We start from the raw sequence: 56,192 nt of genomic DNA on the forward strand, positions 1-56,192 counted from the left end.
GGTGAAACAGATTATTCACTTTTGTATAGCCACAAAAAATAGCGCTGAAAAAAGAAAACAGAAACAGGAACACGACATAAAGTTGCCGTGGCTGAAAAGCGTTATTTGAAAATTTCATCGGGATTGATCTTGTCGAAAATGTCATTGCTGACTGCGCTGGCGACAGAAAGGTTCTTTACCATGATGTTCTTGGCTTTCATCATTTTGCTGGCATGGCTCAGCGACGGCATGATCAGACTGGTGATCTTGTCCTCCAACTCGGTTGGCAGCTTATTTTCCGCTGCTTCATAAAAACGGGGTTGGTGAAAGTTGTTCATATCCAACCCAATGATATACACCTGTTCGAAACCCAAGAACGTTAGAATTTGCAGCGCCCAGTAGGCGACAGTGCCAGCATCGAAGACGCCGTGGCGAATGTCGTGGCTAAAAGCGATATCCTGTCTGTCGGCGGCAAACGTGACGTTATTGTTATCGTGATAGGCCGCCCACAGTTCTTTGTTGACTATTCTGGCTTGGTAGATTTTAAAGGCGGCATCTTCAATCACTGCCAAACGGCACTTCACTTTCTCCAGGCTGAATCTGTCGATGATTTTAGCCACGCCGTGCACCGTCGTAAAAAGCGTCAGGCGAGAGTCGGTGATGATATCGCCGATTATTTCCGCCTTTTTATCGATAAAACCCATATCAACAATGACATAGAATCTAAAATCTACCTGATCATGCAGATAATAGGCGCCGTTAACGCCCATGGCAGGCATGGCCGGGAATTTTTCCAGGTGGAGATTCTTCACCGAGGGGCCGGTGGCAGTCAGCAATATATCGCCAGAGAAACGCGCTTTCAGATCGGCCAATTGCACGAGCGGCACGCGCTGCCGACGGTAATTCAACTCGACGATCTCTCCGCTGGCGGCACGTTTTATCTTGACGTAAGGCCAGAGGTTTTCGTTATGCCTATAAGGGCGCGCATGCGTATAACGATATATTTGCTTGAAGAATGTTCCCATTATACCGGCACCCTGTCGTGAATCAGCGTCATCACCTTCTGAGCGGAAATGTCTGCCATGCTGTTGCTCTGCTCTGGCCGACAGGCGTATTGATTTTGCCCGTAGCCGCCGATCAGACCGGGATCGGTCGGCCCGAACAGCGTGATGTTCGGTTTGTCGAGCGCGGCGGTCAAATGGCTGAGTCCGGTGTCGACCGAGACCACGCCCCTGGCGCCGGCCAGCACCTCGGCCACCTGCTGCAGGCTGAGCTTCGGCAGCACTTCGACATGTGAAAAACCTTCCGCCAAGCGCAGCGCGCGCTGATGTTCATGCTCTGCGCCCCACGGCAGTTTGATCTTCAGCCCGCTGTCCGCCGTCAGTGAGATCAGCTCACGCCAGTTTTGCTCCGGCCAATGCTTATCGTCACGGGTTGTCGCGTGCAAAAACACCAAATACTGCCCGGCATCGGCCGGCGGGCGGCTGAGAAAGCGTGCGGCGATGGCGTAATCGCCGTAGCTGCCTGGCTTGTCGTAGCCAAGGCTTTTGGCGAACAGTTCGCGCGTGCGCTCCACCGCGTGCTGCTGCTTGTCTATCTCATGGCGCACATTGTAGAACCAGCTGGCGAACGGTTCGCGCGCGCTCTTGCAGTCCGGGCCATGTTTGTTGCCTTTGGCGATGCGCGTGATTAGCGCGGCGCTTTTGATCAGGCCCTGCGCGTCGATCACCACGTCGTAACGGCGTTCTTGCAGCGCGCGTTTGAAGTCGCAGCGCTGTTGCCGAGTGTCGTTGCCGAACCAATTTTTTCGCCAGCGGCGAATGGCCACCGGGATCACGCGATCTACCGCCGGGTGCCAGGTGGGGATTTGGCTGAAGCCTTCTTCCACCACCCAGTCGAAGCGGATATCGGGAATGGCCTGCAGCGCGTCGGTCAGGGCGGGCAGTGTATGCAGCACGTCCCCCATCGAGGAGGTTTTTACAATTAACACCTGCATGATTATTCCTCGCTGGCGACAAGTAACGGCGTCAGCGCGTCCAACACTTGCTGCGGCTGAATATCGATCAAACTTTGGTGGTATCCCTGCTCGGCATCGCCCTTACGCACCTTGTGGTAGCCGCTGATCAAGCGAATGACCCGCGCCTTGTCGGAAAGCGGCGGCGTGAAGTCGGGGCTGCTTGGGCCGTACAAGGCTATCAGCGGTTTGTTCAACGCTGCGGCAACGTGCATTAAACCGGAGTCGTTGCTGACCACCGCCCGGCAGGCTGCGATCAGGATAACTGCTTGCTCCAGCTGGGTTTTTCCGGCCAGGTTAAGGCAGAAATCGCGGGCGTCTTCCTGCAGCGCGGCGCGGATCTGTTCGCCGGCCTCATGGTCTTTCGCCGAACCGAACAGCGCGATTTGATAGCCGCTCTCGATCAGCCGTTGTGCCAGCGCCGCGTAGTGATAGTGCGGCCAGCGCTTGGCGGGACCGAATTCTGCGCCCGGGCAGAAGCCGACGATCGGGCGGCTGTCGGTCAGGTTGAAGGCCGCGGTGGTGTCGGCGATCTCTTCGTCGCTCACCTGCAGCCGCGGCCACAGCAGCGGCTGCGGCAGATCGTCGGCGCGCTGAATGCGCCCTTTGTCATAGGCCAGCGCCACATAGCGTTGCACCATCAGCGGGAAGGCGGCCTTGTCGAGCACGCGGACATCGTTCAGCAGGCCGTAACGCATTTCGCCCCGCCAACCGGTGCGCTGCGGGATATCGGCGAAGAAGGGCACCAGCGCGGATTTGAACGAGTTGGGCAGAACGTAAGCGCGATCGTAACGGTTGGCGCGCAGAGCGCGCCCCAGGCGGCGGCGCTCGCCGAGCCCCAGCGCGCCGTGGCCCAGCGGCATCGCCAGCGCCTGATTGACTTCCGGCATGCGCGCCAGCAACGGGCGGCACCAGGCCGGCGCCATCACATCGATCTCCGCCGACGGGTATTCGGCCTTCAGGGTGCGATAGAGACTTTGCGACATCATCATGTCGCCAACCCAAGAAGGGCCGATAACCAGTATTTTCATACCCAGCGTTAATTCCTTCAGCTTATGCGGTGCGGTTCAACCAGGCCATGTACTCTTTCACGCCTTCGGCGACCGTTTTGAACGGTGCGTCGTAGCCGGCGGCGCGCAGCTTGGTCAGATCGGCCTGGGTGTACGCCTGATAGCGGCCTTTCAGCTTCTCCGGGAACTCGATGTATTCCACAGCGCCTTTCTGGTGGAAGTCCACCACCGCGTCGGCTACCGCCTGGAAGGTTTCCGCTCGGCCGGTGCCGCAGTTGAAGATGCCGGATTTGCCGGTTTCCCAGAACCACAGGTTAACCGCCGCCACGTCGCCGACGTAGATGAAGTCACGCTTGAAGTTTTCGCTGCCGGCGAACAGTTTCGGGTTTTCGCCGCGGTTGATCTGGGTATTCAGGTGGAAGGCGACGCTGGCCATGCTGCCTTTGTGGCCTTCGCGCGGGCCATAAACGTTGAAGTAGCGGAAGCCGCAGATCTGCGAGTCCGCTTCCGGCAGGATCTCGCGCACGTACTGATCGAACAGGAATTTGGAGTAGCCGTACACGTTGAGCGGCGCTTCATACTCACGCTCTTCGATGAACTCTTCGCGGCCGCCGTAAGTGGCGGCGGAGGAGGCATACAAGAACGGGATTTCGCGATCAAGGCAGTAATGCAGCAGGTCTTTGGAGTACTGATAGTTATTGTCCATCATGTACTTGCCGTCCCACTCGGTGGTCGCGGAGCAGGCGCCTTCGTGGAACACCGCTTCGATATCGCCCAGATCGTCGCCGGCCACGATGCTGGCGATAAAGTCTTCTTTATCGATATAGTCGGCGATGTCCAGATCGACCAGGTTGACGAACTTGGTGCCGTCTTTCAGGTTATCCACCACCAGGATATCGCGATATCCCTTGTCGTTCAGTGCCTTAATGATGTTGCTGCCGATCATGCCGGCGCCGCCTGTGACGATAATCATTGGGTTACCCCTGCTAAGCTGCCTGGCGGGGCACAATGCCCCACGCTCAATGGCGGTTATAATAGCATTTCATGCCGCGGCAAACAGCGGAAGGGCTCCGAATATCCCGCATTGCCATTGAAGTCCGCCGTTTGCCGTGATATCTGCTGCAATTTTAATATTCTCTCCCGCGCATTCTCGTCAGTTTGGTTACAAATCAGTAAAATATGCCGCAAATAGCCCAATCCTGGAGATAACCGAATGTCAGCGTCTTTTTATCAGCAGTTGGAACAACAGCTTGCCGCCACGCGCAGTGAAGGGCTGTTCAAGGAAGAACGCATCATCACCTCCGCGCAACAGGCGGATATCGCCGTCGCCGACGGCAGCCATGTGATCAACTTCTGCGCCAATAACTACCTGGGCCTGGCCAACCACCCGGCGCTGATCGCCGCCGCCAAGTCTGGCATGGACAGCCACGGTTTCGGCATGGCGTCGGTGCGCTTCATCTGCGGCACCCAGGACAGCCACAAGCAGCTGGAACAGAAACTGGCGGCCTTTTTGGGCATGGAAGACGCGATCCTGTACTCCTCTTGCTTCGACGCCAACGGCGGGCTGTTCGAAACCCTGCTCGGCCCGGAAGACGCCATTATCTCCGATGCGCTGAACCACGCGTCGATCATCGACGGCGTGCGCCTGTGCAAGGCCAAGCGCTATCGCTATGCCAATAACGACATGACCGAGCTGGCCGCGCAGCTGAAGCAGGCCAAAGCCGACGGCGCGCGTCACATCCTGATCGCCACCGACGGCGTCTTCTCGATGGACGGCGTGATCGCCAACCTGAAAGGGGTTTGCGATCTGGCGGACGAATACCAGGCGCTGGTGATGGTGGATGACTCTCACGCGGTGGGCTTTGTCGGCGCCAACGGGCGCGGCACCCATGAATACTGCGAAGTGATGGGTCGCGTCGATATCATCACCGGTACGTTAGGCAAAGCGCTGGGCGGCGCGTCCGGCGGCTACACCGCCGCCAAGAAAGAAGTGGTGGAGTGGCTGCGCCAGCGTTCGCGCCCGTACCTGTTCTCCAACTCGCTGGCGCCGGCGATCGTCGCCGCGTCGATCAAAGTGCTGGAACTGCTGGAAGAGGGCGATGCCCTGCGCGATCGCCTGTGGGCCAACGCGCGTCTGTTCCGCGAAAAAATGACCGCCGCCGGCTTCACGTTGGCCGGCGCCGATCACGCCATCATCCCGGTGATGCTGGGTGAGGCGAAGCTGGCGCAGGAATTCGCCAATGCGTTGCTCAAGGAAGGCATCTATGTGACCGGTTTCTTCTATCCGGTGGTGCCGAAAGGCCAGGCGCGCATCCGTACCCAGATGTCCGCCGACCACACCCCGGAGCAAATCGAACGCGCAGTGGCGGCGTTTACACGTATCGGTAAGGATCTTGGCGTTATTGCATAAGGTAAAACCATGAAAGCACTGTCAAAACTGAAAGCGGAAGAAGGGATTTGGATGACCGACGTGCCTCAGCCGGAGCTGGGCCACAACGACATCATGATCAAAATCCGCAAAACCGCGATCTGCGGCACCGATGTGCATATCTACAACTGGGACGAGTGGTCGCAAAAAACCATTCCGGTTCCGATGGTGGTCGGCCATGAATATGTGGGCGAAGTGGTGGCGATCGGTCAGGAAGTCAAAGGCTTCAGCATCGGCGATCGCGTGTCCGGCGAAGGCCACATCACCTGCGGGCACTGCCGCAACTGCCGCGGCGGCCGCACGCACCTGTGCCGCAACACCGTCGGCGTGGGCGTGAACCGTCCGGGCAGCTTCGCGGAATACCTGGTGATCCCGGCGTTCAACGCCTTCAAGATCCCGGATAACATCTCCGACGAGCTGGCTTCGATCTTCGATCCGTTCGGTAACGCGGTGCACACCGCACTGTCGTTCGATCTGGTCGGGGAAGACGTGCTGGTGTCCGGCGCCGGCCCGATCGGCATCATGGCGGCGGCGGTGTGCAAACACGTCGGCGCTCGCCATGTGGTGATCACCGATGTTAACGAATACCGCCTGGAACTGGCGCGCAAGATGGGTGTGACCCGTGCGGTGAACGTCAGCAAGGAAAACCTCAGCGACGTGATGGCCGAGCTGGGCATGACCGAAGGGTTCGACGTCGGTTTGGAAATGTCCGGCGCGCCGCCGGCGTTCCGCACGCTGCTTAATGCGATGAACCACGGCGGGCGTATCGCCATGCTGGGCATTCCGCCTTCGGATATGTCGATCGACTGGAATCAGGTCATCTTCAAGGGGCTGTTTATCAAAGGGATTTACGGCCGTGAAATGTTCGAAACCTGGTACAAGATGGCGGCGCTGATCCAGTCCGGTCTGGATTTGACCCCGATCATCACCCACCGTTTCTCGATCGACGAGTTCCAGCAGGGCTTCGACGCCATGCGCTCCGGCAAGTCGGGCAAAGTGGTGCTGAGCTGGGATTAATCTCGGCAAATGTGAAAAGGGCCGGAATTCCGGCCCTTTTTTTATGCTTGCGGTTTGGTTTGCGTCCAGTGCTGCCAATGACGCTTGATGAAAGTCACCGGCGGCGAGGTGGCAATGCTGTCGGCGATAACGCCCAGCGCGGTGCCGGCGTTGGCTTTTTCCTTCGGCGGTTTGACCTTGCACTGCTTGATGCCGCCGCTGAACGGGTTCTTCGGCTGCGGTTTTTGCGGTTTGACCGGCGGGACGTAGCTGCCACCGCCGTTGCCCTGCGGTTCGTTCAGCAGCGCGCTCGGTTTGACCAGTACGATATCGGCGGGCAGCGACGGCAGCATCTGCTGCAGCACCTTCACCGTCGCCGGGCGCGGGTGGCCGATGGCGATGGCGGATCCGTTGCGCCGCGCCAATTCGACCGCGCGGTTGAACTGGCGGCGGATATCGGCTTCGTTCGCGGTATCGTCGAGGAACACCCTGCGTTTGATCACTTTCACGCCGGTGCCGGCCGCGGCGCGGGTCGCCTGGCTGCTGCCGATGGTCATGCTGTCGAGGAAGTACAGGCGGTAGCTTTCGAGCGCCTGCATCACTTTCTGCATGCCCGGCAGGCTGGAGGTCATGGCGCTGCCCATGTGGTTGTTCATGCCGACCGCGTAGGGCACGTTGTTCACTGCGTTGCGGATGATGCGCTGGATCTCGTCGCTGCTCATGGCAGGCTGCAGGGTATCGCGCTCCAGCGGCTGCTTGCTGAGCGGCGCCATCGGCATGTGGATCAAGACTTCGCGGCCCTGGCTGTGGGCGCGGGTGGCCATCAGGCGGGCATGCGGCGCGTTGGGCAAGACTGCGACCGAGATCGCCGTCGGCATTTGCAGCACCGCATTTTCTTCGTGAGGGCGGTAGCCCACGTCATCGATGACGATGGAGAGTTTTCCTGCCTGCGCAGCGTAAACCTGCAGCAGACAGCCGATTAACAAAGCTGTACGGGTTTTGACATAACGCAAATCTATCTTCCCAACCACGGCAGTGGGTTAACCGCCTGTCCCTGACGACGGATTTCGAAATAGAGCGACGGCGTTCCCTGGCCGCCGCTGGTGCCGACCAGTGCGATCGGCTGGCCGGCGCGCACCTGCGCCCCGACGTTGACCAACGCGCTTTGGTTGTAGCCGTACACGCTCATGTCGCCTTTACCGTGTTCGACCACCACCATCAGGCCATAGCCTTGCAGCCAGTCGGCCAGCAGCACGCGGCCATCGGCGACGGCTTTCACTTCGCTGCCTTCGCGGGCTTCGATCACCATGCCTTTCCAGCGTAGCTCGCCCTGCTGCTGCTCGCCAAAGCCGTGCAGCGTGCGGCCGCGCACCGGCCACATCAGCTGGCCGGCCGGACGGCCGAGGCCGCCGGTTCGCGCCATCAGCGAGCGATCGGCTTCGCTAGGTTTGTAGGTGGTACCGGTTTTCTTCGCCTGCTGTTCCTTGATGCGCACCTGTTCGCGCACTTTGGCCGCTTCACGCGCTTCGCGTTCGGCGCGCGCACGGGCTTCGCGCTCCGCCCGAGCGATCTTGTCGCGCATGCGGGCTTCGTTCTGGCGCAGTTCCACCAGGCGTTGTTGGTCTTTTTCCAGCGAAGCTTCCAGCGCGGTCAGCGTTTTCTTGCGGGCGCCGCGCGCCTGCTCCAGCTTCTGCTGCTGTGTCTGTTGTTCGCTCAGTAAGGATTTTTGCTGGCCCTGTTTAGCCACCAGCGTGGTTTTTTGCTTCGCCAGCTCGGCGCGGGTCTGTTTCAACTCTTCGATGGTTTTCTGGCGCGCTTCATTCAGATAGCCGAAATAGGCCAGAATACGTTCGCTGCGCTGGCTTTCTTCACCGCTGAGGATCAGCTGCACGGCGCTGTGCTGCCCTTGCCGGAAGGCGGCGTCGAGCTGTTTGGCGAGGAGGTTTTGCTGGGTCGATTGCTGCTTTTGCAGTTTGGCTATCGAGGCGTTCAGGCCGGAAATGTCCTTGCCCAACTGGGTGAGCGTGCCCTGGGTGTCGCGCAACTGGCGGCTGGCCTGGGCGATGGTTTTTTCCTGTTGACGCAGCTGATCCTGCAGCGAGCTGCGTTGCTGCTGCTGCTGCTTCACCGCTTTTTCTTTCTCGGCGATGCTCTGCTGGATGTCTTTCAGCTGGGATTTATTGTCTTCCGCCGCCTGGCCGGCGAGCGGCAACAGCAAGACGCCAGCGCAAAATACGCTGGCGCACATGGCGGTGAACGTCCTTGGCGCGGTGCGTTCAGGCAGCGGCCGGCTGCCTGCGTTTGCGCTTCGGGTTACCCTTGATAGTGCAAAAAACGCCTTCTCCCTCATGGAGAAGGATTATTCCACGATGAACAGCGGCTTACCAGTCATCTCTTGCGGGATTTCCATTCCCATCAGCGTTAACAGGGTTGGCGCGATGTCCGAAAGCTTGCCGCCTTCGACCGCGCGCGCCGGTTTGCCGACGTAAATCAGCGGCACCGGCAGGCTGGTGTGGGCGGTGTGCGCCTGGCCGGTGGCCGGATCGCGCATCTGCTCGGCGTTGCCGTGATCGGCGGTGATCAGCAGCTGACCGTCGACGTCGCGCACCGCGTCAACCACCTGAGCGATGCAGGCGTCCAGCGTTTCCACCGCTTTGACCGCCGCGTCATACACGCCGGTATGCCCCACCATGTCGCCGTTCGGGTAGTTGCAGATGATGGCGTCGTATTTTCCGCTGCGGATGGCGCTCAACAGTTTGTCGGTCAGCTCGGCGGCGCTCATCTCAGGGTGCAAATCGTAGGTGGCGACCTTCGGCGAATTGACCAGCACGCGGTCTTCCCCTTTGAATGGCGCTTCCACGCCGCCGTTATAGAAGAAGGTGACGTGGGCATATTTTTCGGTTTCCGAGATGCGCAGCTGGGTTTTGTCGTGCTTCATCAGCCATTCGCCGAAGGTGTTGGCCAGCGGCGCCGGCGGATAGGCGCAGGCGGTCGCGATGTCGGCGGCGTACTCGGTCAGCATCACGAAATCGCCGAACTGCACCTGTTTGGCGCGCGGGAAACCGTCGAAATCCGCGTTCACGAAGGCGCGGGTGATCTGGCGCGCGCGGTCAGCGCGGAAGTTCATGAAGATCAACGCGTCGCCGTCCTGCATCGCGGCATCGGCCTCGCCGGCGGCGCGGATCACGGTCGGTCTGACGAACTCGTCGTTTTCACCGCGCTGATAAGCGGCCTGCAGGCCGGCGACCGCATCGTCGGCCACGGAGTCGCCTTTGGCCGCGGTCAGCAGGTCATAGGCCAGCTGCACGCGATCCCAACGGTTGTCGCGGTCCATCGCGTAGTAGCGGCCGATCAGCGAGGCAATGCGCCCGACGCCCAACGCGGCGAAGGCGTCGCGGCAGCGTTGCAGCGGGGCTTCGGCGCTGCGCGGCGGCGTGTCGCGCCCGTCGAGGAAGGCATGCAGATAAATGGCTTTGGCGCCGCGCTGAGCGGCCAGTTTAATCATGGCCAGGATGTGCTCGTCATGGCTGTGCACGCCGCCCGGCGACAGCAGGCCCATGATATGCACCGCCTTGCCGGCCGCCACGGCCTTATCCACGGCGGCGGTCAGCACCGGGTTGGCGAAGAAGTCGCCGTCGGCGATCGCTTTGTCCAACCGGGTCAGATCCTGGTACACGATGCGCCCGGCGCCCAGATTGACGTGGCCGACTTCGGAGTTGCCCATTTGCCCATCGGGAAGGCCGACATCCAGCCCGGAGGCGGCGATCAGCGTATGCGGCTGCTCCCGCCACAGGCGATCCATCACCGGGGTGCCGGCGTTCAGGATCGCGTTGTCCTGCCGCTCTTCACGGTGGCCGTAACCGTCCAGGATCACCAGGACCATCGGTTTTTTGTTGTTCGACATTGCATTGACCTCTTATGAACTTTTTAAGCTGCGAATAGCCATGCGCCCGCCGCAAGCATGGCTATTCGCCCTCGAAAAACCGGCTGATTTTACATCGCCGCCGGCGAGAAATAGCCCAAAGAGATCAAGGTTGCGGCGAATCGCGCGGGCTTTTATGCTCTGACCTCGGGAATTTCTCAGCGCAGCCCGCAGTTTCTACAATCGCGCTTGCTTATTGGCTGTATTTGCCGCACTCGGCAGGTATACTCTGGAACCTTGACTTATTTATCCCTTAACTGACGGGAGTTGTTACACCCCATGCTGCAAGAAATTATGCCATTCGTAAGCAGACACCCGATTCTGAGCCTGGCTTGGATCGCTCTGCTGGTCGCCGTGATCGTCATGACTTTCAAAAGCCGTTTCTCCAAGGTCAAAGAGATCGCCCGCGGTGAAGCTATCCGCCTGATCAACAAAGAAGAAGCCGTGGTGGTCGACACCCGCAGCCGCGACGATTTCCGCCGTGGTCACCTGGCCAGCGCCATTAACCTGACCGCCAGCGAAATCAAAAGCGGCAGCCTGGGCGAGCTGGAAAAACACAAAGCGCAGCCGATCATCGTCGTATGCGCCAACGGCACCGCCTCCCGCGAGCCGGCGGAGAACCTGAGCAAGGCCGGTTTTGAAAAGGTGACGATGCTGAAAGACGGTATCGCCGGCTGGAGCGGAGAAAACCTGCCGCTGGTGCGCGGTAAGTAACCGTTTAACCTATTTGAGGTGGCAATCCATGGCTAACATTGATATCTACACCAAAGCGACCTGTCCGTTCTGCCATCGCGCCAAGGCGCTGTTGAACAGCAAGGGCGCGGCGTTTAACGAGATCGCCATCGACGGCGATAACGCCAAGCGCGAAGTGATGATCGAGCGCAGCGGGCGCACTACCGTGCCGCAGATTTTCATCGACGGCCGGCATATCGGCGGCTGTGATGATTTATATGAACTCGATGCTCGCGGCGGCCTGGATCCGCTGCTTTAAGCAGCTTGCCGGTTCACCGAGTGTCAATAAGGACGTTTAACCAAGGGTATTACTCACATGTCAGAACAAAACAGCACCGAAATGGCTTTCCAGATCCAACGTATCTATACCAAGGATATCTCCTTCGAAGCGCCGAACGCGCCGCAGGTTTTCCAGCAGGAATGGCAGCCGGAAGTTAAACTTGATCTGGATACCGCGTCCAGCCAGCTGGCTGACGAAGTGTATGAAGTGGTACTGCGCGTAACCGTGACGGCGACCTTGGGCGAAGAGACGGCGTTCCTGTGCGAAGTGCAACAGGCGGGCATCTTCTCGGTAGCAGGCATCGAAGGCACGCAGCTGGCGCATTGCCTGGGCGCATACTGCCCGAACATCCTGTTCCCGTATGCGCGCGAGTGCATCACCAGCCTGGTTTCCCGCGGCACCTTCCCGCAGCTGAACCTGGCACCGGTCAACTTTGACGCGCTGTTCATGAACTATCTGCAGCAGCAGGCGGAAGGCGAAGGTGCCGCACCACATCAGGATGCCTGATGAACACCGTCAATGCTTCAATGACTGTTATCGGTGCCGGCTCGTACGGCACCGCATTGGCCATTACGCTGGCGCGTAACGGCCATTCCGTGGTGCTGTGGGGGCACAACCCCGCGCAAATTCAAACGTTGCAGCACGATCGCTGCAATCAGGCGTTTCTGCCCGACGTTCCCTTCCCCGATACCCTGCTGCTTGAAGCCGATTTGGCGCGTGCGCTGGCCGCCAGCCGCGACGTGCTGGTGGTGGTGCCGAGCCACGTGTTCGGCGACGTGCTGCGCCAGCTGAAGCCGCATCTGCGCCCGGACGCCCGCATCGTGTGGGCCACCAAGGGATTGGAAGCGGAAACTGGTCGGTTGCTGCAGGACGTGGCGCGTGAGGCGCTGGGCGAGACGATCCCGCTGGCGGTGCTCTCCGGGCCGACGTTCGCCAAAGAGCTGGCCGCCGGCCTGCCGACGGCGATCGCGCTGGCGGCGACCGATGCGCAGTTCGCCGACGATCTGCAACAGCTGCTGCACTGCGGCAAGAGCTTCCGCGTCTACAGCAATCCCGACTTCATCGGCGTGCAGCTTGGCGGCGCGGTGAAGAACGTGATCGCCATCGGCGCCGGCATGTCCGACGGCATCGGTTTCGGCGCCAACGCCCGTACCGCGTTGATTACACGCGGGCTGGCGGAAATGAGCCGTCTGGGTTCTGCGCTGGGCGCCGATCCTTCGACGTTCATGGGCATGGCGGGGCTGGGGGATCTGGTGCTAACCTGCACGGACAACCAGTCGCGCAACCGTCGCTTCGGCATTATGCTGGGGCAGGGTAAAGGCGTGCAGGAAGCGCAGGACAGTATCGGTCAGGTGGTCGAGGGCTATCGCAATACCAAAGAGGTGTTGGCGTTGGCGCAGCGGCACGGTGTGGAAATGCCGATCACCGAACAGATTTATCAGGTGCTTTACTGCCACAAGGACGCCCGCGAAGCGGCGCTGAGCCTGCTGGGGCGAGCCCGAAAGGACGAAAAACCCAGCGCGTGACATAAAACGATATGTCGGGGCAGCTGAATGCTGACCCCGCAAATGACCTGGGCCGCTTCGCGCTACCGTGTGAAGCGGCCCGTTTGGCAAGGTAAAGGGGTATGTGATGTCGTCAGAAGAGTTGGAACAGGTCTGGAACAGCATTAAATCAGAAGCGCGAGCACTGGCTGATTGTGAACCGATGCTGGCCAGCTTTTTCCATGCGACGTTGCTCAAGCATGAGAATCTGGGCAGCGCGCTCAGCTATATGCTGGCCAACAAGCTGGCCACGCCGATCATGCCCGCCATCGCGGTGCGCGAGGTGGTGGAAGAGGCCTACAAGTCTGACAACCAGATGATCGTTTCGGCGGCGCGCGATATCCTCGCGGTGCGCCTGCGCGACCCGGCGGTCGATAAATACTCCACGCCGCTGCTTTACCTGAAGGGGTTCCATGCGCTGCAGGCTTACCGCATCGGTCACTGGCTGTGGCAGCAAGGGCGGCAGGCGCTGGCGATCTACCTGCAAAATCAAATTTCCGTCGCCTTCGGCGTGGACATCCACCCGGCGGCGACCATCGGTTGCGGCATCATGCTCGACCACGCCACCGGCATCGTGATCGGTGAAACGGCGGTGGTGGAGAACAACGTCTCTATCCTGCAGTCGGTCACCCTGGGCGGTACCGGTAAAACCAGCGGCGACCGTCATCCGAAAATCCGTGAAGGGGTGATGATTGGCGCAGGCGCCAAAATTCTCGGCAATATCGAAGTGGGCAAGGGCGCGAAGATCGGCGCGGGCTCGGTGGTCTTGCAGGCGATACCGCCGCACACCACCGCCGCCGGCGTGCCGGCGCGCATCGTCGGGCGGCCGGAGAGCGATACGCCGTCGATGGATATGGACCAATACTTCAACGGCACCAATCACGGCTTCGAGTACGGCGACGGCATTTGAACGCCGTTTGCGTATCCATTCAGGGGGAGCTTCGGCTCCCCCTGTGTTTTTCAGGCGGCGGTCAGCCCTGCTTAGGGAAGTTGGTGATATCGGTAACGATGTCGTCGATCGCCGCCTTGACGTCATCCGCCGTGACCGGCGTGCTGTCGTTGTTGACGGTTTTACCGTAGGCCTTGCGTACCACTTCCATCACCGTTTTACCGGTATCCTGGTCAATCAGCTCGCCTTCGATATACAGCGCGGTATTTTGCGTCCGGTGCCCGGTAGCCGCCATAGTGCTGGCAACCACCGCCGCGACCGGCACCACCTCATAGAACTTCATGTCTTCGTTTTCGGCCGAAACGGCGGTGATGGCGAGTTTGGCCACCAGAACGCGCGAGCCCGTAGGGCTTGGCAGAATGGTAAAGCGGTTCTGCAGCGCGGTTTTGATTCGCTGGGTCGCGTAGGCCTTAATCTTGTTCAGCGTGTCCTGGCTGACGCGCGCCGTGGGTTTCTCCGCCGGGAAATAGACTACCGGTTGGAAATAGATGCCGCGATAGTTGGATTCCTTGTAGCTTGGATCTACCCAGCGCAGCGTTTTATGACCGCTTGGTGAGGTGGTTTCCTGCAGTTTGCTGTAATCGGACAAGAAGCCCGAATATTGCGACGTTTGGGTGACTTTGGACGAACAGCCCGCCAGCAACAGGCCCGCTGCCAGAACGGCCATGGCAACGCTCAAGCGTTGTTTTTTCATGTGGTTTCCTATGATGAGTGGTGATTACCCTTACAAAACATAGCGCATTATCTGCGCCTCATCGGGCATTTTCGGGGCCGGGCGTGCCCTGCTGCGGCCTTTTTTCAGGATCGTGATGCGCCGCCGGTTTTCGCCGCCAGTGCCGGTGATAAGGCGGCGAGCAAGGCGTCCGCTCTGACCAGCGCCTGGCGTTGCTCAGCTTGCCACCGGGGCAACAAGGGCCAGAGATCCGCCTGATGTTCTGCCTGCAGGCACCAGATCTCCCGATCGTGCCAGTCACCGAGGGCGTTTTGCGCCGCTTTCAGGCTCGCCATCGCGGCGGGAGAGAGGGGAAGGCGCTGCGGATAGGCTTCAGCCGCGTAACGCAGGCGTTTTATCAGCAGCCGCAGGCGATGGCGATCGTAGCCGGTATCGGCCAATGCCCGGCGCAATTGCCGCTGCTGGCGCTGCAGGCGTCTATTCAGGCGGTGTTTGGCGCCGCGCCGCGCGGTGCGGCGAAAGCGGCGCGGCCAGCCGTGCAAAAGCGAGGGAAAGCCGATGAGCTGCGGATGAGCGAGCAGTTGACGGCAGCGGGCCTGAAGTTCGCTCTGGCGCGCGTTGGCCTGCCAGTCGAGGCGATGACGCGCCAGCTCGGCGATCAGCACCTCGAGATCGCGCAGCGGCGTCGTGAGCTTGCCTAATTCGGCGGCGTCCCGATCGAGCCGGGTTGCGCCGGGGCAGCCGCGCAACGGACGCAGCAGGCTGCGAATGCGGCGCAGGCAGACGCGCAAGTCATGCAACGCTTCGCTGTCTTGCGCCTGTTGCAGCCGCAACAGCGCCTCGTTCAGCGCCGATTCGAGCCGGCGAAACTGGGTGACAATCTCTGCGACGAAAGCCATGTGCCGTGCCTGGAAGGGGTTAACCTTTCCAGTATGGCGCGACGTCGCGAATTATGCCTTGATCAGCGCACCGGCATAGTCCAGCTGCCGCCAGGCTTCATACACCACTACCGATACGGCATTCGACAGGTTCATGCTGCGGCTTTGCGCCTGCATCGGGATGCGAATTTTTTGCTGCGCAGGCAGCGCATCGAGGATGTCGGCAGGCAACCCGCGCGTTTCCGGGCCGAACAGCAGGTAGTCGCCGGCCTGGTAGCTGACGGCGCTGTGCGCCGGCGTGCCCTTGGTGGTGAGGGCAAACAGCCGCTGCGGGTTTTCGGCGGCGAGAAAGGCGGCGTAATCGGCATGACGGCTAACGCGGGTGAACTCATGATAGTCCAGCCCGGCGCGGCGCAGGCGCTTGTCGTCCCACGGGAAACCCAGCGGTTCGATCAGGTGCAGATTAAAGCCGGTATTGGCGCACAGGCGGATGATATTGCCGGTATTGGGTGGAATTTCGGGTTCAAATAAAACGATGTTCAGCATGTTGCAGGCCCCTCGTGAACGAGGGGCGCAGGATAGCAAACTCTTACTGTTCTGTCTTAGACGATAGGCGTTGATGATGCAGCGGCAGCCACAGCACCAGCCGCAGACCGCCAAGCGGGCTGTCTTCGGCCTTCACCCAGCCGCGATGCTGATTGACCGCCGCCTCGACGATAGCCAGGCCAAGGCCGGTGCCGCCGGACTCACGGTCGCGCGCCTCATCGGTGCGGTAGAACGGACGGAAGATCTGCTCGCGATCTTCGGCGCTGACGCCCGGGCCGTCGTCGTCAACCTGGATGGTCACGCCCTGATTGTCGGCGCTGAACGCCACGGCGATGCGGGTGTGTGAATACCGCAGGGCGTTGCGCACGATGTTTTCCAACGCGCTGTCCAGCGCGCTCGCGTTGCCGAACAGCGTCCACGGGCCGGGCGGCGCAGCGATCTCCAACTGCTTGCCCATCTGTTCGGCTTCGAAACGGGCGTTATCCAGCACGTCGGCCCACAGTTCGTTGGCCTTCAACTGCTCGCGCGCCAGCTCGCCCTTCTGCTGCCCGCGCGATAGCGCCAGCAGATCGTTGATCATCGAATCCAGCCGTTGCGCTTCGGTTTCGATGCGCGCCAGCTCGTGGCCTTCGCCGTGGCGGCGGCGCATCAGCGCGGTGGCCAGCTGCAGGCGAGTCAGCGGCGTGCGCAGCTCGTGCGAGATGTCCGAGATCAGCCGTTGCTGGGCGTTCATCATGCGTTCCAGCGCGCTGACCATCTGGTTGAAGCTGGCGCCGGTGGCCAGGAACTCCTGCGGGCCGGCCTCCAGTTCTGGATGCTGCTTCAGGTTGCCGCGCGCCACGTCATCGGCGGCGTTCTTCAGCTTGCGAGCCGGTTTCGCCAGGCTCCAGGCCAGCCACAGCAGCAGCGGGGCGCTGATCAGCATGGTGACGATCAGCAGCAGCAGCGGCCGGTCGAACATCAGGTTGATGAAATCGGATTGCGGGCTGTTGGCGGGACGGATCAGGTACAGCTGGTAGTTGTCTTCGCCGTCGCGCACCGCGAACGGCCCGACCAGCTCGACGCGGCCGTACTTTTTCTTCTTGGGATGATCCGAGTTGTCGGATTGGCCGATGAAGTTGCGGACGATCTGCATTTCGTTGCGCTGCGCGCCGATCACCCGGCCTTCGCTGGTGACCAGCAGCAGGCGCTGGCCCGGCGGCGCCCATTTGTCGATGGCGCGGAACAGGCGGCGCCACCACATCAGATCGTTGGCCGGATCGTTTTGCAACTCGGCCTCGACGTGCTGTTCCAGCATCAACCCCTGCCGCTGCTCGCTGTCGAGCAATGAGGTCATCTGGCGGGAGTCGAGCTTGGGCACCATCAGCACCAGCATTAGCACCAGGGCTAACGTGAACCAGAAAATGGCGAAGATGCGTGCCGTCAAACTGTTGATCATGTCGCAGATACCATCAAATAACCACGCCCGCGCAGGGTTTTGAACCACGGATGCCCGTCTTTGCGATCCGGCAGCTTACGCCGCAGGTTGGAGATATGCATGTCGATGGCGCGATCGAACGGGGTCAGGCGTTTGCCCAGCACTTCCTGGCTCAGCAGTTCGCGCGATACCACCTGGCCGAGATGCTGCGCCAGCAGATACAGCAGGGTGAACTCGGTGCCGGTCAGATCCAGCACCTGGCCGTCGAAGCTGGCCTCCTGGCGGCCGGGGTTCAGCTGCAGGCCATCGACATCCAGCGTCGGGGCGCCGCTGTCGACCTGCTGCTGCTGTTCGCTCCAGTTGGAACGGCGCAGAATGGCGCGAATGCGCGCGACCAGTTCGCGATCGTTGAAGGGTTTCGGCAGGTAATCATCGGCGCCCAGCTCCAGGCCCAACACGCGGTCCAGTTCGCTGCCGCGCGCGGTCAGCATGATGACCGGCGTCTGGTGATGTTGGCGCAGTTCTTTCAACGTATCGATGCCGTTTTTCTTCGGCATCATGATGTCGAGCAGCAGCAGATCGACGGAGCTGTCCAGCAGCGACAACGCCTGCTCGCCATCGTGCGCGACGACGATATTAAAACCTTCCATTTCAAGCAGTTCTTTTAACAGCGAGGTCAACTCGCGGTCGTCGTCAACTAACAGAATCTTGTTCATTATGATTTACCTCCAGACGCAAAATACGTCATCAACTGTTGCCATTCCATGACTTTACGTAGTTTTACATGCACTGACGCAGGTTTTCAGGTGTGGCGGTACACTGCTCCTCGTTGATTCGCAAAGTGAGAAAGCTTGAGGAGTTGAAATGCGTAAGGTGACCGCATTAGTTATGGCATCACTGCTGGCAATTGGTTCGACCGCTGCCTTCGCTGCCGACACTATACCGGACACAGCTCAACCTCCCGGCAACGACGCGATGACCCGAGTACCCGGCCAGCACCATATGTTCGACGGTGTCAGCCTCAGCGAACAGCAGCGCCAGCAAATGCGCGATTTGATGCGCCAGGCCCGGCACGATCTGCCTGGTGTCAATGTAGCTGAAATGGAAGCCATGCATAAACTGGTGACCGCAGAGAAATTTGACGAAGCCGCCGTGTATGCCCAGGCGGAAAAGATGGCCCAACAGCAGGTCAAGCGCCAGGTCGAAATGGCCCGGGTGCGCAACCAAATGTATAACCTGCTGACGCCAGAGCAAAAAAGTGTTTTAGACCAGAAACATCAGCAGCGCATGCAGCAGATGGAGCAGCAAATTTCTGGTTTGCAGCAAGCTTCTGCCCAGAAGTGAAGTACGACTGAGTAGTCCCCTGTTTTTCCTTGCCATAGACACCATCCCTGTCTTCCCCGCCATGATGGCGGGGTTTTTTTTATCCGACATTTCGCTATATTGAGCGCCATACCTTTTGACCGGGATCCCTCAATGGAACAGCGCTATGCACGCCTGGTAAAGTCCGCTGCGTTGGCCGCTACCGCGCTGGCGTCGTCGCTGTTGTTGATCAAAATCGTCGCCTGGTACCACACCGGTTCTGTCAGTCTGCTGGCGGCGCTGGTGGATTCGCTGGTCGATATCGCGGCATCGCTGACCAACCTTCTGGTGGTGCGCTATTCGCTGCAGCCGGCCGATGCCGAGCACACCTTCGGCCACGGCAAAGCGGAGTCGCTGGCGGCGCTGGCGCAAAGCATGTTTATTTCCGGTTCCGCCCTGTTTCTGTTTCTCACCGGCTTCCAGCATCTGTATGCGCCGCAAACGCTGCGCGATCCCGGCGTTGGGGTCGTCGTGACGGTGATCGCGTTAGTCAGCACCCTGATGCTGGTCACCTATCAACGCTGGGTGGTCAGAAAAACGCGCAGCCAAGCCGTGCGCGCAGATATGCTGCATTATCAGTCAGATGTCATGATGAATGGTGCTATTCTTATCGCTCTTGGGCTAAGCTGGTACGGCTTCCAGCGGGCGGATGCGCTGTTTGCGCTGGGCATCGGCGTTTACATCCTGTATAGCGCGCTGCGCATGGGCTACGAAGCGGTGCAGTCGCTGTTGGATCGGGCGTTGCCGGATGACGAGCGCCAGGCGATTATCGCCGTGGTTTCCTCCTGGCCCGGGGTGAAAGGCGCGCACGATCTGCGCACGCGGCAGTCAGGGCCGACGCGTTTTATCCAACTGCATCTTGAGATGGACGACACGCTGCCGCTGCGCGAGGCGCATCGGTTGGCCGATCAGGTGGAACAGGCGTTGCGGCACCGTTTTGCGGGGGCGGACGTCATCATTCACCTGGATCCATGCTCCGTGGTGCCGCCGGGTAGGCAGGGGCATTGGGAGCTATAATCAGATAGAGGCACAGATCGAAGTATTATCATGAATATCTGAGTTAGCTCAGCGTGCCATGCGGTGTTTTAACCGTTATATTGCGTGACTTGAATCAATTCAGCTGGGTGTTTTTGATATAATATCCAGCAATAAGCCATAAAGCTGGTTTTCTGCAGCCGGAGAGGTTTCAAGACGAGCGGCGGAGACAGAATTCTTAAGAAATTGCATCTACACAGTTCAGAGGTAGTCATGATCAAGAAAATCGGTGTACTGACGAGCGGCGGTGATTCGCCGGGTATGAACGCTGCAATCCGCGGCGTTGTGCGTTCTGCGCTTTCAGAAGGTCTGGAAGTTTTTGGTATTTACGATGGCTACCTTGGCTTGTACGAAGATCGCATGGAGCAGCTGGACCGTTATAGCGTGTCCGACATGATCAACCGCGGCGGCACCTTCCTCGGCTCGGCCCGCTTCCCGGAATTCAGGGATGAAAACGTGCGCGCCAAGGCGATTGAAAACCTGAAGAATCGCGGCATCGACGCGCTGGTGGTGATCGGCGGCGACGGTTCCTACATGGGCGCCAAACGCCTGACGGAAGAAGGCTTCCCGTGCATCGGTCTGCCGGGCACCATCGATAACGATGTCGCCGGTACCGACTACACCATCGGTTACTTCACCGCGCTGGAAACCGTGGTGGAAGCGATCGACCGCCTGCGCGATACCTCCTCGTCGCACCAGCGTATCTCTATCGTGGAAGTGATGGGCCGTTACTGCGGCGATCTGACGCTGGCGGCGGCGATTGCCGGCGGCTGCGAGTTCATCGTGCTGCCTGAAATCGAATTCAACCGCGAAGATCTGGTGTGCGAAATCAAGGCCGGTATCGCCAAAGGCAAAAAACACGCCATCGTGGCGATCACCGAGCACATCTGCGACATCGATGAGCTGGCGCGCCACATTGAGCAGGAAACCAAGCGTGAAACCCGCGCCACCGTGCTGGGCCACATTCAGCGCGGCGGTTCGCCGGTCGCCTATGACCGCATCCTGGCCTCGCGCATGGGCGCCTACGCCATCGAACTGCTGCTGCAGGGGTACGGCGGCCGCTGCGTCGGTATCCAGAACGAAAAAATGGTGCACCACGACATCATCGACGCGATCGAAAACATGAAGCGTCCGTTCAAGGGCGACTGGCTGGAAACGGCGAAAAAGCTGTACTGATACGCCGCTCACCGCACGACAAAAAAGCCTCCGCTCCTGGGGGCTTTTTTATGCTCGCCGGTGACATATTCCAGAATCATCTATCCCAAAATTTTTTATTCTTTAGTTGCCGGGAAAGTTTCTGGCAGGCTCTGATGCTAAATCAACCGATTGAGGTTGCGCTTAATTTTCTGGGAGAGCCTGTCGATGCGTAAATGGGGTGTAGGTCTGACATTGGTGCTGTTGGCGTCCGGCGCCATGGCGAAGGATATTCAGTTGCTGAACGTGTCATACGATCCGACGCGTGAGTTCTATCAGGCTTACAACACGGCGTTCAGCAAGCACTACCAGGCGGAAACCGGCGACAAGGTGACGGTGCGCCAGTCGCACGGCGGTTCCGGCAAACAGGCGACCTCGGTGATCAACGGCATCGAGGCTGACGTGGTGACGCTGGCGCTGGCCTATGACGTCGACGCTATCGCCGAACGCGGCCGCATCGAGAAAGACTGGATCAAACGCCTGCCGGACAACTCGGCGCCTTACACCTCGACCATCGTCTTCCTGGTGCGCAAAGGCAACCCGAAACAGATTCATGACTGGCCTGATTTAATCAAGCCGGGCGTGTCGGTGATCACTCCGAATCCGAAAACTTCCGGCGGCGCCCGCTGGAACTACCTGGCCGCCTGGGGCTACGCGTTGCATCACAATAACAACGATAAGGCCAAGGCGCAGGACTTCGTCAAAAACCTGTACAAGAACGTTGAGGTGTTGGATTCCGGCGCGCGCGGCTCGACCAACACCTTCGTTGAGCGCGGCATCGGCGACGTGTTGATCGCCTGGGAAAACGAAGCGCTGCTGGCGGAGAAAGAGCTGGGCAAAGACAAGTTCGAGATTATTACGCCGAGCGAATCGATCCTGGCCGAACCGACGGTGTCGGTGGTGGATAAGGTGGTCGATAAACGCGGTACCCGCGAGGTGGCGACCGCCTACCTGAAGTATCTGTATTCACCGGAAGGGCAGACTATTGCGGCGCAGAACTATTATCGCCCGCGCGATGCGGCGGTGGCGGCCAAGTTCGCCGGGCAGTTCCCGCAGCTGAAGTTGTTCACCGTGGATGACACTTTCGGCGGCTGGACCGAAGCGCAGAAGGTGCACTTCGCCACCGGCGGCGTATTCGACGAAATCAGCAAACGTTGATGCCGTTTAAGTGGCAATAAAAAACCCCGGCAAGCCGGGGTTTTTTTATGGCAAGCCTAGGGCAATCAGGCTTTTTTCGCTGCTGCGGCGGCTTTGACGATCACGGCGAAAGCGTCGGCTTTCAGCGAGGCGCCGCCAACCAGCGCGCCATCGATGTCCGGCTGGGAGAACAGCTCTGCGGCGTTCTTGTCGTTCACCGAACCGCCGTACTGGATGATGATTTCAGCGGCAACCGCGGCATCGTGCTTGGCGATGTGATCGCGGATAAATTTGTGCACGGCCTGCGCCTGCGCAGGGGTGGCGGATTTGCCGGTACCGATGGCCCAGACCGGCTCATAGGCGATCACGGTGCCTTTCATCGCCGGTGCGCCCAGCGTTTTCAGCACGGCGTCGATCTGGCGCGCGCACACTTCTTCAGTTTTGCCCGCGGCGTTTTCCGCTTCGGTTTCACCGATGCACAGCACCGGGATCAGGCCGGCTTCTTTCAGCACGGCGAATTTCTCGGCGATGACTTCGTCGCTTTCTTTGTGGTAGGTGCGACGCTCGGAGTGGCCGATGATGATGTACTGGGCGCCGACGTCTTTCAGCATGTTGGCGGAAACTTCACCGGTGAAGGCGCCGGACAGGTTAACGTCCACGTTCTGCGCGCCCAGCGCGATGCGGCTGCCGGCCAGCGCGTGCTTGGCCTGATCCAGATACATCACCGGCGGGGCGATGGCGACGCCACAGCCGTCAACGCTGCTCAGCTCATTGCGCAGACCGGCGATCAGTTCGTTGACCATGTGAGTGCTGCCGTTAAGCTTCCAGTTACCCATAACTAATGGATGACGCATGTTTTTTCCTCCAACTAGGGAACGCGAGAGTCGAAATGACAACTGCCGGACCGGCAGTTTACCTGCCCAACAGTATAGAGATCATTAAGCGCGAAGGCTTTGCTTTTCGTCATTAAATGCCGCGCCGTTACGGCTCGGAAAGCGCCAGCTTAATCGGTTCAACCGCGAAGGTTACGCCTTTATCACCGTTGTCCGAGACGACATAGCGAATGGCGCCGACCTGCTGTTGGTAAAAGCGCGACCCTTTGCCTTTTTCCAGCAGGCTGTTCACCTTGTTCTGGCTCTGCTCCACCGTCAACGCCGGTTCGAACTGGCGCATCAGCGCCGCCATGTAGTTGATGGCGATGGCGCGCGCGGCTTTTTCTTCATTGGCCTGTTGCAGCGGCAGGTGAGTGATCTGCAACGTTTTGATTTTGCCGGTGCCTTTCTCCAGCGCGGTGGAGGCATACAGGTTTTCGTTGAGTTTGCTGGCGGCGCGCGTCAGCAGCGGCGAATCGTCTTCGGTGGCCGGAATGGCGCGGAATTCGCCAATCGGCAGCTTCGGGTTGTCGCGATTGTATTTTTCGCGGAATTTGACCACCGTCAGATCGAACGTCGGTGCGCCGGCCAGCAGGTAAGGTGCGGCGGGCGTTGCATCGGCGGGCGGCGGATTGGCCCAGGCGCTGGCGGCGGCCTGCAACAGACAGGCAATGACGAGGGTTTTTCTCAGCATGGCGTATGGCATCAAGGACAAAGATGGCTCCGATTAAAGCGATAACTCGCGGGCCTTGTCAAAGATCCCGCGCCATTATCGGTTCGCTGACGAGAAAGCTGTGCGGCGCACCGCGTTATGCAAGGCGGAAAACTCGGCCCGGCAGCGCCTATGTTACACTGCGGCGCAGAATATGGGCAGGCTTAGAGCGCAGGAATCGATGACGTTACAACAGTGGTGTTTTTCTTTTAAGGGCCGCATCGGGCGGCGCGACTTCTGGATCTGGATGGGGCTGTGGCTGGTGCTGATGGCGGCGGCGTTTACGCTGGCCAATTATCAATTGATCGCCATCCAATCCATCGCCTTCTTTATCGTGGCGCTGCTGTGGCCGACGGCGGCGGTGCTGGTCAAACGTCTGCACGATCGCAACAAGGCTGGCTGGTGGGCGCTGCTGCTGATCCTGGCGTGGATGCTGGCGGCGGGCAACTGGCAAATGCTGGCGCCGATCTGGCAATGGGGCGTCGGGCGTTTCATCCCGACGCTGATTATCGTGATGATGATGATCGATCTGGGCGCCTTCGTCGGCACGCCGGGAGACAATCGGTTCGGCCCGGAAGCCGAACCGGTGAAGTTCCGCTGATCCCCTTTGGGTTACCAGTAGTGTTCGCTGGTGATGTGGCCCGGTTTGCGGCGCAGGTGTTTGCGCATCTGGCGATGGTCTTTCAGCGTTTGCTGGGTGTCCCGCACCATCTGCGGGTTGCCGCACAGCATCACGTGGCTGGTTTCGGCGTCGATGGTCAAGCCGATCGCCGCTTCCAGCCGGCCGTCCTCGATCAGCGCCGGCACGCGGCCGGTCAGTGAACCGGGCGTTTCTTCGCGGCTGACGACGGTCTGGATGCGCAGCTTGCCGTTGTAGCGTTGCTGCAATTGCTGCATCAGCGGCAGGTAGCTCAGATCGCGCGCAAAACGCGCGGCGTGCACCAGCACCAGGTTGTTAAAGCGTTCCAGGCCGACGCCTTGCTGCAGAATCGATAAATAGGGGCCGATGGCGGTGCCGGTCGCCAGCATCCACAGCGTGTCGCAGTCGGGCACCTCATCCAGCACGAAGAAGCCGGCCGCTTCTTTGGTCACCATGACATCCGACCCTGGCCGCAGCTGATTGAGGCGTGGGCTCAGTTTGCCTTCCGGCACCGTCACCAGATAGAACTCCAGGTTGGCGTCATCGGGGGCATTGACGTAGGAGTAAGCGCGTTGCACTCGTTCGCCGTCGATCTCCAGCGCCAGTTTGGCGAATTGCCCGGCGGTGAAAGGATCGATGGGGGCATTGACCACCAGGCTGAACAGCCCGTCGGTCCATTGTTTTACCTGCGTAACCTTGCCGTTTACCCATTCAGCCATACTCTAAAGCTCCCGTGGTCGAATCAAATAAGCACAATGTCGTGAGCCGGAAATGGCGTGCGTGGTGCGCTCTATCCGGTAGTCGTTGCCGAACAGGCGGTGAAACAGCTGCAGCTCGGAATTGCACAGGCTGCTGCAGTTGGAACTGGCCACGCCGATCGGACAGTGGTTTTCCACCAACAGCGCACCGTACGGATGGTCGAGCAATTCGGCCATGTAACCGTCATGTTGCCGCAGACGCACCAATCGGGCTAACCGCTCTTGGTGGCTGCGCTCGGCGGACAGCTCTTCGGCATAACGCAGATAAAGCTGCTCTTCGCGCGCGCTCAGCAACGGTTCCACGCCGGCGCCGCCAAACAGCCGCAGCGCGGATGCCCGCAGCCGTTCCTGATCGGCGGCCGCAAAAGCGTGCCCTCGCGCTGTCAGCGACCAGTAGCGCGTCGGGCGGCCGACCTTGCTGCGCGCTTCTTCGTAACAAACCAACTCACGTTTTTCCAGGGATTGCAGATGTTGTCGGATGCCCATCGGCGTGATGTCCAGACGCTCCGCCAGCATTTTGGCCGAGTGCGGGCCGAGAGCCTTTAACTGCAATAAAATCAGCTCAGGTGTTTTCATGAACCAAATCCCTATGGTGTTATTTTATTTCAAGTTGATGAAAATAATTATCGATTAAATGCTAAAGCGCAGCTACTGCAAACGCGCTAATTTTTACCCCCAAAGCGTTAGACGTACAGTTTAATTTACGAGCCTGGTCGGGTTTGCTGCCAGTGTGACCTGGATCAATATTTGTCTGAAACTCGCTAAAAAAATCAGATTTGATTAGCTTATGCCGCCATAGAGGGCTGCTCGCCGTTCTGGCTGCTGCAACGGCCATACCGGGACGCTGTGACGAGTTGAAACGTTAACGAAGATAATGAGAAAACTAGAGAATTTTCACCTGCTGGTGATGCTTATCCTGTTGGTCGCCGTCGGCCAGATGGCGCAAACCATTTATGTTCCCGTGATTGCTGATATCGCCCACGATCTGTCGGTTCGCACCGGCGCTGTGCAACGGGTGATGGCGGCGTATCTGCTGACCTACGGTTTCTCCCAGCTGATTTACGGGCCGATATCGGATCGTATCGGGCGTCGCCCGGTGATCCTGACCGGCATGATGATCTTCCTGGTCGGTGCGCTGGGCGCACTGCTGTCCACCAACCTGACGATGCTGGTTGCCGCCAGCGCGATTCAGGGCATGGGCACCGGCGTGGCGGGCGTGATGGCGCGCACCATGCCGCGCGATCTGTATGCCGGCACCGCACTGCGCTACGCCAACAGCCTGTTGAACATGGGGATTTTGGTCAGCCCGCTGCTGGCGCCGGTGATCGGCGGCGCATTGGCGATGGTGTTCGGCTGGCGCGCCTGCTACGCCTTCCTGCTGGGGCTGTGCGCCTGCGTCGCCTTCGCCATGTTCCGCTGGCTACCGGAAACGCGTCCGGTGCAAACGGAAAAACGTCGCATGCTGGCCAGTTTCCGCCAGTTGCTGGGTGACAGCACCTTCAGCTGCTATCTGGTGATGCTGATCGGCGCGCTGGCGGGGATTGCGGTATTCGAGGCCAGCTGCGGCGTGTTGATGGGCGGCGTGTTGGGACTGAGTGGGCTGACCGTCAGCATCCTGTTCATTCTGCCGATCCCGGCGGCGTTTTTCGGCGCCTGGTACGCCGGGCGCGACGGCAAGACCTTCCACACGCTGATGTGGCATTCGGTGATTAGCTGCCTGCTGGCGGGGGCGATGATGTGGATCCCGGGCTGGTTCGGCGTGATGAACATCTGGACGCTGATCGTGCCGGCCGCATTGTTCTTCTTCGGCGCCGGCATGCTGTTCCCGCTGGCGACCACCGGGGCGATGGAGCCGTTCCCTTACCTGGCCGGCGCGGCGGGCGCATTGGTAGGCGGCATGCAGAACATGGGGTCCGGTCTGGCGACCTGGCTTTCCGCCATGCTGCCGCAAACCGGGCAGTTCAGCCTCGGCTTGCTGATGTTCGCGATGGCGCTGCTGATCCTGCTGTGCTGGTGGCCGCTGTCCAATCGTATGCAGCATCAAGGACATACCGCATAACGACAGGGCGCCATTCGGCGCCCTGTTTCGTTACAGCAGAAACTCGTGCAGCGCCGGGTCTTTGCGATCCAGATAGTGGGTCGAACGTATACGGCGGATGGTGCGCGACTTGCCGCGGATCAGCAACGTTTCGGTGGTGGCCATGTTGCCCTGGCGGCTGATGCCTTCCAGCAAATCGCCCTTGGTGATGCCGGTGGCGGAGAAGATCACGTTGTCGTTGCGCGCCATCTGATCCAGACGCAGCGCCTGGCCGGCTTCGATACCCATCTCCCGGCAGCGGGCCAACTCTTGTTCGCCGATGCGGCGGTTTTCGGCGCTGTCGCCTTTCACCTCATGACGCGGCAGCAAACGCGCCTGCATGTCGCCGTCCAACGCGCGGATCACCGCGGCTGAGATCACCCCTTCCGGCGCGCCGCCGATGCCGTACATCACATCGACCTCGCTTTCGGGCATGCAGGTGAGAATGGAGGCCGCCACGTCGCCGTCAGGAATGGCGAATACTCGCACGCCCAACTGTTGCATCTGCGCGATGACGCCGTCGTGGCGCGGTTTGGCCAATACGATCACCGTCAGCTGCGACAGCGGTTTGCCCAGTCGTTCGGCGACGTTCTGCAGGTTCTCCGCCAGCGGCCGGTTGAGATCGATGGCGCCGCGCGCCGCCGGGCCGACTACCAGCTTCTCCATGTACATGTCCGGCGCGTGCAGGAAGGTGCCGCGATCGCCCACCGCCAATACCGCCAGCGCGTTGGACTGGCCCATGGCGGTCATGCGGGTGCCTTCGATCGGATCGACCGCGATGTCGACCGCGTCGCCTTGGCCGGTACCGACCTGCTCGCCGATATATAACATCGGCGCTTCGTCGATCTCGCCTTCGCCGATCACAATGCGCCCATCGATATCCACTTTGTTGAGCATGATGCGCATGGCGTGGACCGCCGCGCCGTCGGCGGCGTTCTTGTCGCCGCGCCCCAGCCATTTGTAGCCCGCCAGCGCGGCGGCTTCGGTAACGCGGGAGAATTCGATGGCTAATTCACGTTTCATGGCAAACCTGTCTGTGAGAAAGGGAAGAAAATATCGACAAAGTCTATCACAGCGCGGTGGCGGCAGGGCGGGGCAAAAAAAAGCGCCGCCCGCAGGCAGCGCTTGTTGGCGAAACGGCAACTTCGGGATTACTCGTGATCTTCCCATGCCTGAGCGCGAGCCACCGCTTTTTTCCAGCCGCTGTAGCGGTAGTTGCGTTCGGTGGTTTCGATGCTTGGGCGGAATTCACGCTCAACCACCGCTTTGCTCTTCACTTCATCCAGATCGTTCCAGTAGCCGATGGCCAGGCCCGCCAGGAACGCCGCGCCCAGCGCCGTCGATTCACGCACTTCAGGGCGTTCTACGCGGGTGCCGAGAATATCGGATTGGAACTGCATCAGGAAGTTGTTGGCGACCGCGCCGCCGTCCACGCGCAGCGATTGCAGGCGGGTGTTGGCGTCGGCCTGCATGGCGTCCAGCACGTCACGGGTCTGGAAGGCGATGGATTCCAGCGTGGCGCGGATGATGTGGTTGCTGTTGGCGCCGCGGGTCAGGCCGAAAATGGCGCCGCGAGCATACGGATCCCAGTAAGGCGCACCCAGGCCGGTGAAGGCCGGCACCACATAGACGCCGTTGCTGTCTTTCACCTTGGTGGCGAAGTATTCGGAGTCGGCGGCGTCGCTGATCAGTTTCAGCTCGTCGCGCAGCCACTGGATAGACGCGCCGCCGATGAACACCGCGCCTTCCAGCGCATAGTTCACTTCACCGCGCGGGCCGCAGGCGATGGTGGTCAGCAGACCGTTTTTCGACCGTACCGCTTCTTTGCCGGTGTTCATCAGCAGGAAGCAGCCGGTGCCGTAGGTGTTCTTCGCCATGCCCGGTTGAACGCACAGCTGGCCGTACAGCGCCGCCTGCTGGTCACCGGCGATACCGGCGATAGGAATACGCGTGCCGCCCTTGCCGCCGATGTTGGTCTGGCCGTATACCTCGGAGGAAGGACGGACTTTCGGCAGCATGGCGCGCGGAATGTCCAGCACTTCCAGCATGCGTTCGTCCCAGTCCAGCTCGTGGATGTTGAACATCATGGTGCGTGAGGCGTTAGTGTAATCGGTGACGTGTACGCGGCCCTGGGTCATCTTCCACACCAGCCAGGTGTCGACGGTGCCGAACAGCAGTTCGCCGCGTTTGGCGCGCTCGCGGGCGCCTTCGACGTTGTCCAGGATCCATTTCACCTTGGTGCCGGAGAAGTACGGGTCAACCACCAGGCCGGTGTTGTGACGGATGTACTCTTCCAGGCCGTCGCGCTTGAGCTTCTCGCAGATGTCGGCGGTGCGGCGGCACTGCCAAACGATGGCGTTGTAAATCGGCTTGCCGGTCTCTTTTTCCCAGACGATGGTGGTTTCGCGCTGGTTGGTGATGCCGATGCCGGCGATCTGATCGGAATTGATGTCGGCTTTCGCCAGCACTTCTACCAGCGTCGAACTTTGCGACGCCCAGATCTCCATCGGGTCGTGCTCAACCCAGCCGGCCTTTGGATAGATCTGCGGGAATTCGCGCTGCGATACCGCAACGATGTTGGCGTCGTGATCGAGCACGACGGCGCGTGAGCTGGTGGTCCCTTGGTCGAGTGCGACAATGTATTTTTTTTCTACAGTCATGGTAATTATCCTGCTGTTGTTAACCGTTTAAAACTGCACCCATCATGCTTTACGCTGCTGGGTCTTGGCGTCGGGCTCTTCCTCCGTCACGCAAACGTCGCACGGCAGGTGGCGGCCAATCAGCGCGCGGTAACCGAAAGCGCCCAGGCCACAGCCGACGATAGGGGCGAAGATCGGCACCAGGAAGTACGGGATATCACGTGCGCCGGTGAAGGCGACTTTGCCCCAGCCGGCCAGGTAGGCGAACAGTTTCGGCCCGAAGTCACGCGCCGGGTTCAACGCAAAGCCGGTCAATGGTCCCATGGAGGCGCCGATCACGGCAATCAGAATACCGATCAGCAGCGGCGCCAGCGGGCCGCGCGGAATGCCGTTGCCGTCGTCGGTCAGCGCCAGGATCAGGCACATCAGGATTGCAGCGATCACCATTTCTACCAGGAAGGCCTGACCGACGGAGATGTGCGCGTTAGGGTAAGTCGAGAAGATGCCGGCCAGTTCGAGGCTTTCGTTGCTGCCGCGCACCATGTGGTGGGCCGCTTCGAAGTCGAAGAACAGGTTGTAGTACAGCCCATAGACCAGGGCCGCTGCGCAGAAGGCGCCGGCGACCTGCGCAATGATGTAAGGCACCACTTTGCGCCCGTCGAAGCAGGCGAACAGCCACAGGGCGAGGGTGACCGCCGGGTTGAGATGCGCACCGGAAATGGCGGCGGTCAGATAGATGGCCATGGCGACGCCCAGGCCCCAAATGATGCTGATTTCCCACTGGCCGAAGCTGGCGCCCGCCAGTTTCAGCGCGGCAACGCAGCCTACGCCAAAGAAGATCAGCAGCGCCGTGCCGAGGAACTCGGCGATGCACTGGCCTTTTAATGTCGGACTGGTGGTTTGGCTCATAATGTTGTTGTCCTGCAAAACGGCGGTTGTTGGTTTATAGGCTCAGTTGGGTAGAGATCTGGCCTATGGGCACAGTTTTTTTCATCTCGTCCAATTATTGAATAAGGACGTGATGTAAATTTATCGTTAACGAACATAAACGAGAAATAGCGAAATCAAAATGTGTGTGGCGCGTCATAAAATTGAGCGATTTCGCGTCGTTTAGTGTTCTTTCTGAGCCATAAAAGTGTGATCTGACCAGTGGTTTGCTGAGGGTTGTTAACAACTCGCGGCGGCGGCGATGGGGATTTTCAGTTTTTGCTGATGGCGGGGGCAGGAAAATTGCAACAGACTGCGCGATGATCCGGTATGTTGCTAGACAGGCGGAGACTGGCTACTTACAATCGTTTTTAACGAATCGAGACCGGCGCGCCTTTCGTAACGGCGCGCGTCACTGAGCGCGATGCAATATTCGCAGTAGCTGCAGCCGATGTTGCGGCCGCTACTTATAGATGTACGCCTTGCTATCATGAGGGGACTGAAGCATGTCATTTGAAGTATTTGAGAAACTGGAAGCAAAAGTACAGCAGGCGATTGATACCATCACCTTGTTGCAGATGGAAATTGAAGAGCTGAAAGACAAAAACAACTCTCTGTCGCAGGAAGTTCAGGCTGCCTCCGGCAACCACGAAGCGTTGGTGCGCGAAAACCAACAGCTGAAAGAAGAACAGCACGTATGGCAAGATCGCCTGCGCGCGCTGCTGGGCAAAATGGAAGAGGTCTGATCCTCACGCCATGCAGCAACGAAAAGGGCGCCTCAGGCGCCCTTTTTCATGACCGGAAATCACTCGATGTCGAGCGGGTCCTCGGAGAGGATGATACCGGTGTTGTCGGCATACAGGTGGTCGCCGGAGAAGAAGGTGACGCCACCGAAGTTGACGCGGATATCGCTTTCGCCCACGCCTTCGCTCACGGCACCCGCCGGGATCGCCGCCATCGCCTGAATGCCGATGTCGAGTTCTTCCAGATCGTCCACCTGGCGCACCGCGCCGTACACCACGATGCCTTCCCATTCGTTCTGGGCGGCCAAGCGCGCCAGTTCGGCGTTGATCAGCGCCCGGCGTACCGAACCGCCGCCGTCGACCAACAGCACGCGGCCGCGGCCGTTTTCTTCAAGCAGATCGAACAACAGGCCGTTATCCTCAAAGCATTTCACCGTGGTGATCTGCCCGCCAAATGAAGTACGCCCGCCAAAATTGGAGAACAGAGGTTCAACAACGTTCACCTCTTCATGATAGATGTCGCAAAGTTCGGAAGTATCGTATTTCATAGGATTTTACGTCTGTTTGCCGCTGGAATGTTCAGTATATCCCTTTATTCGCCCTGTTGGCAAAATCATCAGTTTTTAACTGAGCGCCACGCCGATGGCGAACAGCAGGTTGGCCAGCAACGCCGCTTTGACCATGTGTTCCAGCATCGGCCGCATGCCGACCGGCGTCGGATCGCGCAGCACGCGCAGGCCGTGGCGCGTCAGCAGCGGGATCGCCAACACGAACAGCCAACCCCACGGGCTGTGCAGGTTGAACAGCGTAAACAGCGCGAAACACAGCACTGCGCCGCCGAGCAGCAGGGCATGGTAAATGCGCGCCTTGTGCGGGCCGAGACGCACCGCCAGCGTGTTCTTGCCGTTTTCGCGATCGCTCTCGATATCGCGCAGATTGTTGATGTTGAGCACCGCCGTCGCCAGCAGGCCGCAGGCGGTGGCAGGCAGCATCACCACGCTGTCGAAGGTGTGCGTTTGCAGATAGTAGGTGCCGGCCACGCTCAGCCAGCCGAAGAACACCAGTACCGAGATGTCGCCCAACCCCAAATATCCGTAGGGCTTGTTGCCGACGGTATAGGTGATGGCTGCCACGATAGACAGCCCGCCCAGCACCAGAAAGCCCACCACGTCGCTGGGTTGCTCGCAGGCGACGGCGATCAGCGAACAGCCGGCGAGGGCGATCAGCACTACCGTCACCACCAGTGCCCGTTTCATCTGCGCCTGGGTGATCATGCCTTTCTGCATGCCGCGCAATGGCCCGATGCGATCTTCTTTGTCGCTGCCTTTGACCGCATCGCCGTAGTCGTTCGCCAGGTTGGAGAGGATCTGCAGCAGGCCGGCGGTCAACAGCGCCAGCAGCGCCACTTCAGGTTTCAGGCTGCCGTGCCAGGCGGCGATTGCCGAGCCGACCACAATGGAGGCAAAGGCCAGCGGCAGGGTGCGGGGGCGTAGACTTTCCAGCCAGGCGGAGATCGGGGTGGTGGGGGTTGATGAGCTCATGTTTCGCTTCTGTGTCCGTTAGAAATAATAGTGGGAGGCAATGCCTCCCACACAGATGACTGACAAGACAATGATTGAGCGATTATAGGATAAAACGACTCAAATCTTCATCCGCCACCAGTTCATCCAGATGACTGCGCACGTAATCCGCATCAATTGTAATGGATTGGCCATTAATTTCACTCGCATCGTAGGAAATATCTTCCATCAGACGCTCCAGCACGGTGTGCAGACGACGCGCGCCGATGTTCTCGGTGCTTTCGTTGACCTGCCACGCGGCTTCGGCGATGCGGCGGATGCCGTCGGCGGTGAACTCGATATTGACGCCTTCGGTGCCCATCAGCGCTTTGTACTGTTCGGTCAGCGACGCGCTCGGCTCGGTCAGGATGCGCTCGAAATCTTCGGTGGTCAGCGCCTGCAGCTCAACGCGGATCGGCAGACGGCCCTGCAGTTCCGGGATCAGATCCGACGGATTGGCGGTCTGGAACGCGCCGGAGGCGATGAACAGGATGTGGTCGGTCTTCACCATACCGTGCTTGGTGGACACGGTGCAGCCTTCCACCAGCGGCAGCAGATCGCGCTGTACGCCTTCGCGGGAAACGTCCGGGCCGGAGCTTTGGCCGCCGCGCTTACAGATTTTGTCGATCTCATCGATAAACACGATGCCGTGCTGCTCAACCGCTTCGATCGCCTGCTCTTTCAGTTCTTCCGGGTTTACCAGCTTGGCGGCTTCTTCTTCCACCAGCAGCTTGAAGGCTTCTTTGATCTTCAGCTTGCGTGGTTTTTGCTTTTGGCCGCCGAGGTTCTGGAACATCGACTGCAGCTGGTTGGTCATCTCTTCCATGCCCGGAGGTGCCATGATTTCCACGCCCATCGGCGCGGCGGCCAGATCGATTTCGATCTCTTTGTCATCCAGTTGGCCTTCGCGCAGTTTCTTGCGGAATGCCTGGCGGGCGGCGGACGGTTCCTGATTTTCTTCCGGCTGGCCCCAGTTGTTCTTGGCCGGCGGGATCAGCACGTCGAGAATGCGCTCTTCGGCCAACTCTTCGGCGCGGGTGCGGTTTTTCTCGATCGACTGCATGCGCACCATTTTGATGGCGGCATCGGTCAGATCGCGGATGATGGAGTCCACTTCTTTGCCCACATAGCCCACTTCGGTGAACTTGGTGGCTTCAACCTTGATGAACGGCGCGTTGGCCAGCTTCGCCAGACGACGGGCGATTTCGGTTTTACCGACGCCGGTCGGGCCGATCATCAGAATGTTTTTCGGGGTCACTTCGTGACGCAGCATCTCGTTGAGCTGCATCCGGCGCCAGCGGTTGCGCAGGGCAATGGCGACAGCGCGTTTGGCCTTGTTTTGGCCAATGATATAGCTGTCCAGTTCGCTGACGATCTCGCGCGGGGTCATTTCAGACATGGTATTCGATCCTTACGCTTTGGAAGGCAATTCTTCAATGGTGTGGAAATGGTTGGTGTAAATACAGATATCGCCGGCGATGTTGAGGGATTTCTCAACGATGTCGCGGGCGCTCAGCTCGGTATTTTCCAACATGGCGCGGGCGGCGGCCTGGGCGTACGGGCCGCCGGAGCCGATGGCGATCAGATCGTTTTCCGGCTGCACCACATCGCCGTTGCCGGTGATGATCAGCGAGGCGGTTTCATCGGCGACCGCCAGCAGCGCTTCGAGCTTGCGCAGCATGCGGTCGGTGCGCCAGTCTTTCGCCAGTTCGACGGCGGCTTTCACCAGGTGGCCCTGATGCATTTCCAGTTTGCGTTCAAACAGTTCAAACAGCGTGAAGGCGTCAGCGGTGCCACCGGCGAAACCGGCGATCACTTTGTCGTTATACAGGCGACGCACTTTCTTGACGTTACCCTTCATCACCGTATTACCCAGGGTTGCCTGGCCATCACCACCGATGACGACCTGGCCGTTGCGGCGTACGCTTACAATTGTTGTCACGAGCAGACCCTCGTTAAAGACGGAAAGAAGTCCCCGCAGCGCCTGCTTTCGCAGACGCTACGAGGCATATTGAGAGTATAGATGGGGGGGGATTGACGCTTTTCAACCCCCAACGGAGAGGGGAATGCAACTCGACATGCCGACGCCCTTCAGGCGTGAAAGGGTTTTATCCGCTGCGGCGCGGCTGCTGTAGGGGCCGAGCACCACGCGATTCCAACCGCCGCCGGCGGTGATGCGGCTCTCGATGCCTTCGAACGCCAGGCGCGCGCGCACGGATTCAGCCTGATCGGTGGCGCGGAACGAACCGCATTGCACCATCCACTTCTGTTTCGATTCCGGCTTGGTGTCCTGCTTGGCCGTGTCCTGTTTCACTTCCGGTTTCGGCTCCGGCTTCGGTTGCGGCTTCGGCTCAGGCTGTTTCACCTGCACCGGCGGTGGGGTGACCGGCTTCGGCTGCTGGTGCTGCTGCACCGGCGCGGTGGCGGCCCCGTTGTTGAATGGGTTGCGCGGCGCCTGGGTAACCTGCTGCTGTTGCTGTACCGGCTGCTGCTGCATTTGCTGTTGTTGCATCTGTTGCTGCTGGCGGTTGCTGCGCGCGTTGGCCTGGCCCGGATCGTTATACGGCACTTCGTTCAACTGCGTCGGGCGCTGCTGCATGTCGGCCTGCATTTGTTCCAGCAACTGCCGCTGTTCGGCGGTCAACTGAGTTTTGGAATTGAGCTCGCCGCCGGCCGTCGGTTCGGTCGGGGTTTGCACGCCGATCTGCCGGTTTTCCAGCTCTTTGATGTAGCGCCAACGCTCTTCCGGCTTCGGCGGCAGGCCGTTGCCTGGGCGCGTGGTGTGCGCAGGCAACAACGGCGCGTCTTCCGGCTTGTTGTGCGTAATGAAATAGAGGCCACCGACAAAGACAACCAGCAACGCGGCGGCTAACGCCAGCACGGTTTTGGAAACCTTCGGAGAACTGCGTTTTTTACGGCTGGGGGTTTTACGCTTAGCTCCTGCTGCGCGCCCACGGCTTACATAGTCTTTTTGTGCCACTATTATTCCGCTGTGTCCTGATGAGAGGATAAGTCCGTCATGTTACTGAACCCTAAAATATTTGACTAGCGTTTCGGGGCAGCGGTGCTGCCTCTGATAATCAATTCACTGTCCAATAGCCGGGAGCCGCTGGCCACCGTCTGGCCGTTCAACTGCTCCAACAGCAATAACATCGCCTGTTGGCCTATCTGGAAACGCGGCTGCGCCACCGTGGTCAGCGGCGGATCGCAATACTGCGCCAGCTTGAGGTCGTCAAAGCCGACGATCGACAGATCCTGCGGTACCCGCAGCCCCATTTTCTTCGCCTGGGACAGCACGCCGATCGCCATGACGTCGCTGTGGCAGAACACCGCCGTCGGCGGTTTCGGCTGAGCCATCAGCGCCGTCAGCGCTTGCGCGCCGGCTTCGTAGGTAAAATCACCCCGGGTAATATAGCTGCTTTCGACGGTAATGCCATTACGACGTAGCGCTTGAACGTAACCCTGCAGCCGATAATGGCTCAGCGGCATCTGTTCCGGCCCGGCGACGCAGGCGATCTGCCGGTGGCCCAATTGATGCAAATAATGCACGGCTTCAAAGGCGGCGGTCAGGTTATCGATGTGCACCGTCGGCAGTTCCAGCTCGGGGGCAAACTCGTTGGCCATCACCATCGGCGGCAGGTTGCGCTGCTCTTCCTTGCTGGCGTCAAACGGCAGGTTGGAGCCCAGCAGCAGCATGCCGTCGATCTGTTTGGTGATGATCAGATTGACGAAGGTGCGCTCTTGCTGATTTTGCTGCGCGCAGTCGCCGATCAGCACCAGATAACCTTGTTGGGCCGCGGTCTGTTCGATCCCCTGGATCACATCGGCGAAAAACGGATCGCAGATGTCGGGCACGATCACCAGGATGGTGCGGGATTCGTTGCGTTTGATATTGCGTGACAGAGCATGAGGAGAATAACCCACGGCCAGCACGGCCTGTTCCACTTTCTGGCGCGTTGGCGTTGACACCTTTTCCGGGTTCATCAGCGCACGCGATACGGTAGCCGTTGAAACGCCCGCCATTTCGGCGACGTCTTTCATGGTCGCCATGGATAACTCTTTCTTGTGTTCCAACGCCTTTCTCCTTGCGTCAGCCCCATGCCGACGCCACTACTGCTGTTTGCTCACAATGTCCGGCATGCGGTGGCGGGATTGTTGTCATTGAGCGCCACTCGCGTTCGGGCACTCCGTCGCGCTGCGATGTGGCGACAAAATTTGCCCTCGCAGACATTCTAAACAGAATACGCCCCGCCTTTGTTACCTAATTTGCATAAAAAATGTGACCTGAGAAGGTTTTTTAGCGTTCGCTCGCAATTTCAAGGGTAAACGTTTGCACTGCGGCAGCTAAATCGGACTTTTCCGGGATCAGCTGTCGATCGGATCGACATCCAGCGTCCATTTCACCTTGCGCGTTTGCGGCAGGGTGCCGATCAGCGGCAGCGAGCTTTTCATCAGCTGTTGCAGGACGCGCCGCGTCGGGTGCTGCAGCAGCAGCTGCCAGCGGAAACGGCCGCCGCGTTTTGATTGCAGCGCCGGCACCGGGCCCATCACCCACAGCGAGTCGTCCTTCAGCGGGCTGGCTTCCAACAGATTGCGCAGCTGCTGCAAGAACAACGGGGCCTGCTGGTTGTCGTGATCTTCGGCGCGCACGATGATGTGGCTGGTGTAGGGCGGCAGAAACACGCTATTGCGCTCCGCCAGCGTTTGTTTGGCGAAGGCGTCGTAACCCTGTTGCAGCAGCACCTGCAGCAGCGGGTGCTCCGGATGGTGGGTTTGCAGCAGCACTTCACCCTGTTTGCCCGCGCGGCCCGCCCGGCCGGAGACCTGGGTATACAGCTGAGCGAAACGCTCGGCGGAGCGGAAGTCGGCGGAGAACAACGCGCCGTCCACGTCCAGCAACGCCACCAGCGTGACGTCGGGAAAATGGTGGCCTTTGGCGAGCATCTGCGTGCCGATCAGAATGCGCGCTTCGCCGCGATGAATATCCGCCAGGTGTTGCTCCAGCGCCCCTTTGCGGCTGGTGGTGTCGCGATCGATGCGGGTGATCGGCGTGTCGGGGAACAGCGGCGCCAGCTCCTGTTCCAGCTGTTCGGTGCCGACGCCGACCGATACCAGGTGGGTGGAGCCGCACTGCGGGCACTGGTGCGGCACCGGTCGCTGGCTGTCGCAGTGGTGGCAGCGCAGCTGGCGCTGATGCTGGTGGAAGGTGTAGTAGTGATCGCAGCGCTGGCACTCGGCGATCCAACCGCACTCGTGGCACAGCAGCGCCGGAGCGTAACCGCGGCGGTTGAGGAACAGCATCACCTGGTTGCCGGCTTTTAAATGGTGCTGCATGCTTTTCAAAAGCGGTTGCGACAGGCCGACCTTCAGCGGCAGCCCTTTCAGATCGATCAGATGCTGCGCCGCCGGTTTGGCGTTGCCCGCGCGCTGGGTGAGCTTCAACTGGCGATATTTGCCCAGTTGCACGTTGTGCAGCGTTTCCAGTGCCGGCGTGGCGGAGCCCATCACCATCGGGATGTCTTCTTCCCGGGCGCGGAACACCGCCAGATCGCGGGCGTGGTAGCGCCAGCCTTCCTGCTGTTTATAAGAGCTGTCGTGCTCTTCGTCGATGATGATCACGCCCAACTGTCGGAATGGCGTGAACAGCGCCGAGCGGGTGCCGATGACGATGGCGGCTTCGCCGCTGCGCGCGCGCAGCCAAACCGCCAGCCGCTCGCTGTCGTTCAACCCGGAGTGCAGCACGTCCACCGGCGCGTTGAAGCGCTCGCGAAAGCGGGCGATGGTTTGCGGCGTCAGGCCGATTTCCGGCACCAGCACCAGCGCCTGTCGGCCTTTGGCCAGCACGTTTTCCAGCACGCTGAGGTACACCTCGGTCTTGCCGGAGCCGGTCACCCCGGCCAGCAGCCAGGCGGCGAACTGCTCATCCTCGCTTCTGATCGCCCCGACGGCGGTGGCCTGTTCGGTATTCAGCCGCAGCCGCTCGCCCAGCACCGCGAAGTTGGGGCGCCAGTCCTGGGTGGCCGCGACCTGAGCGCGCAGGTCGATCAGCCCTTTGGCGCGCAGCGCCTGCAGAGCGCTTTCCGTCAGCTCAAGCTGGCTGACCTGATGGCGATAGACCGGGCGTTGCAGCAGCGCCGCCAGCGCCTGCTGCTGTTTCGGCGCGCGTTTCAGGCTTTCGGGCGGGGTGGCGCGCCCCTCTTCGGTGGCGAACCACTGCCACAGCGGCGCGGCCTCGGCCGGTTTGCCTTGGCGCAGCAGGATCGGCAGCGCATGGAACAGCACTTCACCGATGGGATAGTGATAGTAATCGCTGGCCCAGCGCAGGATGCGCCACAGGCTGGGAGAGAACAGCGACTCGGTGTCGATCACGCTGTCGATCGGCTTGAGCTTGCCCAGCGGCAGTTCGCTGGTGTCGCTGCAGCCGGTGACGATGCCGATTGCATGCTGCCTGCCCCAGGGCACGCCCACGCGCGCGCCGGCCACCGGCTGCATGCCGGGCGGCAGCAGATAGTCGAAGGTGCGGGCGAGGGGGACCGGCAAAGCAACGTGTACGACGGGCATGATCTCATCCAAATTGAAAAAAAGTGGGCATCAGTTTACACGGCGCATCGGCAAATGTACGGTTCCGATTGCGCGCCCCGACTAATGCTGTATAATTTGCCGCCTTTGGTATAATTCGATACCAAAATTCTATTATCAACCACGTGTGGTGTCTGGCGAAACAGGGCTGGATAGCGACACGGCCTTAACTGAGGTTTCCCATGAAACAAGGTATCCACCCAAAATACGAAGAAGTTACTGCTAACTGCTCTTGCGGTAACGTGATGAAGATCCGCTCCACCGTGGGCCACGATCTGAACCTGGACGTTTGTGGCGCATGCCACCCGTTCTACACTGGCAAGCAGCGTGACGTTGCTACCGGTGGCCGCGTTGACCGCTTCAACAAGCGTTTCAGCGTACCAGGCGCTAAGAAATAAGATTTCTTATCGACCGATGAAAAAGGCGCCCTGGGCGCCTTTTTTCTTTTCTGCCGCCGGCGTTCGCCGGGCGGTTCTCAATATTCCCAGGTATCGGGATCGACACCCAGTTCGCGCATCAACGCTTTTGCGGCTTCCGGGATTTCATCGCTGCGCTCTTTGCGCAGGTCTTCATCGTTCGGCAGCGGCTGGCCGGTAAAGGCATGCAGAAACGCTTCGCACAGAAGTTCGCTGTTGGTGGCGTGGCGCAGGTTGTTCACCTGGCGACGGGTCCGTTCGTCGGTGAGGATTTTCAGGACCTTCAGCGGAATGGATACCGTGATCTTTTTGACTTGCTCGCTTTTTTTACCGTGTTCAGCGTAAGGGCTGACATACTCGCCGTTCCACTCAGCCATGGGACACCTTAACTTTGTCAGAAAAATTACAAAATTCTAAAAACCGGCCAATTATGCCCGATCTTCACTGTTCTCACTAAATAAATGTCAATTTTACGCGACCAGGGTCACTGAATGCCCCGCTTCGGCCAGGCATTGCCGCTTAACATCTTATCGTCATGTCATATCGGCATAATTTTAGCGGGTATTGTGTCATTGCTCAATCTATACGCAAAGAAGTTTAGATGTCCAGATGTATTGACGTCTATCAATCCTGCGATTACTCTTTAGGCCTCATCCACCGAACCGAGAGCCGAGCGAGCCCATGACGCGTAAACCAGCCACGATTGCCGTACGCAGCGGCCTGAACGACGACGAACAGTACGGCTGCGTTGTCCCGCCGATTCATCTTTCCAGCACCTATAACTTTACCGACTTCAACCAACCCCGAGCCCATGACTACTCGCGACGCGGCAACCCGACGCGCGACGTAGTGCAGCGCGCGTTGGCGGAGCTGGAAGGCGGCGCCGGCGCGGTGATGACCGGCAGCGGGATGTCGGCGATCCATCTGGTGACCACCGTGTTGTTGAAGCCCGGCGATCTGCTGGTGGCGCCGCACGACTGCTACGGCGGCAGCTATCGGCTGTTCGACAGCCTGAGCAAGCGCGGCGCCTATCGCGTGCTGTTCGTCGATCAGGGTAATGAAGAAGCCCTGCAGCAGGCGCTGGCGCAAAAGCCGAAGCTGGTGCTGATAGAAAGCCCCAGCAATCCGCTGCTGCGGGTGGTGGACATCGCGGCGATCTGCGCTGCCGCGCATGCGGCGGGCGCGTTGACGGTGGTGGACAACACCTTCCTCAGCCCGGCCCTGCAACAGCCGATCGAACTCGGTGCCGATCTGGTGGTCCATTCTTGCACCAAATACCTGAACGGGCATTCGGACGTGGTGGCCGGGGCGGTGATTGCCAAAGATCCCGAGCTGGCGGTCGAGCTGGCCTGGTGGGCGAACAACATTGGCGTGACCGGCGGCGCGTTCGACAGTTATCTGTTGCTGCGCGGCATGCGCACGCTGTCGCCGCGCATCAAGGCGGCGCAACAAAATGCTGAAGCGATTGTTGACTATTTACAGCAGCAACCGCTGGTGAAAAAGCTGTATCATCCCTCCCTGCCGGAGAATCCGGGGCATGAGATCGCCCGCCGTCAGCAGCGCGGTTTCGGCGCGATGCTGAGTTTTGAACTGGACGGCGATGAAGCGGTGCTGCGCCGTTTTCTCTCTGCCCTTGAGCTGTTTACTCTGGCAGAATCGTTGGGCGGCGTAGAAAGCCTGATCTCGCATGCAGCGACCATGACTCACGCCGGCATGGCGGCGGAGGCGCGGGCAGCGGCCGGCATCTCCGAGAGCCTGCTGCGCATTTCCGTGGGTATTGAAGACAGTGAAGATTTGATTGCCGATCTGGAACGCGCTTTCCAGGCGGCGGCAACGAGGTAAGCATGAATGCAATTGCTGTAGCAGGGCCGGTGAGCGGGCGTCAACTGCACAAGTTTGGCGGCAGCAGTCTGGCGGATGTGAAGTGTTATCTGCGTGTGGCCGGGATTATGGCGGAATACAGCCAGCCGGGCGACATGATGGTGGTATCGGCCGCCGGCAGTACCACCAACCAGTTGATCAACTGGCTGAAGCTCAGCCAGAGCGATCGCCTGTCTGCGCACCAGGTGCAGCAGACGTTGCGTCGCTATCACAGCGATCTTATCAGCGGCCTGTTGCCGCCGGAAAGCGCCGAGCCGCTGATCGCCGAGTTCATTCAGGATCTGGAACGTCTGGCGGCGCTGCTGGACGGCAACGTCGACGACGTGTGCTATGCCGAAGTGGTCGGGCACGGCGAGATCTGGTCGGCGCGCCTGATGGCGGCGGTGCTCAACCATCTGGATATGCAGGCGGCCTGGCTGGACGCGCGTGATTTCCTGCGCGCCGAGCGCGCCGCGCAGCCGCAGGTGGATGAAGGCCGTTCTTACCCATTGCTGCAGCAATTGTTGGCTCAACATCCGGGCAAACGCCTGGTGGTGACCGGGTTCATTTCGCGCAATGACGCCGGGGAAACCGTGCTGTTGGGGCGTAACGGCAGCGACTACTCCGCCACTCAGGTCGGCGCGTTGGCCGGTGCTGCTCGCGTCACCATCTGGAGCGACGTGGCCGGGGTATACAGCGCCGATCCGCGCAAGGTGAAAGACGCCTGCCTGCTGCCGCTGCTGCGTCTGGACGAAGCCAGCGAGCTGGCGCGTCTGGCGGCGCCGGTGTTGCACACCCGTACTCTGCAGCCGGTCTCCGGCAGCGATATCGATCTTCAGCTGCGCTGCAGCTATCAGCCGGAGCAGGGCTCGACGCGCATCGAGCGCGTATTGGCGTCCGGTACCGGCGCCAAGATTGTCACCAGCCACGATGACGTGTGCCTGATTGAACTGCACGTCGCCGCTCAGCATGACTTCAAACTGGCGCAGAAAGAGTTGGATCTGGTGCTCAAGCGCGCGCAGATCAAACCGCTGGCGGTGGGCATCCACCCTGACCGCAATCGGGTGCAGCTGTGCTACACCTCCGAGGTGGTCAACAGCGCGCTGGTGACGCTGCAGGCCGCGGCGCTGCCAGGCGAGCTGCGCCTGCGCGAAGGGTTGGCGCTGGTGGCGATGGTCGGCGCCGGGGTGTGCAAGAACCCGCTGCACAGCCACCGTTTCTATCAGCAGTTGAAAGATCAGCCGGTCGAGTTCATCTGGCAGGCGGAAGATGGCATCAGCCTGGTGGCGGTATTGCGCCAGGGGCCGACCGCGCTGCTGATCCAGGGGCTGCACCAAAGCCTGTTCCGCGCCGAGAAGCGCATCGGTCTGGTGCTGTTCGGCAAGGGCAATATCGGATCCCGCTGGCTGGAGCTGTTCGCCCGTGAGCAGACCAATATCTCCGCGCGCAGCGGCTTCGAATTTATCCTGGCGGGGGTGGTGGACAGCCGCCGCAGCCTGCTGAACTATGACGGGCTGGACGCCAGCCGCGCGCTGGCATTCTTTGAGGACGAAGCGCAGGAGCTGGATGAAGAATCGCTGTTCCTGTGGATGCGTGCGCACCCGTTCGACGATCTGGTGGTGCTTGACGTGACCGCCAGCGAAGAGCTGGCCGGGCAGTATCTGGATTTCGCCAGCCACGGTTTCCACGTGATCAGCGCCAACAAGTTGGCGGGGGCCTCGTGCAGCGACAGCTATCGCCAAATTCGCGACGCCTTCGCCAAAACCGGCCGCCACTGGCTGTACAACGCCACCGTCGGCGCCGGCCTGCCGGTCAACCACACGGTGCGCGATCTGCGCGACAGCGGCGACAGCATTCTGGCGATCAGCGGCATCTTCTCCGGCACGCTCTCCTGGCTGTTCTTGCAGTATGACGGCACGGTGCCGTTTACCGAGCTGGTGGATCAGGCCTGGCAGCAGGGGCTCACCGAACCGGATCCGCGGGTCGATCTCTCCGGCCAGGACGTGATGCGCAAGCTGGTGATCCTGGCGCGCGAAGCGGGCTACGACATTGAACCGAACCAGGTGCGGGTCGAGTCGCTGGTGCCGGCGGGCTGCGAGCTGGGCTCCGTCGATCAGTTCTTCGAGAACGGTGAGGCGCTGAACCAGCAGATGCAGCAGCGCTTTGAGGCCGCCAGCGAAATGGGCCTGGTGCTGCGCCACGTGGCGCGTTTCGACGCCAACGGCAAGGCGCGGGTCGGCGTGGAGGCAGTGCGCCCTGAGCATCCTCTGGCCTCGCTGCTGCCGTGCGACAACGTGTTCGCCATCGAAAGCCGCTGGTATCGCGATAATCCGCTGGTGATCCGCGGGCCGGGCGCCGGCCGCGACGTCACCGCCGGCGCGATCCAGTCAGACCTTAACCGATTGGCGCAGCTGCTTTAATCCTCTGCGGGCGCGGGTTCACCGCGCCCCTTGGCTTTTCCTGCCATACTTATCTTTGTCGCGATCATGAAATTCCCTCGTTGAGCGGGTGAGGATTAATCATCTTATTCCCCTCATTTTCCTGTTGACTCTTTAGCCAACATGCGGCATTTTCTATCTAGACGTCTAAACGTATAGACGCTCATCAAGATGAAATAAAAACAGTGATCGATAAGAGGTGAGCAGGGTATGAGTTTTTTCCACGCAAACCAGCGGGAAGCGCTGAATCAGAGTCTGGCGGAGTTGAACGGCCAGATTAACGTATCATTCGAGTTCTTCCCGCCACGCACCAGCGAGATGGAAGAGACCCTGTGGCAGTCGATCGATCGTCTGAGCATCCTCAAACCTAAATTCGTTTCCGTCACCTACGGCGCCAACTCCGGCGAGCGCGATCGCACCCACAGCATCATCAAGGGGATCAAGGAGCGCACCGGCCTGGAGGCTGCGCCGCACCTGACCTGCATCGACGCCAGCCCGGCGCAGTTGCGCGACATCGCGACCGACTACTGGAACAGCGGCATCCGCCATATCGTGGCGCTGCGCGGCGATCTGCCGCCGGGCGGCGGCAAGCCGGACATGTACGCGACCGATCTGGTGGCGCTGTTGAAAGACGTGGGCGACTTCGACATTTCCGTCGCCGCCTACCCGGAAGTGCACCCGGAGGCGAAGAGCGCCCAGGCCGATTTGATTAACCTGAAACGCAAGATCGACGCCGGCGCCAGTCGCGCCATCACCCAGTTCTTCTTCGACGTTGAGAGCTACCTGCGCTTCCGCGACCGTTGCGTCGCCGCCGGTATCGACGTGGAAATCGTGCCGGGCATTCTGCCGGTGTCCAACTTCAAGCAACTGCAGCGCTTCGCCACCATGACCAATGTGCGGGTGCCAAGCTGGATGACCAGCATGTTCGAAGGGCTGGACGACGATGCGGAGACCCGCAAAATGGTCGGCGCCAACATCGCCATGGACATGGTGAAGATCCTCAGCCGCGAAGGGGTGAAAGATTTCCACTTCTATACGCTGAACCGCGCCGAGATGAGCTACGCCATCTGCCACACGCTGGGCGTGCGTCCGGTGGCCGCCGCCTGACGGGTCTGTTCCATTTAAAAGGGCGCCGCTTTACCGCGGCGCCCTTTTTTGTGGGGGAAGGCATAAAAAAACGGCCCCGATAAACGGGGCCGCGATGAGGCGCACTAGCCGGTGTTGCGCATCCCGGCGGCGACGCCGGCGATGGTGACCATCAGAGCCTGCTCTACGCGGGCGTCCGGCTGCTCCTGCTGGCGCGAACGGTGCAGCAATTCGGCCTGCAAGACGTTCAACGGGTCGGTATAAACGTTGCGCAGTGCGATGGATTCGGCGATCCACGGCAGGTCTTCCATCAGGTGCGCATCGTTGGCGATGGTCAGCACCACCTTGATGTCGCTTTCCAGCTGATCGCGCAGCTGTTGGCCCAGCGGCCACAGCGATTTATCCACCAGGCGCTGATCGTAGTATTCCGCCAGCCACAGGTCGGCCTTGGCGAACACCATTTCCAGCATGGCGATACGGGTGGAGAAGAATGGCCAGTCGCGGCACATCGCCTCCAGCTCCGCCTGTTTGCCGGCTTTCACCGCTTCCTGCAATCCGGCGCCGGCGCCGAGCCAGGCCGGCAGCATCAGGCGGTTCTGCGTCCAGGCGAAAATCCACGGAATGGCGCGCAGGCTCTCCACGCCGCCGTTCGGCTTGCGCTTGGCCGGGCGTGAGCCCAGCGGCAGTTTGCCCAGCTCCAGCTCCGGCGTGGCCGCGCGGAAGTAAGGCACGAAGTCCGGGTTTTCACGCACGTAGCCGCGATACATCCGGCAGGAGGTCTCGGACAGGTCGTCCATCAGCGCCCGCCATTCTTTCTTCGGTTCCGGCGGCGGCAGCAGGTTGGCCTCGAGGATCGCGCCGGCATACAGCGCCAGGCTGCTGATGGTGACTTCCGGCAGGCCGAACTTGAAGCGGATCATCTCGCCCTGTTCGGTGACGCGCAGGCCGCCCTTCAGGCTGCCCGGCGGCTGCGACAGCAGCGCCGCATGCGCCGGAGCGCCGCCGCGGCCGATGGAACCGCCGCGGCCGTGGAACAGCGTCAGCGCCACGCCGGCCTTTTCACAGGTTTTGATCAGCGCGTCCTGCGCGCGGTACTGCGCCCAGGAAGCGGCCATCACGCCGGCGTCTTTCGCCGAGTCGGAATAGCCGATCATCACCATCTGTTTGCCCTGGATGAAGCCGCGATACCAGTCGATGTTCAGCAACTGGGTCATCACGTCGTCGGCGTTGTTCAGGTCGTCGAGGGTTTCGAACAGCGGGGCGACCGGCAGCGCGAACGGGCAGCCGGCCTCTTTCAGCAGCAGGTGCACCGCCAGCACGTCGGAAGGCGTGCGCGCCATCGAAATCACATAGGCGGCGATCGAGCCCTGCGGCGCTTCGGCGATCACCCGGCAGGTTTCCAGCACTTCCTGCGTGTCGGCGCTCGGTTGCCATTTCAGCGGCACCAGCGGGCGTTTGGAGTTCAGCTCGCGGATCAGGAACGCCTGTTTATCGGCTTCCGACCAGCTTTCATAGTCGCCCAGCCCCAGATAGCGGGTCAGCTCGGCGATGGCTTCGGTATGGCGGGTGCTCTCCTGACGCACGTCGATGCGCACCAGCGGCACGCCGAAGCAGCGCACGCGGCGCAGGGTATCCAGCAGTTGACCGTTGGCGATGATGCCCATGCCGCAGGCCTGCAGCGACTGGTAGCAGGCATACAGCGGCTCCCACAGCTGCTCGTTGTTCACCAGCAGGTCGTGCGGTTTCAGCACGCGCTCGCCCTTCAGGCGGCCTTCAAGATAAGCTTGGGAACTCATCAGCTGGCTGCGCAGCTGCTTCATGATTTCGCGGTACGGCTCCTGCACCTCATCGCCGCCGGCGCGGGCGCGCAGCTCCGGGGTGCATTCGGTCATCGACAGCTCAGAGACCAGCACCTGGATATCGCGGGTGAACAGGTCGCAGGCTTTCCAGCGGCTGAGCAGCAGCACATGGCGGGTAATTTCGGCGGTCACGTTCGGGTTGCCGTCGCGATCGCCGCCCATCCAGGAGGTAAAGCGCACCGGCACCGCTTCCACCGGCAGGCTGTAATCGATGGAGTTTTCTAGCTGTTCGTTGAATTCGCGCAGGAACGCCGGCACGCCTTCCCACAGGCTGTTTTCCACCACCGCAAAGCCCCATTTGGCTTCGTCGATCGGGGAAGGGCGGTGTTTGCGAATTTCATCGGTGTGCCACGACTGGGCCACCAGCTGACGCAGGCGGCGCATGATCTTGTTGCGCTCGTAGTCGGCCAGATCGTTGTGATCGAGCTGGCTGAGGCAGGTGTTGACCTCCACCAGCTTGTGGATCAGGGTGCGGCGGGTGATCTCCGTCGGGTGCGCCGTCAGCACCAGCTCGATGGAGAGTTGCGATACCGCGTGCTGCAGCTCTTTGTCGCTGAGCTTTTTGTCTTTGAGACGGCTGAACAGTTGAGCCAGCGCTTCCGGATTGCTGGCGGCCTCGCCGTTGGGCGAAATGCTGTGGTACTGCTCGGCGACGTTGGTCAGGTTGAGGAACTGGCTGAAGGCGCGCGCCACCGGCAGCAGCTCGTCGTTGGACAAGTTCTGCAGGGTGGAGAGCAGCTCCTGGCGATGCGCTTCGTTGCCGGCGCGTGAGGATTTGGAAAGCTTACGGATGGTCTCAACGCGATCGAGAATATGCTCACCCAGCGCTTCTTTGATGGTATCGCCGAGCAATTTGCCGAGCATACTGACATTACTGCGCATTGCCGAATATTGTTCGTTCATATAACCCCTGACCCAGTTCTGTATGATTTTTATCTTGTAAATAAATTTCACGCGTCAGGCGCAGACCGCCTGCCTGATCACATCGCGTTCCTGTCCAATCGTCAATTGACACTATTTTTAGCAAAAAAACATCAAAATCGGCGCATTTTCTGAAATTTAATTACGGCGCGTCGGTTATCAGCACGGCTTATTTCGCCGTTTTCTACTTATTTTGAGTTAGGGGAAGCATAAAGCATTTCCCCTGTTAAATGTCGGGTTTATTGCCGGCAAAAGTGATTGACCAGCTGACCCAACAGTTTGCGCGTCGGTTCGATAAACGCGGTGTCGATGTACTCGTCCGGCTGGTGGGCCTGATCGATGGAGCCGGGGCCGAGCACCAGGGTCGGGCATACCTGTTGCACGAACGGCGCTTCGGTGCAGTAGTTGACCACCTGCGTGCGGGTGCCCAGCAGCTCCTCGATCACCGCCACCATGCGGTGGTCGGTCGGGCACTCGTAGCCCGGCACCGACGCATGCAGCTCTTCGATGGTCAGGCGGCCCGGCCAGCGTTGGCTCACCGGCTCCAGCGCCTGATGCATCAGTTCGTTAATGTTGTCGAGCGTCATGCCGGGCAGCGGGCGGATGTCCAGGTGCAGCTCGCAGCAGGCGCAGATGCGGTTGGCCGCGTCGCCGCCGCTGATATGGCCGAAGTTCATGGTGGGATAAGGCACGGCGAACGCCGGGTTGTTGTAGCGCTCCTGCAGGGTTTTGCGCAGCTCCATCAGGCGGCCGATGGATTCGTGCATCAGATCGATGGCGTTGACGCCGCGCGCCGGATCGCTGGAGTGGCCGGACTGGCCGACGATGCGAATGGCGTTGGCCATGTGGCCCTTGTGCGCGCGCACCGGCTGCAGCGAGGTCGGTTCGCCGATGATGGCGAAATCCGGCCGAATGGCGGTGGAGGCGGCGAAATAACGTGCGCCGGCCATCGTCGTTTCTTCATCTGCGGTCGCCAGAATGTACAGCGGCTTGGTCAGTTTGCTCGCGTCGATGTCGCGCACCGCGTCCAGAATAAAGGCGAAGAAGCCTTTCATGTCGGCGGTGCCCAGCCCGTAGAGCTTGTTGTCGTGCTCGGTCAGGGTGAAGGGATCGCGCGTCCAGCGGCCTTCGTCGTAAGGCACCGTATCGGTGTGGCCGGCCAGCAGCAGGCCGCCGCTGCCTTCGCCGATGCTGGCCAGCAGGTTGAATTTGTGGCGCGATTCCGGCACCGGCTGTACGTCGACGCGAAAGCCCAGGTCGGCAAACCATCCGGCCAGCAAGTTGATTAACGCCTCATTGCTCTGATCGAGGCCGGCATCGGTGGCGCTGATCGACGGAGTGGCGATCAACGCCCGGTACAGCTCAATAAATGGAGGTAATTTCATCTTCACTGTTGACAGCCTTTGGTTAGGATAGTATCAATATTCATGCATTTATTTTGAATAAAAATACAGTAAGCCGAAGCGTAAGGGAACCCGATACCCGGATGTTTATAAAAGCATCAACGCCTGGCTCCGTGGGTGAACGGCGCAACAACGCTGGCTAGCCCTGTTACCTGGGTCGCAAGCGACCGCACGTCAGTTTAGAAGGTGAAAGGCCACATGTTGAATACGCTGATCGTTGGTGCCAGCGGTTACGCCGGAGCGGAGCTCACGGCTTACCTGAATCGCCACCCACACATGAACATAACCGCTTTAGCGGTTTCAGCGCAAAGTGCAGATGCAGGAAAGTTGCTTTCCGATCTCCATCCCCAGTTGAAAGGCATCGTCGATCTGCCGCTGCAGCCGTTGACCGACGTCGCCAAGGCGGCGCAGGGCATCGACGTGGTGTTCCTCGCCACCGCTCATGCAGTCAGCCACGATATCGCACCGGCCTTCCTGGCGGCAGGCTGCGTGGTGTTCGATCTGTCCGGCGCCTTCCGCGTGCAGGATGCCGGTTTCTATAGCCAGTATTACGGTTTCGAACATCAGCATGGCGCCCTGCTGGAGCAGGCGGTGTACGGCCTGGCGGAGTGGCAGAGCGACAAGATCAAACAGGCGCAGCTGATCGCCGTGCCGGGCTGTTACCCGACGGCGGCGCAGCTGGCGCTGAAACCGTTAATCGAAAAACAGTTGCTGAATCTGGATCAGTGGCCGGTGATCAACGCCACCAGCGGCGTCAGCGGCGCCGGGCGCAAGGCCAGCATGACCACCAGTTTCTGCGAAGTGAGCCTGCAGCCGTACGGCATTTTCACTCACCGGCACCAGCCGGAGATCGCCGCGCACCTGGGCGTGCCGGTTATCTTTACGCCGCATCTGGGCAACTTCCCGCGCGGCATCCTTGAAACCATCACCTGCCGCCTGAAAGCCGGCGTGACCGCGCAGGACGTGGCCGCCGCCTATCACGCCGCGTATGACGACAAGCCGCTGGTGCGGTTGTACGACCAGGGCGTGCCGGCGCTGAAAGCGGTGGTGGGGCTGCCGTTCTGCGACATCGGCTTTGCGGTGCAGGGCGAGCATCTGATCGCCGTGGCGGCGGAAGACAACCTGCTGAAAGGCGCGGCGGCGCAGGCGGTGCAATGCCTGAATATCCGTTTCGGCTTCCCGGAAACCCAATCACTCCTTTAAACCAGCGTGAGTAAACAGCAATGAACCCGTTAATTATCAAGTTAGGTGGCGTGTTATTAGACAGTGAAGAAGCGCTGGAGCGTCTGTTTACCGCGTTGGACAGCTATCGGCAGCAGCACCAGCGCCCGTTGGTGATCGTCCACGGCGGCGGCTGCGTGGTGGACGAACTGATGAAGCAGCTCGCTTTGCCGGTGGTGAAAAAGAACGGCCTGCGGGTCACGCCGGCCGATCAGATCGACATCATCACCGGCGCGCTGGCCGGCACCGCCAACAAAACGCTGCTGGCGTGGGCGATTAAACACCAAATCAACGCCGTCGGCCTGAGCCTGGCGGACGGCGGCAGCGCGGTCGTGACCCCGCTCGATCCGGCATTGGGCCACGTCGGCAACGCGCAGCCCGGCTCGCCCGCGCTGCTCAATACCCTGCTGGGCGCCGGCTACCTGCCGGTTATCAGCTCCATCGGCATCACCGCCGAAGGGCAGTTAATGAACGTGAACGCCGATCAGGCGGCGACGGCGCTGGCTGCGACGCTGGGGGCGGATCTGATCCTGCTGTCGGACGTCAGCGGCATCCTCGACGGCAAGGGGCAACGCATTGCGGAAATGACGGCACAAAAAGCGGAACAACTGATCGCGCAAGGCATCATCACCGATGGTATGGTGGTGAAGGTGAATGCGGCGCTCGACGCCGCCCGCACCCTCGGCCGCCCGGTGGATATCGCCAGCTGGCGCCATGCCGATCAGCTTCCTGCTTTGTTTAACGGCGTGTCGATTGGCACCCGGATCCTCGCTTAATTTTAGAATTAGAAAGGAATAGATCATGCAAAACCAAGGCATCAAAAAAATCGTTCTGGCGTACTCCGGCGGCCTGGATACCTCGGCCATCATTCCATGGCTGAAAGAGAACTACGGCGGCTGTGAAGTGGTGGCGTTCGTGGCGGACATCGGCCAGGAGCGCAGCGATCTGGAAGGCGTGGAGCAAAAAGCCCTGCAGTCCGGTGCCTCTGAATGCCACGTGGTCGATCTGCGTGAAGAATTTATCCGCGATTACGTTTATCCGGTGCTGCAGACCGGCGCCCTGTACGAGGGCAGCTACCTGCTGGGCACCTCGATGGCGCGGCCGATCATCGCCAAGGCGCAGGTCGAGCTGGCGTTGAAAGTGGGCGCCGACGCGCTGTGCCACGGCGCAACCGGTAAAGGCAACGATCAGGTGCGTTTCGAAACCACCTACACCGCGCTGGCGCCGCAGTTGAAAGTGGTGGCGCCGTGGCGTGAGTGGAACCTGCGTTCCCGTGAAGCGCTGCTGGATTACCTGAAAGAGCGCAATATCCCGACCACCGCATCGCTGGAGAAAATCTACAGCCGCGATGAGAACGCCTGGCACATCTCCACCGAAGGCGGCGTGCTGGAAAGCCCGTGGAACGCGCCAAATAAGGATTGCTGGGTATGGACCGTCGATCCGCAGGAAGCGCCGGACCAGCCTGAGCAGGTGACCGTTACCGTCGAGAAAGGCCGCGTCGTGGCGGTTAACGGTAAAGCGCTGTCGCCGTACCAGTGCCTGGAAACCCTGAACGCGCTGGGCGCCAAGCACGGCGTCGGCCGTATCGACATCGTGGAAAACCGTCTGGTGGGCATCAAATCCCGCGGCTGCTATGAAACCCCGGGGGGCACCATCATGGTGGCGGCGCTGCGCGCCATCGAGCAGCTGGTGCTGGATCGCGACAGCTTCAAATGGCGCGAGCAGCTGGGCCTGGAGATGTCCTATGTGGTGTACGACGGCCGCTGGTTCGCGCCGCTGCGCCGCTCGCTGCAGGCCTCTGCCGAAGCATTGGCTGAAGAGGTGAACGGTGAAGTGGTGCTGCAGCTGTACAAAGGCCAGGTGACGGCGACCCAGAAAAAATCCGCCAACAGCCTGTACTCCGAAGAGTTCGCCACCTTCGGCGAAGACGAAGTTTACGATCACAGCCACGCGGGCGGCTTTATCCGTCTGTTCTCTCTGTCTTCACGCATTCGCGCGTTGAACGAGAAAAAGAATAAATAATCGATTGGCGTGACTCTGCAAGGGCGCAGCATGCTGCGCCCTTTCGCATAAAAATTCAGGAGTAAGATATGGCACTTTGGGGCGGACGGTTCACTCAGGCGGCGGATCAGCGGTTCAAACAACTCAATGATTCGCTGCGGTTCGATTATCGCCTGGCGGAGCAGGATATCGTGGGCTCGGTGGCCTGGTCGAAGGCGCTGGTGACCGTTAACGTGTTGACCGCAGCGGAGCAACAGCAGCTGGAGCAGGCGCTGAATGCGTTACTGAAGGAAGTCCAGGCCGATCCTTTGGCGATCGTCCAAAGCGATGCGGAAGACATCCACAGCTGGGTAGAGCAGAAGCTGATCGAGAAGGTCGGCGACTTGGGCAAGAAGCTGCACACCGGCCGCAGCCGCAACGATCAGGTCGCGACCGATCTGAAGCTGTGGTGCAAACAGCAGATCGGCGATCTGCATCAGGCGATCGTCCAACTGCAGCAGGCGCTGGTGGAGACCGCCGAAGCCAATCAGGATGCGGTGATGCCGGGGTATACCCACCTGCAACGCGCGCAGCCGGTGACTTTCGCGCACTGGTGCCTGGCCTATGTCGAGATGCTGGCGCGCGATGAGAGCCGTCTGCAGGATACCCTGAAACGGCTGGACGTCAGCCCGCTGGGCAGCGGCGCGCTGGCCGGCACCGCTTATCCTATCGATCGCGAGCAGCTGGCCGGCTGGCTGGGCTTCGCCTCGGCGACCCGCAACAGCCTGGACAGCGTCTCCGATCGTGATCACGTGCTGGAGCTGCTGTCCAACGCCGCCATCAGCATGGTTCACCTGTCGCGCTTCGCCGAAGATCTGATCTTCTTCAACAGCGGCGAGGCGGCGTTTGTCGAGCTGTCTGACCGCGTGACCTCCGGCTCTTCGCTGATGCCGCAGAAGAAAAACCCGGACGCGCTGGAGCTGATCCGCGGCAAGTGCGGCCGCGTACAGGGCGCGCTGACCGGCATGATGATGACGCTGAAAGGCCTGCCGCTGGCGTACAACAAAGACATGCAGGAAGACAAAGAAGGGCTGTTCGACGCGCTCGACACCTGGATGGACTGCCTGCAGATGGCGGCGCTGGTGCTGGACGGCATTCAGGTGAAGCGCCCGCGCTGCCGGGAAGCGGCGGAGCAGGGTTATGCGAATGCCACCGAGCTGGCGGACTACTTGGTCGCCAAAGGCGTGCCGTTCCGCGAAGCGCACCATATCGTCGGTGAGGCGGTGGTAGAAGCGATTCGCCAAGGCAAACCGCTGGAAGCGCTGCCGCTGGCGGATTTGCAGCAGTTCAGCGCGACGATCGGCGACGACGTCTATCCGATCCTGGCGTTGCAATCCTGCCTGGACAAGCGTGCGGCCAAAGGCGGCGTCGCGCCGCAGCAGGTCGCGGCGGCAATCGCCGCAGCGAAACAGCGTTTGGCTTGACGACGACAAGGGCGGCCTGGCGCCGCCCTTGAACCTTTACCCCGCCAGGCGTGCGCAGAGATAACGGTTCAGGCTCACGCCTTCTTCCATCGCGCCGATCGCCAGCCGGCGATGCTGTTCCGGCGTCATGCGCAGCACCAGTTTGCCGCTGAAATTTTTCTCCGCCAACGCCTGCGGCGGCGTTTCGCCTTGCGCCAGCATGTCGGCGATCGTTTCGCTCACCACTTTCTCGATACCCTCCAATGCGCCGGTACGCGTGGCGGCCAGCCAGGACAACGAGGGGAATTCGGCGCACAGCCCGACATATTCACGGTCTTGCGCTGACCAGGTGATGCGATAGGTATAGTGTTCATGCCTTTCCATGTTCTTCCTCCATTTTGGCTCCTTTCTTCATTTTAGTATCGCTATTGGTATCATTTCAATGTCGACGCATAAAAAATGAGCGTAGGAGGGCCGTGAGGCAAGAGGAGGGAGGAAATTGTGGAAAGTGCTGCGCAAAAAACCGGGCCTGAAGGCCCGGTGGGGATGAACGGAGAATAAGAGGTTACTCGCCCGGGCAGCGCTGGCAGCGCTCGATTTCGGCCGTGCCGAGTTTGAGCTTCGCCTGCAGGTCGCGCAGCGCGGTGCGCAAGCCTTCTTCGATCACCGGATGATAGAACGGCATGTCCAGCATCTGATCGACGGTCATCTGCTGCTGGTGCGCCCAGGCCAGCAGGTGCGCGATGTGTTCGGCGTCCGGGCCGATCATTTCCGCGCCGAGGAAACGGCCGGTGCCTTGCTCGCCGTAGACGTGCAGAATGCCTTTGTTGCGCAGCATCACCCGCGAGCGGCCCTGATTCTCAAACGAGACGTTGCCCACTTCAAAGCAGCCGCAGGCGCTGAACTTCTCGCTCAGCTCGCGGAAGGTTGAGCCGACCATGGCGATCTGCGGATCGGAGAACACCACCGAAATCGCGCTGCGGCGCAGACCCGGATTGATCTCCGGGAAGCTGCCGGCGTTGGCGCCGGCGATGCGCGCCTGATCGCTGGCCTCGTGCAGCAGCGGTAGTTGGTTGCTGGCGTCGCCGGCAATGAAAATATGCGACACGCTGGTTTGCATCGTCAGGCGGTCGGCCAGCGGCACGCCTCGGGCGTCGAGCTGCAAGCCGGTATTTTCGAGGCCTAACCGATCGACGTTGGGGCGGCGGCCGGTGGCGGCCAGCACGTAGTCCACCAGGATCTCCTGCGGTTGGCCCTGCAGATCCTGATAGCGGATAAATACGCGGTCGCCTTCGCGCTGCATCATCTCCACTTTCACGTCGGCGTCGAGGTAGAACTCTTCCCCCAGCGCCTTCGCAGCGTAATCGCGCACGGCGCTGTCGGTCAGCGGCCCGACGGCGCCGCCGATGCCGAATACCTTGGTGTCGACGCCGAGGCGGTGCAGCGCTTGCCCCAGCTCCAGCCCGATGACGCCGGGGCCGAATACCGCTACGGATTGCGGCAAGTCATCCCAGTTGAACACGTCGTCGTTGACGATCAGGCGATCGCCCAGTTCGTTCCACGGCGCCGGCCAGCTGGGGCGGGAACCAGTGGCGATCACGATACGCTGTGCCACGATGCGCGTATGGTCATCGACCTGCAGCGTGTTGTCGTCGATAAAGCGGGCATAGCCCTGAATTTTGTCGCCGGCCGGGATCTCGTCCACGCCTTCCAGCACGAAGCCGACGAAACGGTCGCGTTCGCGTTTGACGCGCGCCATCACCTCGCGCCCATCAATGCGCGTTTTGCCGGTTGGGTGCACGCCAAAGCCCGGTGCACGTTCGATTTGATGCACCGCTTCGGCGGCGGCGATCAATAATTTGGATGGCATGCAGCCAACGCGCGCACAGGTGGTGCCATAAGGCCCGCCTTCAATCATCACCACGCTGGGGGTAGACAGTTTG

Annotated in this window: 54 protein-coding genes (2 of these 54 running past the window's edge); 22 read left to right on the forward strand and 32 right to left on the reverse strand. The window is 60.4% G+C overall.

Features of this window, described 5'->3' with window-relative positions:
* The 5 genes in view from ACMGGK_RS24305 to rfaD are tightly spaced (at most 22 nt apart) and all read right to left on the reverse strand, a layout consistent with a single transcriptional unit that may run on beyond the window.
* Positions 1 to 118 carry the 5' portion of an O-antigen ligase family protein gene (locus tag ACMGGK_RS24305; RefSeq protein ID WP_028128082.1) on the reverse strand. Its footprint begins 1,052 nt before the window's first position, so only the first 118 of its 1,170 coding nucleotides appear in the window; its start codon is at positions 116 to 118; its stop codon lies beyond the left edge, outside the window.
* Positions 102 to 1,004, reverse strand: a complete 903-nt coding sequence (locus ACMGGK_RS24310; protein WP_028128083.1) for a sugar glycosyltransferase — start codon at positions 1,002 to 1,004, stop codon at positions 102 to 104. Before ACMGGK_RS24310 ends, ACMGGK_RS24305 begins: the two co-directional genes overlap by 17 nt.
* On the reverse strand, positions 1,004 to 1,975 hold the full coding sequence (gene rfaC / locus ACMGGK_RS24315; protein WP_016929694.1) for a lipopolysaccharide heptosyltransferase RfaC: 972 nt from the start codon (positions 1,973 to 1,975) through the stop codon (positions 1,004 to 1,006). Before rfaC ends, ACMGGK_RS24310 begins: the two co-directional genes overlap by 1 nt.
* A gap of 2 nt (positions 1,976 to 1,977) precedes the next feature.
* On the reverse strand, positions 1,978 to 3,024 hold the full coding sequence (gene rfaF, locus ACMGGK_RS24320) for an ADP-heptose--LPS heptosyltransferase RfaF (RefSeq protein WP_016929695.1): 1,047 nt from the start codon (positions 3,022 to 3,024) through the stop codon (positions 1,978 to 1,980).
* A 22-nt stretch (positions 3,025 to 3,046) separates the two neighbouring features.
* Positions 3,047 to 3,976: an ADP-glyceromanno-heptose 6-epimerase gene (gene rfaD / locus ACMGGK_RS24325; RefSeq protein ID WP_016929696.1), complete on the reverse strand. Its 930-nt coding sequence runs from the start codon at positions 3,974 to 3,976 to the stop codon at positions 3,047 to 3,049.
* A gap of 240 nt (positions 3,977 to 4,216) precedes the next feature.
* On the opposite strand from rfaD, the gene kbl reads away from it, so the two are divergent.
* Both kbl and tdh read left to right on the forward strand, forming a co-directional pair.
* Positions 4,217 to 5,413, forward strand: a complete 1,197-nt coding sequence (kbl, locus tag ACMGGK_RS24330) for a glycine C-acetyltransferase (RefSeq protein ID WP_004931154.1) — start codon at positions 4,217 to 4,219, stop codon at positions 5,411 to 5,413.
* Between the two features lie 9 nt (positions 5,414 to 5,422).
* Positions 5,423 to 6,448, forward strand: coding sequence for an L-threonine 3-dehydrogenase (gene tdh, locus ACMGGK_RS24335; RefSeq protein ID WP_016929697.1), 1,026 nt, complete (start codon positions 5,423 to 5,425; stop codon positions 6,446 to 6,448).
* Positions 6,449 to 6,489: 41 nt separating this feature from the next.
* Here the strand turns inward: tdh and ACMGGK_RS24340 are convergent, their stop codons facing one another.
* From ACMGGK_RS24340 to gpmM, 3 genes are read right to left on the reverse strand one after another with little or no spacing between them, the layout of a single operon-like run.
* The gene (locus tag ACMGGK_RS24340; protein WP_164053498.1) at positions 6,490 to 7,440 is read right to left on the reverse strand and encodes a divergent polysaccharide deacetylase family protein; all 951 of its coding nucleotides are present in this window, start codon (positions 7,438 to 7,440) and stop codon (positions 6,490 to 6,492) included.
* Between the two features lie 2 nt (positions 7,441 to 7,442).
* Positions 7,443 to 8,777: a murein hydrolase activator EnvC gene (envC, locus tag ACMGGK_RS24345; protein WP_028128084.1), complete on the reverse strand. Its 1,335-nt coding sequence runs from the start codon at positions 8,775 to 8,777 to the stop codon at positions 7,443 to 7,445.
* A 9-nt stretch (positions 8,778 to 8,786) separates the two neighbouring features.
* Positions 8,787 to 10,331: a 2,3-bisphosphoglycerate-independent phosphoglycerate mutase gene (gpmM, locus tag ACMGGK_RS24350; RefSeq protein WP_420277404.1), complete on the reverse strand. Its 1,545-nt coding sequence runs from the start codon at positions 10,329 to 10,331 to the stop codon at positions 8,787 to 8,789.
* A 297-nt stretch (positions 10,332 to 10,628) separates the two neighbouring features.
* Here gpmM and ACMGGK_RS24355 point away from each other — a divergent pair, with 297 nt between their 5' ends.
* From ACMGGK_RS24355 to cysE, 5 genes are all read left to right on the forward strand, one after another.
* Positions 10,629 to 11,063, forward strand: a complete 435-nt coding sequence (locus ACMGGK_RS24355; RefSeq protein WP_016929700.1) for a rhodanese-like domain-containing protein — start codon at positions 10,629 to 10,631, stop codon at positions 11,061 to 11,063.
* A gap of 28 nt (positions 11,064 to 11,091) precedes the next feature.
* Positions 11,092 to 11,340, forward strand: a complete 249-nt coding sequence (grxC, locus tag ACMGGK_RS24360; RefSeq protein ID WP_004931142.1) for a glutaredoxin 3 — start codon at positions 11,092 to 11,094, stop codon at positions 11,338 to 11,340.
* Positions 11,341 to 11,397: 57 nt separating this feature from the next.
* Positions 11,398 to 11,868, forward strand: coding sequence for a protein-export chaperone SecB (gene secB / locus ACMGGK_RS24365; RefSeq protein WP_004931139.1), 471 nt, complete (start codon positions 11,398 to 11,400; stop codon positions 11,866 to 11,868).
* Positions 11,868 to 12,887 carry an NAD(P)H-dependent glycerol-3-phosphate dehydrogenase gene (gpsA, locus tag ACMGGK_RS24370; RefSeq protein ID WP_016929701.1) on the forward strand — a complete coding sequence of 340 codons (1,020 nt, stop codon included), beginning with the start codon at positions 11,868 to 11,870 and terminating at the stop codon, positions 12,885 to 12,887. Before secB ends, gpsA begins: the two co-directional genes overlap by 1 nt.
* 106 nt (positions 12,888 to 12,993) lie before the next feature.
* Positions 12,994 to 13,815, forward strand: coding sequence for a serine O-acetyltransferase (cysE, locus tag ACMGGK_RS24375; protein WP_004931135.1), 822 nt, complete (start codon positions 12,994 to 12,996; stop codon positions 13,813 to 13,815).
* Between the two features lie 61 nt (positions 13,816 to 13,876).
* On the opposite strand, the gene ACMGGK_RS24380 is transcribed toward cysE, so the two are convergent.
* The 5 genes from ACMGGK_RS24380 to cpxR all read right to left on the reverse strand — a co-directional run bounded on the left by ACMGGK_RS24380 (position 13,877) and on the right by cpxR (position 18,084).
* Entirely contained in the window at positions 13,877 to 14,548 is a 672-nt protein-coding gene (locus ACMGGK_RS24380; RefSeq protein ID WP_063991313.1) for a DUF3313 domain-containing protein, read from the reverse strand.
* Between the two features lie 104 nt (positions 14,549 to 14,652).
* Positions 14,653 to 15,426, reverse strand: a complete 774-nt coding sequence (locus tag ACMGGK_RS24385) for a CHAD domain-containing protein (RefSeq protein WP_420277407.1) — start codon at positions 15,424 to 15,426, stop codon at positions 14,653 to 14,655.
* Between the two features lie 51 nt (positions 15,427 to 15,477).
* Entirely contained in the window at positions 15,478 to 15,951 is a 474-nt protein-coding gene (gene trmL, locus ACMGGK_RS24390) for a tRNA (uridine(34)/cytosine(34)/5-carboxymethylaminomethyluridine(34)-2'-O)-methyltransferase TrmL (RefSeq protein ID WP_004931130.1), read from the reverse strand.
* Between the two features lie 43 nt (positions 15,952 to 15,994).
* Positions 15,995 to 17,389 carry an envelope stress sensor histidine kinase CpxA gene (cpxA, locus tag ACMGGK_RS24395; protein ID WP_015379421.1) on the reverse strand — a complete coding sequence of 465 codons (1,395 nt, stop codon included), beginning with the start codon at positions 17,387 to 17,389 and terminating at the stop codon, positions 15,995 to 15,997.
* On the reverse strand, positions 17,386 to 18,084 hold the full coding sequence (gene cpxR / locus ACMGGK_RS24400; protein WP_004931124.1) for an envelope stress response regulator transcription factor CpxR: 699 nt from the start codon (positions 18,082 to 18,084) through the stop codon (positions 17,386 to 17,388). Before cpxR ends, cpxA begins: the two co-directional genes overlap by 4 nt.
* A gap of 148 nt (positions 18,085 to 18,232) precedes the next feature.
* Between cpxR and cpxP the strand changes: the two genes are divergently transcribed.
* From cpxP to ACMGGK_RS24420, 4 genes are all read left to right on the forward strand, one after another.
* A complete protein-coding gene (gene cpxP, locus ACMGGK_RS24405; protein WP_016929705.1) occupies positions 18,233 to 18,712 on the forward strand; it encodes a cell-envelope stress modulator CpxP in 480 nt (159 codons plus the stop codon).
* A gap of 132 nt (positions 18,713 to 18,844) precedes the next feature.
* Positions 18,845 to 19,747 (forward strand): CDF family cation-efflux transporter FieF, encoded by a 903-nt coding sequence (fieF, locus tag ACMGGK_RS24410; protein ID WP_033639141.1) that lies wholly within the window; start codon positions 18,845 to 18,847, stop codon positions 19,745 to 19,747.
* A gap of 231 nt (positions 19,748 to 19,978) precedes the next feature.
* Positions 19,979 to 20,941, forward strand: coding sequence for a 6-phosphofructokinase (pfkA, locus tag ACMGGK_RS24415; protein WP_004931116.1), 963 nt, complete (start codon positions 19,979 to 19,981; stop codon positions 20,939 to 20,941).
* 186 nt (positions 20,942 to 21,127) lie between these two features.
* Entirely contained in the window at positions 21,128 to 22,117 is a 990-nt protein-coding gene (locus tag ACMGGK_RS24420) for a sulfate ABC transporter substrate-binding protein (RefSeq protein ID WP_028128085.1), read from the forward strand.
* 65 nt (positions 22,118 to 22,182) lie between these two features.
* On the opposite strand, the gene tpiA is transcribed toward ACMGGK_RS24420, so the two are convergent.
* Positions 22,183 to 22,950, reverse strand: a complete 768-nt coding sequence (gene tpiA, locus ACMGGK_RS24425) for a triose-phosphate isomerase (protein WP_004931113.1) — start codon at positions 22,948 to 22,950, stop codon at positions 22,183 to 22,185.
* Between the two features lie 127 nt (positions 22,951 to 23,077).
* Complete coding sequence (locus tag ACMGGK_RS24430; protein ID WP_016929709.1) at positions 23,078 to 23,662, reverse strand: DUF1454 family protein; 585 nt, start codon at positions 23,660 to 23,662, stop codon at positions 23,078 to 23,080.
* A gap of 199 nt (positions 23,663 to 23,861) precedes the next feature.
* Here ACMGGK_RS24430 and ACMGGK_RS24435 point away from each other — a divergent pair, with 199 nt between their 5' ends.
* Entirely contained in the window at positions 23,862 to 24,281 is a 420-nt protein-coding gene (locus tag ACMGGK_RS24435; protein ID WP_016929710.1) for a DUF805 domain-containing protein, read from the forward strand.
* Positions 24,282 to 24,292: 11 nt separating this feature from the next.
* On the opposite strand, the gene fpr is transcribed toward ACMGGK_RS24435, so the two are convergent.
* Positions 24,293 to 25,039 (reverse strand): ferredoxin--NADP(+) reductase, encoded by a 747-nt coding sequence (fpr, locus tag ACMGGK_RS24440; protein WP_004931107.1) that lies wholly within the window; start codon positions 25,037 to 25,039, stop codon positions 24,293 to 24,295.
* Positions 25,040 to 25,042: 3 nt separating this feature from the next.
* Positions 25,043 to 25,654, reverse strand: a complete 612-nt coding sequence (locus ACMGGK_RS24445) for a helix-turn-helix transcriptional regulator (protein WP_420277410.1) — start codon at positions 25,652 to 25,654, stop codon at positions 25,043 to 25,045.
* A 298-nt stretch (positions 25,655 to 25,952) separates the two neighbouring features.
* On the opposite strand from ACMGGK_RS24445, the gene emrD reads away from it, so the two are divergent.
* Complete coding sequence (emrD, locus tag ACMGGK_RS24450) at positions 25,953 to 27,137, forward strand: multidrug efflux MFS transporter EmrD (protein WP_028128087.1); 1,185 nt, start codon at positions 25,953 to 25,955, stop codon at positions 27,135 to 27,137.
* Between the two features lie 30 nt (positions 27,138 to 27,167).
* Here the strand turns inward: emrD and glpX are convergent, their stop codons facing one another.
* From glpX to ACMGGK_RS24465, 3 genes are all read right to left on the reverse strand, one after another.
* Positions 27,168 to 28,178, reverse strand: coding sequence for a class II fructose-bisphosphatase (gene glpX / locus ACMGGK_RS24455; RefSeq protein ID WP_016929713.1), 1,011 nt, complete (start codon positions 28,176 to 28,178; stop codon positions 27,168 to 27,170).
* 128 nt (positions 28,179 to 28,306) lie between these two features.
* Positions 28,307 to 29,815 (reverse strand): glycerol kinase GlpK, encoded by a 1,509-nt coding sequence (glpK, locus tag ACMGGK_RS24460; protein WP_004931097.1) that lies wholly within the window; start codon positions 29,813 to 29,815, stop codon positions 28,307 to 28,309.
* 42 nt (positions 29,816 to 29,857) lie between these two features.
* Positions 29,858 to 30,703 (reverse strand): MIP/aquaporin family protein, encoded by an 846-nt coding sequence (locus tag ACMGGK_RS24465; protein WP_015379417.1) that lies wholly within the window; start codon positions 30,701 to 30,703, stop codon positions 29,858 to 29,860.
* Between the two features lie 524 nt (positions 30,704 to 31,227).
* Between ACMGGK_RS24465 and zapB the strand changes: the two genes are divergently transcribed.
* Entirely contained in the window at positions 31,228 to 31,467 is a 240-nt protein-coding gene (zapB, locus tag ACMGGK_RS24470; protein ID WP_004931092.1) for a septal ring assembly protein ZapB, read from the forward strand.
* Positions 31,468 to 31,526: 59 nt separating this feature from the next.
* Here zapB and rraA read toward each other — a convergent pair whose 3' ends face one another.
* From rraA to priA, 7 genes are all read right to left on the reverse strand, one after another.
* Positions 31,527 to 32,012, reverse strand: a complete 486-nt coding sequence (gene rraA / locus ACMGGK_RS24475) for a ribonuclease E activity regulator RraA (protein ID WP_004931090.1) — start codon at positions 32,010 to 32,012, stop codon at positions 31,527 to 31,529.
* A gap of 75 nt (positions 32,013 to 32,087) precedes the next feature.
* Positions 32,088 to 33,005 (reverse strand): 1,4-dihydroxy-2-naphthoate polyprenyltransferase, encoded by a 918-nt coding sequence (locus ACMGGK_RS24480; protein WP_016929715.1) that lies wholly within the window; start codon positions 33,003 to 33,005, stop codon positions 32,088 to 32,090.
* Between the two features lie 82 nt (positions 33,006 to 33,087).
* On the reverse strand, positions 33,088 to 34,422 hold the full coding sequence (gene hslU, locus ACMGGK_RS24485; protein ID WP_004931086.1) for an HslU--HslV peptidase ATPase subunit: 1,335 nt from the start codon (positions 34,420 to 34,422) through the stop codon (positions 33,088 to 33,090).
* Positions 34,423 to 34,434: 12 nt separating this feature from the next.
* A complete protein-coding gene (gene hslV / locus ACMGGK_RS24490; protein WP_004931085.1) occupies positions 34,435 to 34,965 on the reverse strand; it encodes an ATP-dependent protease subunit HslV in 531 nt (176 codons plus the stop codon).
* A gap of 102 nt (positions 34,966 to 35,067) precedes the next feature.
* Positions 35,068 to 36,003, reverse strand: a complete 936-nt coding sequence (gene ftsN, locus ACMGGK_RS24495; RefSeq protein ID WP_028128088.1) for a cell division protein FtsN — start codon at positions 36,001 to 36,003, stop codon at positions 35,068 to 35,070.
* 65 nt (positions 36,004 to 36,068) lie between these two features.
* On the reverse strand, positions 36,069 to 37,097 hold the full coding sequence (gene cytR / locus ACMGGK_RS24500; protein ID WP_004931082.1) for a DNA-binding transcriptional regulator CytR: 1,029 nt from the start codon (positions 37,095 to 37,097) through the stop codon (positions 36,069 to 36,071).
* 291 nt (positions 37,098 to 37,388) lie between these two features.
* Positions 37,389 to 39,584 carry a primosomal protein N' gene (gene priA, locus ACMGGK_RS24505; protein ID WP_420277415.1) on the reverse strand — a complete coding sequence of 732 codons (2,196 nt, stop codon included), beginning with the start codon at positions 39,582 to 39,584 and terminating at the stop codon, positions 37,389 to 37,391.
* A gap of 200 nt (positions 39,585 to 39,784) precedes the next feature.
* On the opposite strand from priA, the gene rpmE reads away from it, so the two are divergent.
* Positions 39,785 to 40,000: a 50S ribosomal protein L31 gene (gene rpmE, locus ACMGGK_RS24510; RefSeq protein WP_004931078.1), complete on the forward strand. Its 216-nt coding sequence runs from the start codon at positions 39,785 to 39,787 to the stop codon at positions 39,998 to 40,000.
* Positions 40,001 to 40,077: 77 nt separating this feature from the next.
* On the opposite strand, the gene metJ is transcribed toward rpmE, so the two are convergent.
* Positions 40,078 to 40,395 carry a met regulon transcriptional regulator MetJ gene (metJ, locus tag ACMGGK_RS24515; RefSeq protein WP_004931076.1) on the reverse strand — a complete coding sequence of 106 codons (318 nt, stop codon included), beginning with the start codon at positions 40,393 to 40,395 and terminating at the stop codon, positions 40,078 to 40,080.
* A 304-nt stretch (positions 40,396 to 40,699) separates the two neighbouring features.
* Here metJ and metB point away from each other — a divergent pair, with 304 nt between their 5' ends.
* From metB to metF, 3 genes are all read left to right on the forward strand, one after another.
* Entirely contained in the window at positions 40,700 to 41,860 is a 1,161-nt protein-coding gene (metB, locus tag ACMGGK_RS24520; protein ID WP_015379413.1) for a cystathionine gamma-synthase, read from the forward strand.
* A gap of 2 nt (positions 41,861 to 41,862) precedes the next feature.
* Entirely contained in the window at positions 41,863 to 44,298 is a 2,436-nt protein-coding gene (locus ACMGGK_RS24525) for a bifunctional aspartate kinase/homoserine dehydrogenase II (protein WP_049299575.1), read from the forward strand.
* Between the two features lie 228 nt (positions 44,299 to 44,526).
* Positions 44,527 to 45,423: a methylenetetrahydrofolate reductase gene (metF, locus tag ACMGGK_RS24530; protein WP_004931071.1), complete on the forward strand. Its 897-nt coding sequence runs from the start codon at positions 44,527 to 44,529 to the stop codon at positions 45,421 to 45,423.
* Between the two features lie 104 nt (positions 45,424 to 45,527).
* Here the strand turns inward: metF and ppc are convergent, their stop codons facing one another.
* Together ppc and argE are read right to left on the reverse strand one after the other, a co-directional pair.
* Positions 45,528 to 48,164: a phosphoenolpyruvate carboxylase gene (gene ppc / locus ACMGGK_RS24535; RefSeq protein ID WP_004931070.1), complete on the reverse strand. Its 2,637-nt coding sequence runs from the start codon at positions 48,162 to 48,164 to the stop codon at positions 45,528 to 45,530.
* 257 nt (positions 48,165 to 48,421) lie between these two features.
* Complete coding sequence (gene argE, locus ACMGGK_RS24540; protein WP_015379410.1) at positions 48,422 to 49,567, reverse strand: acetylornithine deacetylase; 1,146 nt, start codon at positions 49,565 to 49,567, stop codon at positions 48,422 to 48,424.
* A gap of 216 nt (positions 49,568 to 49,783) precedes the next feature.
* Between argE and argC the strand changes: the two genes are divergently transcribed.
* The 4 genes from argC to argH all read left to right on the forward strand — a co-directional run bounded on the left by argC (position 49,784) and on the right by argH (position 54,270).
* Positions 49,784 to 50,788, forward strand: a complete 1,005-nt coding sequence (gene argC, locus ACMGGK_RS24545; RefSeq protein WP_420277417.1) for an N-acetyl-gamma-glutamyl-phosphate reductase — start codon at positions 49,784 to 49,786, stop codon at positions 50,786 to 50,788.
* 20 nt (positions 50,789 to 50,808) lie between these two features.
* Positions 50,809 to 51,582 carry an acetylglutamate kinase gene (argB, locus tag ACMGGK_RS24550; RefSeq protein ID WP_016929723.1) on the forward strand — a complete coding sequence of 258 codons (774 nt, stop codon included), beginning with the start codon at positions 50,809 to 50,811 and terminating at the stop codon, positions 51,580 to 51,582.
* Between the two features lie 25 nt (positions 51,583 to 51,607).
* The gene (locus ACMGGK_RS24555; protein WP_004931061.1) at positions 51,608 to 52,828 is read left to right on the forward strand and encodes an argininosuccinate synthase; all 1,221 of its coding nucleotides are present in this window, start codon (positions 51,608 to 51,610) and stop codon (positions 52,826 to 52,828) included.
* Positions 52,829 to 52,896: 68 nt separating this feature from the next.
* Entirely contained in the window at positions 52,897 to 54,270 is a 1,374-nt protein-coding gene (argH, locus tag ACMGGK_RS24560; RefSeq protein ID WP_016929724.1) for an argininosuccinate lyase, read from the forward strand.
* Between the two features lie 36 nt (positions 54,271 to 54,306).
* On the opposite strand, the gene ACMGGK_RS24565 is transcribed toward argH, so the two are convergent.
* Both ACMGGK_RS24565 and ACMGGK_RS24570 read right to left on the reverse strand, forming a co-directional pair.
* Positions 54,307 to 54,633: a type II toxin-antitoxin system HicB family antitoxin gene (locus ACMGGK_RS24565; protein WP_049299577.1), complete on the reverse strand. Its 327-nt coding sequence runs from the start codon at positions 54,631 to 54,633 to the stop codon at positions 54,307 to 54,309.
* 181 nt (positions 54,634 to 54,814) lie between these two features.
* On the reverse strand, positions 54,815 to 56,192 hold the 3' portion of the coding sequence (locus ACMGGK_RS24570) for a dihydrolipoyl dehydrogenase (RefSeq protein ID WP_420277419.1). 71 nt of this gene lie beyond the right edge of the window; the window shows 1,378 of its 1,449 coding nt (coding positions 72-1,449); the start codon falls outside the window, past its right edge; the stop codon is at positions 54,815 to 54,817.

The organism is Serratia sp. BNK-33-b (assembly GCF_048684565.1).
GTDB lineage: Bacteria > Pseudomonadota > Gammaproteobacteria > Enterobacterales > Enterobacteriaceae > Serratia > Serratia marcescens.

Coding starts and splice junctions, on each gene's coding strand:
- ACMGGK_RS24310 (WP_028128083.1), bottom strand. CDS start 1,004: ATGGGAACATTCTTCAAGCAAATATATCGTTATACGCATGCGCGCCCT.
- rfaC (WP_016929694.1), bottom strand. CDS start 1,975: ATGCAGGTGTTAATTGTAAAAACCTCCTCGATGGGGGACGTGCTGCAT.
- rfaF (WP_016929695.1), bottom strand. CDS start 3,024: ATGAAAATACTGGTTATCGGCCCTTCTTGGGTTGGCGACATGATGATG.
- rfaD (WP_016929696.1), bottom strand. CDS start 3,976: ATGATTATCGTCACAGGCGGCGCCGGCATGATCGGCAGCAACATCATT.
- kbl (WP_004931154.1), top strand. CDS start 4,217: ATGTCAGCGTCTTTTTATCAGCAGTTGGAACAACAGCTTGCCGCCACG.
- tdh (WP_016929697.1), top strand. CDS start 5,423: ATGAAAGCACTGTCAAAACTGAAAGCGGAAGAAGGGATTTGGATGACC.
- envC (WP_028128084.1), bottom strand. CDS start 8,777: ATGAGGGAGAAGGCGTTTTTTGCACTATCAAGGGTAACCCGAAGCGCA.
- gpmM (WP_420277404.1), bottom strand. CDS start 10,331: ATGTCGAACAACAAAAAACCGATGGTCCTGGTGATCCTGGACGGTTAC.
- ACMGGK_RS24355 (WP_016929700.1), top strand. CDS start 10,629: ATGCTGCAAGAAATTATGCCATTCGTAAGCAGACACCCGATTCTGAGC.
- grxC (WP_004931142.1), top strand. CDS start 11,092: ATGGCTAACATTGATATCTACACCAAAGCGACCTGTCCGTTCTGCCAT.
- secB (WP_004931139.1), top strand. CDS start 11,398: ATGTCAGAACAAAACAGCACCGAAATGGCTTTCCAGATCCAACGTATC.
- gpsA (WP_016929701.1), top strand. CDS start 11,868: ATGAACACCGTCAATGCTTCAATGACTGTTATCGGTGCCGGCTCGTAC.
- cysE (WP_004931135.1), top strand. CDS start 12,994: ATGTCGTCAGAAGAGTTGGAACAGGTCTGGAACAGCATTAAATCAGAA.
- ACMGGK_RS24380 (WP_063991313.1), bottom strand. CDS start 14,548: ATGAAAAAACAACGCTTGAGCGTTGCCATGGCCGTTCTGGCAGCGGGC.
- ACMGGK_RS24385 (WP_420277407.1), bottom strand. CDS start 15,426: ATGGCTTTCGTCGCAGAGATTGTCACCCAGTTTCGCCGGCTCGAATCG.
- trmL (WP_004931130.1), bottom strand. CDS start 15,951: ATGCTGAACATCGTTTTATTTGAACCCGAAATTCCACCCAATACCGGC.
- cpxA (WP_015379421.1), bottom strand. CDS start 17,389: ATGATCAACAGTTTGACGGCACGCATCTTCGCCATTTTCTGGTTCACG.
- cpxR (WP_004931124.1), bottom strand. CDS start 18,084: ATGAACAAGATTCTGTTAGTTGACGACGACCGCGAGTTGACCTCGCTG.
- cpxP (WP_016929705.1), top strand. CDS start 18,233: ATGCGTAAGGTGACCGCATTAGTTATGGCATCACTGCTGGCAATTGGT.
- fieF (WP_033639141.1), top strand. CDS start 18,845: ATGGAACAGCGCTATGCACGCCTGGTAAAGTCCGCTGCGTTGGCCGCT.
- pfkA (WP_004931116.1), top strand. CDS start 19,979: ATGATCAAGAAAATCGGTGTACTGACGAGCGGCGGTGATTCGCCGGGT.
- ACMGGK_RS24420 (WP_028128085.1), top strand. CDS start 21,128: ATGCGTAAATGGGGTGTAGGTCTGACATTGGTGCTGTTGGCGTCCGGC.
- tpiA (WP_004931113.1), bottom strand. CDS start 22,950: ATGCGTCATCCATTAGTTATGGGTAACTGGAAGCTTAACGGCAGCACT.
- ACMGGK_RS24430 (WP_016929709.1), bottom strand. CDS start 23,662: ATGCTGAGAAAAACCCTCGTCATTGCCTGTCTGTTGCAGGCCGCCGCC.
- ACMGGK_RS24435 (WP_016929710.1), top strand. CDS start 23,862: ATGACGTTACAACAGTGGTGTTTTTCTTTTAAGGGCCGCATCGGGCGG.
- fpr (WP_004931107.1), bottom strand. CDS start 25,039: ATGGCTGAATGGGTAAACGGCAAGGTTACGCAGGTAAAACAATGGACC.
- ACMGGK_RS24445 (WP_420277410.1), bottom strand. CDS start 25,654: ATGAAAACACCTGAGCTGATTTTATTGCAGTTAAAGGCTCTCGGCCCG.
- emrD (WP_028128087.1), top strand. CDS start 25,953: ATGAGAAAACTAGAGAATTTTCACCTGCTGGTGATGCTTATCCTGTTG.
- glpX (WP_016929713.1), bottom strand. CDS start 28,178: ATGAAACGTGAATTAGCCATCGAATTCTCCCGCGTTACCGAAGCCGCC.
- glpK (WP_004931097.1), bottom strand. CDS start 29,815: ATGACTGTAGAAAAAAAATACATTGTCGCACTCGACCAAGGGACCACC.
- ACMGGK_RS24465 (WP_015379417.1), bottom strand. CDS start 30,703: ATGAGCCAAACCACCAGTCCGACATTAAAAGGCCAGTGCATCGCCGAG.
- zapB (WP_004931092.1), top strand. CDS start 31,228: ATGTCATTTGAAGTATTTGAGAAACTGGAAGCAAAAGTACAGCAGGCG.
- rraA (WP_004931090.1), bottom strand. CDS start 32,012: ATGAAATACGATACTTCCGAACTTTGCGACATCTATCATGAAGAGGTG.
- ACMGGK_RS24480 (WP_016929715.1), bottom strand. CDS start 33,005: ATGAGCTCATCAACCCCCACCACCCCGATCTCCGCCTGGCTGGAAAGT.
- hslU (WP_004931086.1), bottom strand. CDS start 34,422: ATGTCTGAAATGACCCCGCGCGAGATCGTCAGCGAACTGGACAGCTAT.
- priA (WP_420277415.1), bottom strand. CDS start 39,584: ATGCCCGTCGTACACGTTGCTTTGCCGGTCCCCCTCGCCCGCACCTTC.
- rpmE (WP_004931078.1), top strand. CDS start 39,785: ATGAAACAAGGTATCCACCCAAAATACGAAGAAGTTACTGCTAACTGC.
- metJ (WP_004931076.1), bottom strand. CDS start 40,395: ATGGCTGAGTGGAACGGCGAGTATGTCAGCCCTTACGCTGAACACGGT.
- metB (WP_015379413.1), top strand. CDS start 40,700: ATGACGCGTAAACCAGCCACGATTGCCGTACGCAGCGGCCTGAACGAC.
- ACMGGK_RS24525 (WP_049299575.1), top strand. CDS start 41,863: ATGAATGCAATTGCTGTAGCAGGGCCGGTGAGCGGGCGTCAACTGCAC.
- metF (WP_004931071.1), top strand. CDS start 44,527: ATGAGTTTTTTCCACGCAAACCAGCGGGAAGCGCTGAATCAGAGTCTG.
- ppc (WP_004931070.1), bottom strand. CDS start 48,164: ATGAACGAACAATATTCGGCAATGCGCAGTAATGTCAGTATGCTCGGC.
- argE (WP_015379410.1), bottom strand. CDS start 49,567: ATGAAATTACCTCCATTTATTGAGCTGTACCGGGCGTTGATCGCCACT.
- argC (WP_420277417.1), top strand. CDS start 49,784: ATGTTGAATACGCTGATCGTTGGTGCCAGCGGTTACGCCGGAGCGGAG.
- argB (WP_016929723.1), top strand. CDS start 50,809: ATGAACCCGTTAATTATCAAGTTAGGTGGCGTGTTATTAGACAGTGAA.
- ACMGGK_RS24555 (WP_004931061.1), top strand. CDS start 51,608: ATGCAAAACCAAGGCATCAAAAAAATCGTTCTGGCGTACTCCGGCGGC.
- argH (WP_016929724.1), top strand. CDS start 52,897: ATGGCACTTTGGGGCGGACGGTTCACTCAGGCGGCGGATCAGCGGTTC.
- ACMGGK_RS24565 (WP_049299577.1), bottom strand. CDS start 54,633: ATGGAAAGGCATGAACACTATACCTATCGCATCACCTGGTCAGCGCAA.